At 60.1% G+C, this 56,703-nt stretch carries 55 protein-coding genes (1 of these 55 only partly in view); 25 read left to right on the forward strand and 30 right to left on the reverse strand.

The window, feature by feature from the left end; genetic code table 11:
* Positions 1–48 precede the first annotated feature (48 nt).
* The 3 genes from KGB27_RS08150 to betC all read right to left on the reverse strand — a co-directional run bounded on the left by KGB27_RS08150 (position 49) and on the right by betC (position 4,246).
* Entirely contained in the window at positions 49–1,617 is a 1,569-nt protein-coding gene (locus tag KGB27_RS08150) for a SulP family inorganic anion transporter (protein WP_008044030.1), read from the reverse strand.
* 177 nt (positions 1,618–1,794) lie between these two features.
* Complete coding sequence (gene choX / locus KGB27_RS08155; protein WP_207285006.1) at positions 1,795–2,715, reverse strand: choline ABC transporter substrate-binding protein; 921 nt, start codon at positions 2,713–2,715, stop codon at positions 1,795–1,797.
* Positions 2,716–2,731: 16 nt separating this feature from the next.
* Positions 2,732–4,246 (reverse strand): choline-sulfatase, encoded by a 1,515-nt coding sequence (gene betC, locus KGB27_RS08160; RefSeq protein WP_192228133.1) that lies wholly within the window; start codon positions 4,244–4,246, stop codon positions 2,732–2,734.
* A 114-nt stretch (positions 4,247–4,360) separates the two neighbouring features.
* On the opposite strand from betC, the gene KGB27_RS08165 reads away from it, so the two are divergent.
* The gene (locus KGB27_RS08165) at positions 4,361–5,311 is read left to right on the forward strand and encodes a choline sulfate utilization transcriptional regulator (RefSeq protein ID WP_008027604.1); all 951 of its coding nucleotides are present in this window, start codon (positions 4,361–4,363) and stop codon (positions 5,309–5,311) included.
* A gap of 37 nt (positions 5,312–5,348) precedes the next feature.
* On the opposite strand, the gene KGB27_RS08170 is transcribed toward KGB27_RS08165, so the two are convergent.
* A complete protein-coding gene (locus KGB27_RS08170) occupies positions 5,349–6,011 on the reverse strand; it encodes an NAD(P)-dependent oxidoreductase (RefSeq protein WP_008044034.1) in 663 nt (220 codons plus the stop codon).
* An 81-nt stretch (positions 6,012–6,092) separates the two neighbouring features.
* On the opposite strand from KGB27_RS08170, the gene KGB27_RS08175 reads away from it, so the two are divergent.
* Positions 6,093–6,419, forward strand: a complete 327-nt coding sequence (locus KGB27_RS08175) for a DOPA 4,5-dioxygenase family protein (RefSeq protein WP_008027608.1) — start codon at positions 6,093–6,095, stop codon at positions 6,417–6,419.
* On the opposite strand, the gene KGB27_RS08180 is transcribed toward KGB27_RS08175, so the two are convergent.
* Entirely contained in the window at positions 6,420–6,821 is a 402-nt protein-coding gene (locus KGB27_RS08180) for a GFA family protein (protein ID WP_223553889.1), read from the reverse strand.
* 434 nt (positions 6,822–7,255) lie between these two features.
* Here KGB27_RS08180 and KGB27_RS08185 point away from each other — a divergent pair, with 434 nt between their 5' ends.
* The 9 genes from KGB27_RS08185 (at position 7,256) to KGB27_RS08225 (ending at position 17,742) form a co-directional block, all read left to right on the forward strand.
* A complete protein-coding gene (locus KGB27_RS08185) occupies positions 7,256–8,563 on the forward strand; it encodes a CitMHS family transporter (protein WP_008027613.1) in 1,308 nt (435 codons plus the stop codon).
* Between the two features lie 85 nt (positions 8,564–8,648).
* Positions 8,649–9,416 carry a TerC family protein gene (locus tag KGB27_RS08190; protein WP_192228129.1) on the forward strand — a complete coding sequence of 256 codons (768 nt, stop codon included), beginning with the start codon at positions 8,649–8,651 and terminating at the stop codon, positions 9,414–9,416.
* Between the two features lie 312 nt (positions 9,417–9,728).
* Positions 9,729–11,387, forward strand: a complete 1,659-nt coding sequence (locus tag KGB27_RS08195; RefSeq protein WP_008044735.1) for a Na/Pi cotransporter family protein — start codon at positions 9,729–9,731, stop codon at positions 11,385–11,387.
* A 178-nt stretch (positions 11,388–11,565) separates the two neighbouring features.
* The gene (locus tag KGB27_RS08200; protein WP_223434185.1) at positions 11,566–12,954 is read left to right on the forward strand and encodes a M16 family metallopeptidase; all 1,389 of its coding nucleotides are present in this window, start codon (positions 11,566–11,568) and stop codon (positions 12,952–12,954) included.
* Positions 12,955–13,147: 193 nt separating this feature from the next.
* The gene (locus KGB27_RS08205; protein ID WP_192228126.1) at positions 13,148–14,176 is read left to right on the forward strand and encodes a DUF5924 family protein; all 1,029 of its coding nucleotides are present in this window, start codon (positions 13,148–13,150) and stop codon (positions 14,174–14,176) included.
* A gap of 54 nt (positions 14,177–14,230) precedes the next feature.
* Entirely contained in the window at positions 14,231–15,379 is a 1,149-nt protein-coding gene (locus KGB27_RS08210; RefSeq protein WP_032828683.1) for an ABC transporter permease, read from the forward strand.
* Entirely contained in the window at positions 15,376–16,179 is an 804-nt protein-coding gene (locus KGB27_RS08215; protein WP_192417834.1) for an ABC transporter ATP-binding protein, read from the forward strand. The genes KGB27_RS08210 and KGB27_RS08215 overlap by 4 nt, the downstream gene beginning before the upstream one ends.
* A 1-nt stretch (position 16,180) precedes the next feature.
* Entirely contained in the window at positions 16,181–17,119 is a 939-nt protein-coding gene (locus KGB27_RS08220) for an MlaD family protein (RefSeq protein ID WP_223553891.1), read from the forward strand.
* Complete coding sequence (locus KGB27_RS08225) at positions 17,116–17,742, forward strand: ABC-type transport auxiliary lipoprotein family protein (RefSeq protein WP_223553893.1); 627 nt, start codon at positions 17,116–17,118, stop codon at positions 17,740–17,742. The genes KGB27_RS08220 and KGB27_RS08225 overlap by 4 nt, the downstream gene beginning before the upstream one ends.
* A 115-nt stretch (positions 17,743–17,857) precedes the next feature.
* Here the strand turns inward: KGB27_RS08225 and KGB27_RS08230 are convergent, their stop codons facing one another.
* From KGB27_RS08230 to KGB27_RS08245, 4 genes are all read right to left on the reverse strand, one after another.
* Positions 17,858–19,087, reverse strand: a complete 1,230-nt coding sequence (locus tag KGB27_RS08230; RefSeq protein ID WP_008027633.1) for a nucleoside recognition domain-containing protein — start codon at positions 19,085–19,087, stop codon at positions 17,858–17,860.
* Between the two features lie 223 nt (positions 19,088–19,310).
* Positions 19,311–20,642, reverse strand: coding sequence for a glutamate/aspartate:proton symporter GltP (gene gltP, locus KGB27_RS08235; protein ID WP_223553895.1), 1,332 nt, complete (start codon positions 20,640–20,642; stop codon positions 19,311–19,313).
* An 833-nt stretch (positions 20,643–21,475) separates the two neighbouring features.
* Positions 21,476–21,640: a DUF1328 domain-containing protein gene (locus KGB27_RS08240; protein WP_003177151.1), complete on the reverse strand. Its 165-nt coding sequence runs from the start codon at positions 21,638–21,640 to the stop codon at positions 21,476–21,478.
* 81 nt (positions 21,641–21,721) lie between these two features.
* Positions 21,722–22,009: a hypothetical protein gene (locus KGB27_RS08245; RefSeq protein WP_008044713.1), complete on the reverse strand. Its 288-nt coding sequence runs from the start codon at positions 22,007–22,009 to the stop codon at positions 21,722–21,724.
* Positions 22,010–22,446: 437 nt separating this feature from the next.
* Between KGB27_RS08245 and algB the strand changes: the two genes are divergently transcribed.
* Both algB and KGB27_RS08255 read left to right on the forward strand, forming a co-directional pair.
* Positions 22,447–23,793, forward strand: a complete 1,347-nt coding sequence (gene algB / locus KGB27_RS08250) for a sigma-54-dependent response regulator transcription factor AlgB (RefSeq protein WP_008044712.1) — start codon at positions 22,447–22,449, stop codon at positions 23,791–23,793.
* A 10-nt stretch (positions 23,794–23,803) separates the two neighbouring features.
* On the forward strand, positions 23,804–25,594 hold the full coding sequence (locus KGB27_RS08255; RefSeq protein ID WP_223480230.1) for an ATP-binding protein: 1,791 nt from the start codon (positions 23,804–23,806) through the stop codon (positions 25,592–25,594).
* Positions 25,595–25,601: 7 nt separating this feature from the next.
* Here KGB27_RS08255 and KGB27_RS08260 read toward each other — a convergent pair whose 3' ends face one another.
* The 7 genes from KGB27_RS08260 to KGB27_RS08290 form a co-directional block, all read right to left on the reverse strand.
* Positions 25,602–27,215, reverse strand: a complete 1,614-nt coding sequence (locus KGB27_RS08260; RefSeq protein ID WP_008044710.1) for an EAL domain-containing protein — start codon at positions 27,213–27,215, stop codon at positions 25,602–25,604.
* 76 nt (positions 27,216–27,291) lie between these two features.
* Complete coding sequence (locus tag KGB27_RS08265) at positions 27,292–28,074, reverse strand: N-acetylmuramoyl-L-alanine amidase (RefSeq protein WP_223434187.1); 783 nt, start codon at positions 28,072–28,074, stop codon at positions 27,292–27,294.
* A gap of 102 nt (positions 28,075–28,176) precedes the next feature.
* Positions 28,177–30,240 (reverse strand): GGDEF domain-containing protein, encoded by a 2,064-nt coding sequence (locus tag KGB27_RS08270; protein WP_223553898.1) that lies wholly within the window; start codon positions 30,238–30,240, stop codon positions 28,177–28,179.
* Complete coding sequence (locus KGB27_RS08275) at positions 30,237–31,115, reverse strand: endonuclease/exonuclease/phosphatase family protein (protein WP_223553900.1); 879 nt, start codon at positions 31,113–31,115, stop codon at positions 30,237–30,239. Before KGB27_RS08275 ends, KGB27_RS08270 begins: the two co-directional genes overlap by 4 nt.
* Before the next feature lie 14 nt (positions 31,116–31,129).
* A complete protein-coding gene (dsbA, locus tag KGB27_RS08280; RefSeq protein WP_008044707.1) occupies positions 31,130–31,771 on the reverse strand; it encodes a thiol:disulfide interchange protein DsbA in 642 nt (213 codons plus the stop codon).
* 199 nt (positions 31,772–31,970) lie between these two features.
* Positions 31,971–32,600 (reverse strand): c-type cytochrome, encoded by a 630-nt coding sequence (locus tag KGB27_RS08285; RefSeq protein ID WP_008044706.1) that lies wholly within the window; start codon positions 32,598–32,600, stop codon positions 31,971–31,973.
* Between the two features lie 46 nt (positions 32,601–32,646).
* On the reverse strand, positions 32,647–32,937 hold the full coding sequence (locus KGB27_RS08290; protein WP_008027657.1) for a c-type cytochrome: 291 nt from the start codon (positions 32,935–32,937) through the stop codon (positions 32,647–32,649).
* Positions 32,938–33,128: 191 nt separating this feature from the next.
* Here KGB27_RS08290 and yihA point away from each other — a divergent pair, with 191 nt between their 5' ends.
* A complete protein-coding gene (gene yihA / locus KGB27_RS08295; protein WP_008044703.1) occupies positions 33,129–33,773 on the forward strand; it encodes a ribosome biogenesis GTP-binding protein YihA/YsxC in 645 nt (214 codons plus the stop codon).
* A 378-nt stretch (positions 33,774–34,151) separates the two neighbouring features.
* Here yihA and polA read toward each other — a convergent pair whose 3' ends face one another.
* Positions 34,152–36,923, reverse strand: a complete 2,772-nt coding sequence (gene polA, locus KGB27_RS08300; RefSeq protein WP_223553902.1) for a DNA polymerase I — start codon at positions 36,921–36,923, stop codon at positions 34,152–34,154.
* A gap of 74 nt (positions 36,924–36,997) precedes the next feature.
* Here polA and KGB27_RS08305 point away from each other — a divergent pair, with 74 nt between their 5' ends.
* Together KGB27_RS08305 and KGB27_RS08310 are read left to right on the forward strand one after the other, a co-directional pair.
* Entirely contained in the window at positions 36,998–37,285 is a 288-nt protein-coding gene (locus tag KGB27_RS08305; protein WP_008027663.1) for a DUF2782 domain-containing protein, read from the forward strand.
* Positions 37,286–37,343: 58 nt separating this feature from the next.
* Complete coding sequence (locus KGB27_RS08310; protein ID WP_192417852.1) at positions 37,344–38,294, forward strand: homoserine kinase; 951 nt, start codon at positions 37,344–37,346, stop codon at positions 38,292–38,294.
* 116 nt (positions 38,295–38,410) lie between these two features.
* Here KGB27_RS08310 and KGB27_RS08315 read toward each other — a convergent pair whose 3' ends face one another.
* A complete protein-coding gene (locus KGB27_RS08315; protein ID WP_008044699.1) occupies positions 38,411–39,331 on the reverse strand; it encodes a zinc ABC transporter substrate-binding protein ZnuA in 921 nt (306 codons plus the stop codon).
* 66 nt (positions 39,332–39,397) lie between these two features.
* Between KGB27_RS08315 and zur the strand changes: the two genes are divergently transcribed.
* The 7 genes from zur (at position 39,398) to KGB27_RS08350 (ending at position 44,937) form a co-directional block, all read left to right on the forward strand.
* Positions 39,398–39,880: a zinc uptake transcriptional repressor Zur gene (zur, locus tag KGB27_RS08320; RefSeq protein WP_008027669.1), complete on the forward strand. Its 483-nt coding sequence runs from the start codon at positions 39,398–39,400 to the stop codon at positions 39,878–39,880.
* Positions 39,880–40,665: a zinc ABC transporter ATP-binding protein ZnuC gene (gene znuC, locus KGB27_RS08325; protein ID WP_008027671.1), complete on the forward strand. Its 786-nt coding sequence runs from the start codon at positions 39,880–39,882 to the stop codon at positions 40,663–40,665. Before zur ends, znuC begins: the two co-directional genes overlap by 1 nt.
* On the forward strand, positions 40,658–41,446 hold the full coding sequence (znuB, locus tag KGB27_RS08330; protein ID WP_008027673.1) for a zinc ABC transporter permease subunit ZnuB: 789 nt from the start codon (positions 40,658–40,660) through the stop codon (positions 41,444–41,446). Before znuC ends, znuB begins: the two co-directional genes overlap by 8 nt.
* Positions 41,447–41,483: 37 nt before the next feature.
* Positions 41,484–42,200, forward strand: a complete 717-nt coding sequence (locus tag KGB27_RS08335) for a PA5502 family lipoprotein (protein ID WP_223553904.1) — start codon at positions 41,484–41,486, stop codon at positions 42,198–42,200.
* 210 nt (positions 42,201–42,410) lie between these two features.
* Positions 42,411–43,418, forward strand: coding sequence for a methionine ABC transporter ATP-binding protein (locus KGB27_RS08340; protein WP_008027677.1), 1,008 nt, complete (start codon positions 42,411–42,413; stop codon positions 43,416–43,418).
* Positions 43,418–44,092, forward strand: coding sequence for a methionine ABC transporter permease (locus tag KGB27_RS08345; RefSeq protein ID WP_008027679.1), 675 nt, complete (start codon positions 43,418–43,420; stop codon positions 44,090–44,092). The genes KGB27_RS08340 and KGB27_RS08345 overlap by 1 nt, the downstream gene beginning before the upstream one ends.
* 74 nt (positions 44,093–44,166) lie before the next feature.
* On the forward strand, positions 44,167–44,937 hold the full coding sequence (locus tag KGB27_RS08350; protein ID WP_008027681.1) for a MetQ/NlpA family ABC transporter substrate-binding protein: 771 nt from the start codon (positions 44,167–44,169) through the stop codon (positions 44,935–44,937).
* Between the two features lie 150 nt (positions 44,938–45,087).
* Here KGB27_RS08350 and KGB27_RS08355 read toward each other — a convergent pair whose 3' ends face one another.
* The 5 genes from KGB27_RS08355 to KGB27_RS08375 are packed head-to-tail and all read right to left on the reverse strand — an operon-like array spanning position 45,088 to position 48,990.
* Positions 45,088–45,723 carry an SCO family protein gene (locus tag KGB27_RS08355; protein ID WP_008027684.1) on the reverse strand — a complete coding sequence of 212 codons (636 nt, stop codon included), beginning with the start codon at positions 45,721–45,723 and terminating at the stop codon, positions 45,088–45,090.
* Positions 45,720–46,619, reverse strand: a complete 900-nt coding sequence (cyoE, locus tag KGB27_RS08360) for a heme o synthase (RefSeq protein ID WP_008027686.1) — start codon at positions 46,617–46,619, stop codon at positions 45,720–45,722. Before cyoE ends, KGB27_RS08355 begins: the two co-directional genes overlap by 4 nt.
* On the reverse strand, positions 46,607–47,680 hold the full coding sequence (locus KGB27_RS08365; protein ID WP_223553906.1) for a COX15/CtaA family protein: 1,074 nt from the start codon (positions 47,678–47,680) through the stop codon (positions 46,607–46,609). Before KGB27_RS08365 ends, cyoE begins: the two co-directional genes overlap by 13 nt.
* Positions 47,681–47,690: 10 nt before the next feature.
* Positions 47,691–48,284 (reverse strand): hypothetical protein, encoded by a 594-nt coding sequence (locus KGB27_RS08370; protein WP_223553908.1) that lies wholly within the window; start codon positions 48,282–48,284, stop codon positions 47,691–47,693.
* A complete protein-coding gene (locus tag KGB27_RS08375; protein ID WP_207285017.1) occupies positions 48,250–48,990 on the reverse strand; it encodes an SURF1 family protein in 741 nt (246 codons plus the stop codon). Before KGB27_RS08375 ends, KGB27_RS08370 begins: the two co-directional genes overlap by 35 nt.
* A 70-nt stretch (positions 48,991–49,060) precedes the next feature.
* On the opposite strand from KGB27_RS08375, the gene KGB27_RS08380 reads away from it, so the two are divergent.
* Positions 49,061–49,264, forward strand: a complete 204-nt coding sequence (locus KGB27_RS08380; RefSeq protein ID WP_008027692.1) for a twin transmembrane helix small protein — start codon at positions 49,061–49,063, stop codon at positions 49,262–49,264.
* A 25-nt stretch (positions 49,265–49,289) separates the two neighbouring features.
* On the opposite strand, the gene KGB27_RS08385 is transcribed toward KGB27_RS08380, so the two are convergent.
* From KGB27_RS08385 to coxB, 5 genes are all read right to left on the reverse strand, one after another.
* Positions 49,290–50,177 (reverse strand): cytochrome c oxidase subunit 3, encoded by an 888-nt coding sequence (locus tag KGB27_RS08385; RefSeq protein ID WP_008027694.1) that lies wholly within the window; start codon positions 50,175–50,177, stop codon positions 49,290–49,292.
* A 25-nt stretch (positions 50,178–50,202) separates the two neighbouring features.
* Complete coding sequence (locus tag KGB27_RS08390; RefSeq protein ID WP_008027696.1) at positions 50,203–50,754, reverse strand: cytochrome c oxidase assembly protein; 552 nt, start codon at positions 50,752–50,754, stop codon at positions 50,203–50,205.
* Positions 50,747–50,884: a hypothetical protein gene (locus KGB27_RS08395; RefSeq protein ID WP_008044691.1), complete on the reverse strand. Its 138-nt coding sequence runs from the start codon at positions 50,882–50,884 to the stop codon at positions 50,747–50,749. Before KGB27_RS08395 ends, KGB27_RS08390 begins: the two co-directional genes overlap by 8 nt.
* A complete protein-coding gene (gene ctaD / locus KGB27_RS08400; RefSeq protein ID WP_008044690.1) occupies positions 50,881–52,473 on the reverse strand; it encodes a cytochrome c oxidase subunit I in 1,593 nt (530 codons plus the stop codon). The genes KGB27_RS08395 and ctaD overlap by 4 nt, the downstream gene beginning before the upstream one ends.
* A gap of 82 nt (positions 52,474–52,555) precedes the next feature.
* The gene (coxB, locus tag KGB27_RS08405) at positions 52,556–53,683 is read right to left on the reverse strand and encodes a cytochrome c oxidase subunit II (protein WP_008027701.1); all 1,128 of its coding nucleotides are present in this window, start codon (positions 53,681–53,683) and stop codon (positions 52,556–52,558) included.
* 371 nt (positions 53,684–54,054) lie between these two features.
* On the opposite strand from coxB, the gene KGB27_RS08410 reads away from it, so the two are divergent.
* The gene (locus KGB27_RS08410; RefSeq protein WP_223553910.1) at positions 54,055–54,705 is read left to right on the forward strand and encodes a hypothetical protein; all 651 of its coding nucleotides are present in this window, start codon (positions 54,055–54,057) and stop codon (positions 54,703–54,705) included.
* 93 nt (positions 54,706–54,798) lie between these two features.
* Here KGB27_RS08410 and KGB27_RS08415 read toward each other — a convergent pair whose 3' ends face one another.
* Together KGB27_RS08415 and KGB27_RS08420 are read right to left on the reverse strand one after the other, a co-directional pair.
* Positions 54,799–56,325 (reverse strand): SulP family inorganic anion transporter, encoded by a 1,527-nt coding sequence (locus KGB27_RS08415; protein ID WP_008027704.1) that lies wholly within the window; start codon positions 56,323–56,325, stop codon positions 54,799–54,801.
* Positions 56,326–56,415: 90 nt separating this feature from the next.
* A protein-coding gene (locus KGB27_RS08420; protein ID WP_008044681.1) for a carbonic anhydrase crosses the window boundary here: on the reverse strand, positions 56,416–56,703 show its 3' portion. 444 nt of this gene lie beyond the right edge of the window; 288 of the gene's 732 nt are visible here — the last part of the coding sequence; the start codon falls outside the window, past its right edge; it ends in the stop codon at positions 56,416–56,418.

Raw genomic sequence — 56,703 nt, forward strand, 5'->3', positions numbered from 1 at the left:
CTTAAGGACGCCTTCGCGGGCAAGCCTCGCTCCTACAGGGTTTGATGTTCAATCTTCGAAATGAATCGGGCATTTCTCCGCGCCTTCGAGCTTTCGCAACTCCTCCACCACCGGCGGTCTCGCCCCGCGCAAGGTCAGGCTACGGTCCTGCTTGCGTAGTCGCCGCGCTTCCTGGTGCAGCATTTCCACCCCCGAATAGTCGATAAAGTTGATCTGCTGCGCCTCGATCACCACCCGCGCCCCGTGCATGCGTTGCAGGCGCACTTGCAGGTAATGGCTGGCGCCGAAAAAGATCGAACCGCCGACCCGCAGAATGTCTTCATCGCCGTCGCGCCAATGCTGTACCCGTGGTTGCGAGGTGCGCTTGAGGTAGAAAAACAACGACGCGAGCACGCCGGCATAGATCGCTGTCTGCAATTCCAGCAACAGCGTGGCGACACAGGTCAGCGCCATCACCATGAACTCGGCGCGGCTGACCCGCAGCAACGCACGAATGCCGCGATGATCGACCAACCCCCAGGCGATCAGCAGGATGCTGCCAGCCATGGCCGGGATCGGAATATGCGCAATCAGGTTGGCGCCGAAGATCGCAAACAGCGCCACCCACAACGCGGAAAACACCCCCGCCATTGGCGAACAGGCACCCGCTTCGTAGCTGAGGCCGGAACGGGTGAAGGAACCGGCTGACAGCGAACCGGAAAAAAACGCACCGACCATGTTCGATAAACCCTGCGCGCGGACTTCCTGATTGGCATCGAGCAATTGCTGCGAGCGCGCCGACAAGGAACGGGCAATCGACAGGCTCGTCACCAGCCCGAGCATCCCCACCGCCACTGCGCTGGGCAGCAATCGCAAAATCATGTCCAGATCCAGTGGCAACGGGCTGAAGGGCGGCAGCCGCCCGACAAACGCGCTCACCAGGTTCACGTGGCCGAACATCGATGGCCACAGCCAAACCAGCAGCCCGGCGAGGATCAGGGTGATCAGCAGCGTCGGCCAGCGAGGCAGCAACCCTTTCAGGATTATGCCGACGACGACTGTTGCCAGTCCCAGCACGAGCGAGGGTTTATCCACCGCATCGAGGTGCTGCAGCAGCATCAGAAAGCTGTCCAGTGCGGTGGCCTGGCTGGGCAAGTCCAGCCCCAGCAGGTTGGGCATTTGACCGATGGCAATTACCACGGCGGCGCCGAGGGTGAAGCCCAATACCACCGAGTGCGAGACAAAATTCACCAGCGCGCCGAACCGCAGCAAACCCAGTAGCCACTGGAAAATGCCGGCGAGCAGCGTCAGAAGCAGGATCAACGTGATGTAGTCCTTGGACGCAGGGACGGCCAGAGGACTGACACTGGCGAACAGGACGATGGAGATCGCTGCCGTAGGCCCACAGATCAAATGCCACGATGAACCCCAGAGACAGGCGATCAGCACCGGGATGATCGCGGCGTACAAGCCGTATTCCGGTGGGAGACCGGCGATCAGCGCGTAGGCAATGGATTGCGGCAACGCGAGAATGGCGCCGCTGAGGCCGACGATCAGGTCACGGCCGACGCTGGCGCGGGTCTGCCGGGGCAACCACGTGAGGAAGGGGAAGAGTGAATGGCGGCTGGGGAAGGCCATGGGTCCTCTCGGTTGAAAATTTTGCGCAAGGGTATCAGGAGACGACGATCCTTCCCTTTGTAGGAGCGAGCGATGCGGCGATCCGACTTGCCCGCGAAGAACGTAACGCGGTTCTTTAGAAAAACCGCGTTATCGTTCTTCGCGGGCAAGCCTCGCTCCTACAGAGGATAGGATCACTTACAACTTGGCTTTTACCGCCGGCAACGCATCCTTGCCGTCCGCGGTCTTCACGCCTTCCAGCCATTTGTCCAGCACCGCCGGATTGGCCTTGATCCACGCCTTGGCCGCATCCGCATTGCTGACCTTCTTGTTCACCACATCCGCCATGATGCTGTTTTCCATCTCCTGGGTGAAACTCAGGTTGGTCAGCAACTTGCCCACATTCGGGCAGGCCTCGGCGTAACCCTTGCGGGTCAGGGTATGGACGCTGCCGGTGTCGCCGAAGTATTTCTCGCCGCCCTTCAGATAATGCATTTTCAGCTGCACGTTCATCGGGTGCGGCGTCCAGCCGAGGAAGGTCACGAATTTCTGTTTCTTCACCGCACGAGACACTTCGGCCAGCATCGCCTGTTCGCTGGACTCGACCAGTTTCCACTGGCCCATGTCGAAGTCGTTCTTCTTGATGATTTCTTGCAGCGAGATGTTCGCCGGGGCGCCGGAGCCGATGCCGTAGATCTTCTTGTCGAACTTGTCGGCGAATTTATTCAGGTCGGCAAAGTTATGCACACCCGCGTCCCACACGTAATCCGGCACCGCCAGGGTGAATTCGGTGCCATCGAGGTTCTTCGCCAGTTGCGTGACGTCGCCGGTGGCGACGAACTTGTCATAGAAACCCTGCTGCGCCGGCATCCAGTTGCCGAGAAACACGTCGACCTGGCCATCCTTCAACCCGCCAAAGGTAATCGGCACCGCGAGGGTGTCGACTTTGGGCTTGTAGCCCATGCCGTCCAGCAGAAACCCGGTGATGGCGTTGGTTGCGGCGATGTCGCTCCAGCCAGGGTCGGCCATTTTCACCGTCTCGCAGCTCTGATCGGCATACGCCGACGCACTGCCCAGAGCCAGCAGTCCGACCGTCAGTACTGTGGATAACTTTTGCATGGACTTCCCCTTAACATTATTGGTTTTGGCAGGGTTGTGGATAACGTGCTTTACGCTCCAGATCGTCGAGGTCGATGTGGTTGCGCATGTACTGCTGACTGGCGTCCACCAGTGGCTGGTGATCCCAGCTCTTCAGCTTGCCGATGGTCAGTGCCTCGGCGACGAAACGCCGACGACGCTGGCTCGCGAGCACCTGTTGGTGTATCGCCGGGATGTTCCATTTGGCCCGTGCTTCGGCGAGAAATTCCTCGAACAGGAGCCGATGTTGCGGCGACTGGCTGAGTTCTTCCTGTTCACGCGGGTCGTTGTGTACGTCGAAGAGCAGGCACGGATCGTCTTCGCTGTAGATGAATTTATAGGCACCGCGGCGAATCATCATCAGCGGACTGATGGTGCCTTCGGCCATGTATTCGCCGAAGACTTCGTCATGACCGCCCTGCCCTTGCAGGTGCGGAACCAGCGAACGGCCATCCAGCGGCAAGCCCGGTTCCAGAGCGCCGCCGGCCAACTCGACAAACGTCGGCAGCAGGTCGGCGGTGGAAACCGCTGCGCTGACCCGTCCGGCGCCAAACTGGCCGGGTGAACTGATCAACATCGGCACGCGCGCGGCCATTTCATACCAATGCATTTTGTACCAGAGGCCGCGCTCGCCGAGCATGTCGCCGTGGTCGCCGGAGAACACGATGATCGTGTCGTTGATCAGCCCGGTATCTTCGAGCGTTTGCAGAAGTTTGCCGACGTTGCTGTCGATATAGCTGCAAGCACCGAAATAAGCCCGGCGTGCATCGCGGATCTTATCCACAGGCAGCGGCTTGTCCCACAGGTCGTAGACCTTGAGCAAACGCTGGGCGTGCGGATCGAGTTCGGTTTGTGCCGGGGTTTCGGGCAATGGGATGTCGGCGTCGTCGTACAGATCCCAGAAAGCCTTGGGAATGGTGTACGGGTCGTGTGGGTGAGTCATCGACACGGTCAGGCAGAACGGCTGGTCGCCGTCCTCACGAATGTGGTCGAACAGATATTGCTGGGCCTTGAACACCACCTCTTCATCGAAATCCAGCTGATTGGTACGCACGCAAGGCCCGGCCTGCAGTACCGACGACATGTTGTGATACCAGGTCGGACGCACGTCCGGTTCGTCCCAGTTCACTGCCCAACCGTAGTCGGCCGGGTAAATGTCGCTGGTCAGGCGTTCTTCGTAACCGTGCAGTTGGTCCGGGCCGCAGAAGTGCATTTTCCCGGACAACGCGGTGCGATAACCGAGGCGCCGCAGGTAGTGGGCGTAGGTGGGCACGTCGGCAGGGAAATCGGCCGCGTTATCGTAGGCGCCGATCTTGCTCGGTAACTGACCGCTGACCAGGGTAAAACGCGACGGCGCGCAGAGTGGGCTGTTGCAATAAGCGGCGTCGAACACCACGCCTTCGGCGGCGAGGCGGCTGAGATTGGGTAATTTGATCGGCGAAGGGCCGTAGAACGGCAACATTGGCGCGGCCATCTGATCGGCCATGATGAAAAGAATATTCTTGCGCTTCATGTGATCGCGGCATTCCATAGTGAATATTTATGCGAGAGTGCTGCAATCGAGCATGGAGTCCATGTGATTTGTGGTAAAGCCCATGCCAGGCAATGACTAGGATAAGCACAGCTTATGTATGACGCCCTCGGTGATTTGTCTCTGGATTTGCTTCGCGCCTTCGAAGCGGCCGCCCGGCATCACAGTTTCACCGCCGCTGCGGTAGAGCTCGGCACCACGCAACCGGCCATCAGTCAGCAGATCAAGCGGCTGGAAGATCAACTCGCCACACGGCTGTTCGATCGCATTTATCGCGGGATCGAATTGACCGAGGCCGGGGCTATTCTTTTCGAGCAGGTTCAGCTCGGTTTGCAGAATATCGACGCAGGATTAAGTGCGATCAGTGCACAGCAACAGCATGAAGTGTTGCAGGTCGCCACCGATTTTGCCTTTGCCGCTTACTGGCTGATGCCCCGATTGCACCGCTTTCACGCGGCCAATCCTCACGTGGACGTTAGCCTGGTCACCAGCGAACGCAGCCTCAACATGCTGCGCACCGATATCGATGTTGCCGTGCTGTTTGGTGACGGGCGTTTTAAACAGGGCGAAAGCCATTGGCTGTTCAGCGAAGAAGTGTTCCCGGTGTGCAGTCCGCTGCTATTGAAGGACCGTCCCCTGCCCTTGCCGCCCCAAGGGCTGCTGGAATTTCCGCTGCTGCACCTGCGCGGCGAAAACAGCAGCAACTGGTTCGACTGGAGCGGCGTGTTTCGCGAATTGGGGATTACTTCGGCGCCAGCGCCCGGACAATTGCGATTCGACAATTACACGCTGTTGATTCAAGCGGCGATTGGCGGCCAGGGCGTGGCGATTGGCTGGCGGCACCTTGTGGATAACTTGCTGGCGCAAGGTTTGTTGTGTCGGCCAATTGCTGAAACGGTGATGTCCCGGCAGGGCTATTACGTGGTCCTGCCCCAACGCAAACGGCGTGGGGTGTTGATTCAACAGTTTGTGGATTGGTTGATGGCCGAGCAGGCCAGCAGTGCGCAATCGCTGAATGGCCTGCCTTTGCCTTCGATTGCGGTGTGAAAGCAAGAAGGTCGTCCGGGCGCGGCCCGAGCGTTCACTACTCTGAAGTCGCCACGAAATTCACGTGTTCGCCCACGTGAAGATTGAAGTGCAATTCATCGGCGATCCCTATCGCGACACGTTTCAAGCGATCCAGCGGTTCGGCCAGCCCCGGTTCCAGGCTGCTGCTGGCGTGGCTGAAATGCTCGATCGTCAGCCCCGGGATGCCACGCGGTGCATTCACCAGCGTCCAGTGCAACTTACTGCTTTGCAGGGATTCGCGGATTTCTTCGGCGGCGTGGCGTTGCAGTTGATCCTCAATCTCCGGATCGTCCAACACCTCGAAATCCCCCACCAGAAACAGTCGGGCAATGCCGGCAGCCTGCATGCCGGCTATCAGCGCATCGACGGCGAGCACCTGTTCGACCGGGCCCGGAACAATGGTTTTTTCAACGTGTTCGCTGTTGAACGGCAAGCCTGGTGCGTCTAATAGACAGATGACGGCCGAACAGCCCGCGACGCTTTGTTTGACGCGCTCGGCCTCAAACAGGTCGCCCGTCTTGGTGCGCAAACCCGGACGTGGCGCGAGTGCCGTCAAGTCATCAAGGATGGCGATCACTTCGTGTTGCCGCCGCAGCATCTCAGCCATCAGCGCACTGCCCAGGCTACTCATGGCACCATAAAGCACCACTTTTACCACCGGGGTTTCGGCATTTTTCATGACTGGGCTCCGTTTCCTGGGTGTATAGCATTTGACCTGTGGGAGACGGTGAGGGTTCGACAGGGATTCAGAGGGTTTCAGATGCAACAGATCAAGGGTTACCACGCCCACGTGTATTTCGACGCCAGCACCATCGACCAGGCGCGAGCCTTGTGTGAGCAGGCGGCGCAGCTGTTTCCGCTGAAAATGGGTCGGGTGCACGAACGTCCGGTCGGCCCGCATCCGGACTGGAGTTGCCAACTGGCATTCGGGCCGGAACTCATCGGCGACGTGTTGCCGTGGCTGGCGCTCAACCGCAAGGGCTTGGTGGTGTTCCTGCACCCGGACACCGGCGACGATCTGCTCGACCACACCGAACATGCCATCTGGATGGGGGCGATCCGGCCACTGGACCTGTCTATTTTTTGATCAAAGTGTTTCTTCGGCTTCGCCCGGCAGGTGTTCGTCCAGGTGCAGCCAGGGCAGACGGCTGTCGGTCCAGATGTGCCGCTCGGCCGGAGCCTGCTCGGGATGATCGAGGGTGGCGATGGTCAGGTCGATGCTCGCGGGACTGAGGTGTGTCACCAGCGCGAGTTGCGCCCCACAGTTCGGGCAGAAATATCGTACGCAACTGGATGACGAGGCGTACTGCGCCGGTGTGCCTTTCAGCCATTCAAAGGTCGATGCGGGCACGGTGATCCAGGTGGTCACGATCCCGCCGCTGACTCGTCGGCAGATTGAGCAGTGGCAGTGGGCGATGTCTCTCAAAGGTCCGCTGAATTGATAGCGCAGTTGTCCGCAGTGGCAGCCGCCTGTGTGAATGTTTGCCATGCTGTTTCCTCCTGATGCGTATGCACCGACGCTATCGCGAGCAGGCTCGCTCCCACATTAGATCTTCAGTGAATACAGAATGGGGGGCGACGAGATCAATGTGGGAGTGAGCCTGCTCGCGATGGCCTCAACTCGGTCTCACGCCCTGCCACCCGTCCGACGACCGGTCGCACATCCGGTCAATGCTTTCATCGGCGAAAGCTGGGTGAAAGCTTCCCCGATTAGGATCGCCCCCACTACCGGCAACAGACCGGTCGGCCAATGCCAGTGTTTTATCGCTCGCACAGCCCATTTAACAACAACAATGGTGACCCTGATGTCCTTTGATACTCGCCGCTTCGCCGCAACTCCGCCCGTACGCCTCGTGCTTCCCGTTCTGCGCTGACCCACCCGGTTCGCCCATTCCCTAGCCGCGCTACGCCTGGAGTATTCCCATGCTGACTTTCCTTGGCTTCGCCATGGTCATCACGTTCATGTTCCTGATCATGACCAAGCGCCTGTCTGCGCTGATCGCCCTGATCATCATTCCAATCGTCTTCGCCCTGTTCGGCGGTTTTGCGCCGAAGATCGGCCCGATGATGCTCGAAGGCATCACCAAGCTTGCGCCGACCGGCGTGATGCTGATGTTCGCCATCCTCTACTTCGCCCTGATGATCGACTCCGGCCTGTTCGACCCGGCCGTGCGCAAGATCCTCAAACTGGTCAAGGGCGACCCGTTGAAAGTTTCGGTCGGCACCGCCGTACTGGCGCTCGTCGTCTCCCTCGATGGTGACGGCGCGACCACTTACATGATCTGCGTGGCCGCCATGCTGCCGCTCTACAGCCGCATCGGCATGAGCCCGCGGATTATGGCTGGCCTGATCATCCTCGCCGGTGGCGTGATGAACATGACCCCATGGGGCGGTCCGACTGCCCGTGCGGCCAGTGCGTTGCATGTGGACCCGTCGGCGATCTTCGTACCGATGATTCCGGCGATGGGTGCCGGTGTCCTGGCCATCCTGGCCATCGCTTACTTCTACGGCAAACGTGAACGTGCGCGTCTGGGTGAGCTGCACCTGGTGGGCGACGAAATCGACCACAGCGAAATCAGCGTTTCGCAGTTCCCGGACGCCCGTCGTCCAAAGCTGATCTGGTTCAACGGTGCCCTGACATTCGCACTGATGTGCACCCTGATCGCAGGCCTGCTGCCGTTGCCGGTGCTGTTCATGGTGGCGTTCAGTATTGCCATGATCGTCAACTACCCTTGCCTGCAACAGCAGAAGGATCGCGTTGCGGCCCACGCCGGCAGCGTGCTGGCAGTGGTCGGTTTGATCTTCGCGGCAGGCATCTTCACCGGTATCCTGTCGGGCACCGGCATGGTCGATGCGATGTCGAAGAGCCTGTTGGCGGTCATCCCGGATTTCCTCGGCCCGTACCTGGCCGTGATCACCGCGCTGGTGAGCATGCCGTTCACGTTCTTCATGTCGAACGACGCATTTTATTACGGCGTGTTACCAGTACTTGCCGAAGCGGCCAGTCATTACGGTATAACCGCGGTTGAAATGGCGCGTGCCTCGATCGTCGGTCAGCCCGTCCACTTGCTGAGCCCGCTGGTACCATCGACCTATTTGTTGGTGGCCCTGGCCGGTATCGACTTCGGTGACCATCAGCGCTTTACCCTGAAATGGGCAGTGCTGGTGTGCATGTGCATACTGGTTGCAGCATTGCTGATGGGGATTTTTCCGCTGTTCAGCACTCTATAAGCCCAAGACTCACCACTGGGGGTCCAGGCTTCGTTGTTTGAAGCCCGGGCCCTTTGTGGTTTAACACTCGCTCAAAGGAATACACATGGAATGGCTGACCAACCCTGAAATCTGGGTTGCCTTCTTTACCCTGACCGCCCTGGAAATCGTCCTGGGTATCGATAACATCATCATGATTTCGATCCTGGTCAGCCGCATGCCCAAGCACATGCAGGCGCGCACCCGAATCTTCGGCCTGGCGCTGGCCATGGTCACGCGGATTCTGTTGCTGCTGTCGATCACCTGGGTCATGCGCCTCACCGCTGACTTGTTCGAAGTGTTCGGCCAGGGCATTTCCGGGCGAGACCTGATCCTGTTCTTCGGTGGTCTGTTCCTGCTGTGGAAGAGCTCGCAAGAGATGTACCACGCGCTGGAAGGTGAAGACGAAACCAATGAAGAGCCGGGCGGCAAGGGCGGCAACTTCCTCTACACCATCATCCAGATCGCGATCATCGACATCGTGTTCTCGCTGGACTCGGTGATCACCGCCGTCGGCATGGTCTCCCACGTACCGGTCATGGTCGCTGCAATCGTTGTGGCTGTGCTGGTGATGATGCTGGCTTCCGGCACCATCAGCTCGTTCATCGACAAGCACCCGTCGCTGAAGATGCTGGCGTTGGCGTTCCTGCTGATCGTCGGTACCGTGCTGATTGCCGAATCCTTCGATGTGCACGTGCCAAAAGGCTACGTCTACTTCGCCATGGCGTTCTCGCTGGCGGTGGAAGCGATCAACATCAAGATGCGCACCGCGATTGCGAAGAAGAAGAAACAGCAGGATCCGGTGAAACTGCGCAAGGATATTCCTGGGCAATAAGCCACACGTAAAACCTGTGGGAGCGAGCCTGCTCGCGATGGACTCAGGGGCGCCGCGTTTATCCTGTAAGCGAGCGTCTTCGTTAACGACCATCGCGAGCAGGCTCGCTCCTACATGAATCGGGGGCCTTCGGGCCCCTTTTTCACGTCTGCATCAAGCTGTTTTCATGACAGTTTTGTTTCAATCACCTCTTTAGCTATGCGATGCTGGCGCGCAGACCGTTAGCCAACTACAGCTTAAGTACACAACGTAGAAAGTCGCGCGGCACCGTCAACTTGCTCCTTTGGGGCGCTACCACCACAGGGGGCCCTTATGCTCACCCTGCTCAATTTGTTATCTGCCGTGGCCTTGCTGATCTGGGGCACGCACATCGTCCGAACCGGCATCCTGCGGGTCTACGGTTCCAACCTGCGCCATGTGATCGGCCAGAACATGTCCAAGCGCTGGCTGGCGTTCATCGCCGGCATAGTCGTGACCGCCATGGTCCAGAGCAGCAACGCCACCGCCATGCTCGTCACCTCCTTCGTCGGCCAGGGCCTGATGGCGCTGATGCCTGCGCTGGCGACCATGCTCGGCGCCGATGTCGGTACCGCGCTGATGGCACGGGTGCTGACGTTCGATTTGTCATGGCTGTCGCCGCTGCTGATTTTTCTCGGGGTGATTTTCTTCCTGTCGCGCAAACAGACGCGGCTCGGCCAGATGGGCCGGGTGGCCATCGGTCTGGGCCTGATCATTCTGGCCCTGCAACTGATCGTCGAAGCGGCGGCGCCGATCACCCAGGCGCAAGGGGTCAAGGTCATCTTCGCCTCGCTGACCGGCGACATCCTGCTCGACGCCTTGGTCGGCGCCCTGTTCGCGATGGTTTCCTACTCCAGCCTGGCCGCCGTCCTGCTGACCGCGACCCTGGCAGGCGCCAGCGTGATCAGCTTGCCGGTGGCCATCGGCCTGGTGATCGGCGCCAACATCGGCAGCGGCATTCTGGCGTTCATGAGCACCAGCATGCAGAACGCCGCGGGCCGTCAGGTGGCGCTCGGGAGCCTGCTGTACAAGCTGATTGGCCTGTTGCTGATCATTCCTGTGCTCGACCCGTTGGTGCACTGGATCGACAGCCTCGACTTCAGCCCCCAGGAAATGGTCATCGGCTTCCACCTGCTCTACAACACGGCTCGCTGCCTGATCTTGCTGCCGACGGTCGGGATAATGGCCAGGCTGTGTGCCTGGCTTTTGCCGGAGCGTCCGGAAATCAACGGCACGGCCAAACCACGGCACCTTGATCCGACGGCGCTGGTCACCCCCAGCCTGGCGCTGGCCAACGCCGTCCGGGAAACCCTGCGCATCGGCGATCTGATCGACAGCATGCTCGAAGCCATGCTCGACGTGCTGCGCGGCAAGCAAACTGCCGTCACCCAGGAAATGCGTCGCCTGACCGATGATGTGGATGCGCTCTACAACTCGATCAAGCTCTATCTGGCGCAAATGCCCCGTGAAGACCTCAGCGAGCAGGACAGTCGGCGTTGGGCGGAAATCATTGAGCTGGCGATCAACCTCAAACTCGCCAGCGATCTGATCGAGCGCATGTTGCGCAAGGTGCAGCAACAGAAAACCTCGCAGCGCCGGTCTTTTTCCGAGGTCGGCCTGGACGAATTGGCGGGGCTGCACAGCCAGCTGATTTCCAATTTGCGCCTGGGGTTGTCGGTGTTCCTCAGCGCCGACAAGGAAAGTGCCCGCCAGTTACTGCGGGAGAAGCGTCGCTTTCGTGCACAGGAACGCCGCCTGGCCCATGCTCACGTCAGCCGGTTGCAACGTAAGATTGTGCAGAGTATCGAGACCAGCTCGCTGCACCTGGAGCTGATCGCCGACATGAAGCGTCTGAATTCTCTGTTTTGCAGCAGTGCTTACGTGGTGCTGGAAACGTCTGACACCGGTGCGCTCGCTGTAGATGATTTGGCTGACATCACACATTCGCCTTGAACGTCTGGCAGTGTGGTCAGTCAGTAACATGTATTCAGCCTTCACGCCGCCATCGCGAGCAGGCTCGCTCCCACAGTTGATTTAAGTGAGACCGACGATCCACTGTGGGAGCGAGCCTGCTCGCGATGGCGGCCTGAAGGACAACACGGATCTCCAATTGGCCGTATGGAAACTCGCTATGCGTTGTTTGTTGTTCGCCTGCCTGTTGCTCGGATCATTCCCCTCCTTTGCCCTGGACCGCTTCCAGGTCGAGGGCTATACGCTGCCCAACGGCCTGCAATTGCTGCTCAAGCCCGGCACCGAGCGCGGGCATGTGGCGATTCGTCTGGTGGTCGGCGTCGGCATCGATGATTTCAACTGCGCCGACAAGGAGCTTCCGCACCTGCTCGAACACTTGCTGTTCAGTGGCATCGACGCCACCGGCGAAGGTGGTCTGGAAGAGCGCATGCAGGCGCTGGGCGGCGAGTGGAACGCCTACACCAGCAACGCCGACACCACGTTCGTCATCGAGGCCCCGGCGAAAAACCAGCGCAAGGTCCTCGACCTGCTGTTGGCGCTGTTGACCCAGACCCGAATCGACGACAACGCGATCAACGCTGCCAAGAAAGTGGTCGAGCGCGAAGACGGCGGCCATTACTCGCACCTGCAACGGTGGCTGGATCGTCAGGACTTGGGCCACACCGCGAGCAATCAACTGGCCGTGGAACTGGGCCTTAAATGCCCGGAGCGGGCCGAGGTCGATTACCTGACCCGCGAACAACTGGAGAAGGTACGCAAGGCGTGGTACGCGCCCAATAACATGACCCTGATCGTGGTCGGCGACCTCGACCGCTTGCTGCCGGGTTATCTGGAGCGGGCCTGGGGCGAGCTTGATGCGGTTGACCCTACCGATCACCCGCCGCTGCCGGAAATCAACGCCAGCGCAGCCCATGAACGCACGCTGAGTCACGGTATCGTCGGCGCGGGTGCCAAGTTGCACTGGCTGGTGCCGGAGCCCGTGCTGGCGGATCAGCACGACGAAACCTTCGACCTGCTCAAGGATTATCTGGACTGGGCGCTCTATCGTCAGATGCGCCTCGCCCATGGTCTGTCCTACGGCCCTTCCGCTGAGCGCGAAGTGTTTGGCGGCGTGGGTTTCATGAGCCTCAACGCCGACCTTGAGCGCGACGATGTGACAGCGGCGGAACAGGTGCTGGATGAGTTGAAGGCCGGGTTGCTCAAGGACGGTCTGGACGCCGGCACCTTCAACCGTCTCAAGCAGGCCGCCATCGCGCGCCAGGCCTGGGCCGTGCAAGGCAACAGCGCGTTGGCCGATTACTACTGGAGCGCGTTGAGCGACTACGAAGACGGCCGCTTCGCCGACCCGGCCAAGGAGCTCCAGGGGGTTACGCTGGAAAAAGCCAACAAGGCCATGCGTGAATTGCTCTTGCAGCCGGGTTATCTGCGGATCGAGAAGCCGTTGATGAGTTATGACCAGGTGCTGTGGGCAATTGCCGGGGCGTTCGCTTTGATGGTGCTCGGGCTGTTGGCGTGGCGCCTCCACCGCAAACACCGAGGCCCCCTGTAGGAGCCGGCTTGCCGGCGATGATCGTTAACGATAACGCGTGTTTACTGGATAAACCCGGCGCCCTTACGTCCATCGCCGGCAAGCCGGCTCCTACAGTTCGGCGTGTATCCGTGAATACGGTTGACCCTCGCCACACCGCCCCCCGGGCGGTACCCTGTCGGGGTTTTTTCCTACGACTATTGTGAACCGCCGAATGCCTACCCTGACCTTGTTCGTACAGCGCATACTCGAACTGATGAAGCGCTATCCCGGGGTCATTGCGCTCGGTGGTTTCATTTCCGGGGTCGGCAGCTTCATGCTGGTGGATCGTCAGCAAGGCCTGGCGACGTGGATCACCATCATCATGGTGTTGAGCTGGATCTGGCTGATGCTGGAAAACAGCCTCACCAAGCTCTTCACCCGAATCTTCAAACGGGAAATTCCCCAGCCGTTGCTGCGTTATGCGACGCAGATGATTCACCAGGAAAGCCTGTTTTTCGTCCTGCCGTTCTTTTTCATCACCACCACCTGGAACAGCGGCCAGTTGTTCTTCACCGGGCTGCTGGGCATCGCCGCGCTGATTTCCATCACTGATCCGCTTTACTACAAGTGGCTGGCGCCCCGGCGCTGGGCGTTCCTGGCATTGCATACGCTGACGCTGTTTGCCGCGCTGCTGACCGCCCTGCCCGTCATCCTGCACCTGACCACCTCCCAGAGTTTCAAACTGGCGCTGGGCACCGCCGTCGTGCTGTCGTTCCCGAGCCTGGCGTCGATCTTCCCTATTCGCACCGTGCGAAATGCGCTGGCAATCCTGAGCATCACCGTCGGCATCGGCGGCGTGGGTTGGGTGTTGCGCTCGTGGGTGCCGCCAGCCACGCTGTGGATGACCGATGTGGCAATCAGCACCCAGATGCAGGACCGCACGCCGGGCAAGAGTCTGGAAGAAGTCAGTGCCGAGCAGATCCGTGGCGATGGCCTGTACGCCTACACCGCGATCAATGCCCCGCGCGGTCTCGACGAGCGCATTTACCATGTGTGGCAGTTCAACGGCAAAGAGGTCGACCGCATCGCCCTGGACATCCACGGCGGGCGCAAGGAAGGCTATCGCGCCTGGACCCACAAGCAGAACTTCCCCGGTAACCCGGCGGGCAAGTGGCAGGTTCGGGTGCTGACCGAAGACGGCCAATTGATCGGGGTGTTGCGCTTCACGATCACGGACAGCACACCGACCAAAGAAAAGTAATGCGGTTCGTGCTATTACGTAGCTCTGCGTAACAGCCGAACAAGCACGGAGCTTATGACCAGCAGCACAATGGCCGGCAATGCCCAACTGGACGCCGCTCACTCCCCCGCTCAGTTGCGGGTGACGGGTGACTGGACGCTTGCCCATTACGCCGAACTCAAGGACCTGAGCGAAAAGCTTCGCGGCCAATACGACGACAAAACCCACATCGACCTCAATGGCCTCGGCGCGCTCGACACTGCCGGGGCATCGCTGCTGGTGGAATTGCTCGGTTCGGACCGTCTCGGAAAATCCGCGGAACATCCGGATTGCACCTTGTCTGTCGCCGATCGTGCGTTGTTGCAGACCGTTTATTGCTCGATGACCGACTTCTGCGTACCGATCAAGGAAGCGGAAATCAGCGTCGGCATTCAGTTGCTGACCCGTATCGGTCGCGCAGTGGATGCCGTCTGGCAAGACACCCTGCAACTGCTGGGCTTCGTCGGTCTGATACTGGAAACCATCGCCCGTGGGCTGTTCCGTCCGAAGCGCTGGCGCATCACGCCTATGGTCGCGCACATCGAACAGACCGGCCTCGACGCCGCGCCCATCGTCGCCCTGCTGACCTTTCTGGTGGGCGCCGTGGTGGCGTTTCTCGGCGCAACGGTGTTGGCGAGTTTCGGTGCGAGCATCTTCACCGTGGACCTGGTGGCGTTCTCCTTCCTCCGTGAATTCGGCGTGTTGCTCACCGCGATCCTGATGGCCGGGCGCACCGCCAGTGCGTTTACCGCGCAGATCGGCTCGATGAAGGCCAACGAAGAAATCGACGCCATCCGCACCTTGGGTCTCGACCCGATGGAGTTGCTGGTGGTGCCACGCGTGCTGGCGCTGCTGGTGGCGCTGCCGATGCTGACCTTTGTGGCGATGCTCTCGGGGATTGTCGGCGGTGGCGTGGTCTGCGCCGTGGCGCTGGATATCTCGCCGGCGATGTTCTTGTCGCTGCTGCAAACCGACATCGGCGTTCAACACTTTCTGGTCGGCATCGTCAAAGCGCCGATCTTTGCCTTCCTGATCGCCGCCATTGGTTGCCTTGAAGGCTTCAAGGTCAGCGGCAGCGCCGAGTCGGTCGGGGCGCACACCACGTCGAGCGTGGTGCAGTCGATTTTCGTGGTGATCGTGCTCGACGCCGTGGCCGCGCTGTTTTTCATGGAGATGGGCTGGTGAGTCGTCTACCCCGAGCGCCCTCCGAGGCGGTGATTGAGGTCCGTGGGCTGTGCAATCGCTTCGGTCGCCAGAGCGTGCACGAGAACCTCGACCTGGATTTGTACAAGGGCGAAATCCTCGCGGTGGTCGGCGGTTCCGGCAGTGGCAAGTCGGTGCTGTTGCGCAGCATTGTCGGCCTGCGCCAGCCCAGCGAAGGTGTGGTGAAAGTGTTTGGTAAAAACCTGCCGACCCTGTCCGAGCACGAGCGCTCGATGGTCGAACGGCGCTTCGGTGTGCTGTTTCAGAAAGGCGCGCTGTTCTCTTCGCTGACCGTGACCGAGAACGTCGCCCTGCCCCTGATCGAACACGCCGGGCTGAGCCGCAACGATGCCGAACACCTGGCGGCGGTGAAACTGGCGTTGGCCGGGTTGCCGCTGTCGGCGGCGGACAAGTACCCCGCTTCGCTGTCCGGCGGCATGATCAAGCGCGCGGCGCTGGCCCGGGCCCTGGCGCTGGACCCGGACATCCTGTTCCTCGACGAGCCCACCGCCGGCCTCGATCCGATTGGCGCGGCAGCCTTCGATCAATTGATCCTGACCCTGCGCGACGCGTTGGGGTTGAGCGTGTTTCTGGTGACCCACGACCTCGACACGCTCTACACCATCACCGACCGCGTGGCGGTACTGGCGCAGAAGAAAGTGCTGGTGGCGGACGCCATCGACAAGGTGTCGGAAACCGACGACGCGTGGATTCACGAATACTTCCATGGCCCTCGCGGCCGCGCGGCGCTGACAGCCGCTCAACAGCTTAACGAGGTCTGACATGGAAACCCGAGCCCATCACATATTGATCGGCCTGTTCACTGTGATTGTGGTGGCAAGCGCCCTGCTCTTCGGCCTTTGGCTGGCCAAGTCCAGCGTCGACACCGAGTTCAAGGATTACGAGATCGTCTTCAACGAGGCGGTCAGCGGCTTGTCCAAGGGCAGCGCCGTGCAGTACAGCGGGATCAAGGTCGGCGATGTGGTGACCTTGCGCCTGGACCCGAAAGACCCGCGTCGCGTGCTGGCGCGGATTCGCCTCGGCGGCGATACGCCGATCAAGGAAGACACCCAGGCCAAACTGGCGCTGACCGGGATCACCGGCACCTCGATCATCCAGCTCAGTGGCGGCACGCCGCAGAGCCCGACGCTCAAGGGTCACGACGGCAACTTGCCGACGATTGTGGCCTCGCCCTCGCCCATCGCCCGTTTGCTCAACGACAGCAACGACTTGATGGCTGGCGTGAACGTGTTGATGCACAACGCCAATCAGATGTTTTCGTCGGAGAACGTCGAGCGCATCAGCAAGACCCTCGAACACCTGGAACAAACCACCGGCACCATCGCCGATCAGCGCGGTGACATCCGTCAGGCGATGCAGCAACTGGCATCGGTCGGCAAGCAGGCTGGTGCGATGCTGGAACAGACGTCGACGCTGATGCGCAACGCCAACGGTTTGCTCAACGATCAGGGCAAGCAGATGTTCGGCAGCGCCGAGCAAGCCATGAAGTCGCTGGAACAAAGCAGCGCGACCATCAACAAGTTGCTCACCAACAACCAGGATTCGCTCAACAGCGGCATGCAAGGCCTCAATGGCCTGGCCCCGGCTGTACGTGAGTTGCGCGACACCCTGACCTCGTTGCGCGCTATTTCCCAGCGCCTGGAAGCCAACCCGAGCGGTTACTTGCTGGGCAATGACAAGAACAAGGAGTTCACGCCATGAAGCTGACTCACATCGCCCTCCTCGGCGTTTTTACGCTGACCGGCGCCTGCTCGATCCTGCCCAAGTCCGAACCGTCCGACGTCTACCGGTTGCCCTCGGTCCAGGGCAGCGTTTCGGGCAGTTATGGCACGGCGCAACGCTGGTCACTGCGCCTCACCAAACCGCAGGCCAGCGAGGCGTTGAACAGTCCGCAAATCGCCGTGATACCGCAAGGCGACCTGATCAGCAGCTACAAGGCTTCACGCTGGAGCGATCCGGCGCCGGTGCTGCTGCGCAATCGTCTGCTCGATGGTTTCCAGCGCGATGGCCGGGTGCCGTTGTTGAGCACCGATGACAGCAATTTCCAGGCGGATCTGGAGTTGGGCGGGAGTTTGCAAGCGTTCCAGACTGAATACCAAGGCACCGCGGCGAGTGTTGTTGTGCGTCTGGATGCGTTGCTGGTACGTGGTTACGACCAGCGCATTCTCGCCAGCCGCCGCTTCGAAGTGCGTCAGCCGCTGAGCGATGTGAAGGTGCCGGCGGTGGTGGCCGGGTTTGGCCAGGCGAGCGATCAGCTGACGGCGCAGGTGGTGGATTGGGCGGTTGAGCAAGGACAGAAAGTCGCGCCGCCAGTTAGGCCCTGAAGGTCCTGCGGACCTTATCGCCGGCAAGCCAGCTCCTACAGGTTCGGTGTTGTACGCATGGTGTGTGAACGCCACAATCCTGTAGGAGCTGGCTTGCCAGCGAAAAATCCCAAACTCACCCGAAGAACCAGTAGCAGACGCCAATGGCGCCGAGCACCCCGGCCAGCTCCGCCAGCAACGCACACCCCACCGCATGCCGTGCCCGCTGAATCCCCACCGCGCCGAAGTACACGGCCAGCACATAGAACGTCGTTTCCGTACTGCCCTGAATCGTCGCCGCTACCAAGGCAGGGAAGCTGTCTACCCCGGACGTCTTCATGGTTTCGATCAGCATCGCCCGGGCGGCGCTACCGGAGAACGGTTTGACCATCGCTGTCGGCAGCGCATCGACGAAGCGCGTGTCCCAACCGGCCCATTCCACCAGGTGCCGAATCCCGTCGAGGCCGAAATCCAGCGCGCCGGACGCCCGTAGTACACCGACGGCACAGAGCATCGCCACCAGATACGGCAGCAGATTCTTCGCCACGTCGAAGCCTTCTTTCGCACCTTCGACGAAGGCCTCGTAGACCTTCACTTTGCGCAGCGCGCCGATCACCAGGAACAGCATGATTATCCCGAAGAGCGTCAGATTGCCGAGGATCGACGACAAACTGGCTAGCGCGGTGGCCGAGAGCGTTGCCAGCAACGCCATGAAACTACCAAGGATCAGGGCACCGGGAATCATATAGGCCAGCACCACCGGGTCCCAGACGCGCAGGCGTTGCATGAAGGCGACAGCCAGGAAACCGACGATGGTCGAGCAACTGGTGGCCAGCAGGATCGGCAGGAACACCAGCGTCGGATCCGGCGCGCCTTGCTGCGCGCGATACATGAAGATCGTCACCGGCAACAGGGTCAGGGAGGAGGCGTTGAGCACCAGGAACAGGATCTGCGCGTTGCTGGCAATGGTGTCGCTGGGGTTGAGCTCTTGCAGCGCCTTCATGGCTTTAAGGCCGATCGGCGTAGCGGCGTTGTCCAGACCCAGGCCGTTGGCGGCGAAGTTCAGGGTGATCAGGCCGATGGCGGGGTGACCGGCCGGCACTTCTGGCATCAGACGCAGGAACAACGGGCCCAGCGCTCTGGCCAGCCACTCGACGATCCCGGCCTTTTCGGCGATCCGCAGAAAACCCAGCCAGAGGGTGAGGGTGCCGAACAGCAGGACCATGACCTCGACCGACAACTTGGCCATGGCGAAAATGCTTTCCACCATCGCCGCGAAGATCCCGGCATTCCCGCCGATCAGCCACTGCGCCAGCGCCGACACGGCCGCCACAATGAAGAAGCCAAGCCAAAGGCCATTGAGCATCAGTAAATCCCCCGAAGAATGCGGCGAATGATAGCGGGGTAGCCAGAAACGACAAACCCCGGATTTCTCCGGGGTTCGTTTGTGCAATTGCGTCGTACACATAATGTACGTGCAACCGCGTCCTGTAGGAGCATGGCTTGCCAGCGAAGAACGATAACGCGGTTTAACTGAAATACCGCGGCGTCCCATTCGCGGGCAAGCCTCGCTCCTACAGGGATCTGCGTCAGTTGTTGGACACTTCGCCGACCGGCAGCTTTTCCTTGCTGCGCCAGTGCGGCAGGGAGTTCCAGTAGCGCTGGCCCTTGGCGTCGTCGTACATGCCTTCCCAACGGGCGATGACCAACACGGCCAGGGCATTGCCGATCACGTTCAGAGCAGTACGCGCCATGTCCATGATGCGGTCGACACCGGCTATGAACGCCAGGCCTTCCAGCGGGATGCCCACGCTGCCCAAGGTTGCCAGCAGCACCACGAAGGACACGCCCGGAACACCGGCGATGCCTTTGGAGGTGACCATCAGGGTCAGTACCAGCAGCAATTGCTGGCTGATCGACAGGTCGATGCCATAGAGCTGGGCAATGAAGATTGCCGCGATGCTCTGATACAAGGTCGAACCGTCAAGGTTGAACGAGTAACCAGTCGGTACCACGAAACTGCAAATGGCTTTCGGTGCGCCGTAGGCTTCCATCTTCTCGATCACGCGTGGCAGCACGGTTTCGGAGGAGGCGGTGGAGTAGGCCAGTACCAGCTCATCCTTGAAGATGCGCATCAGCTTGATCACCGAGAAACCGAACAGGCGAGCGATCAGGCCCAGCACCACGAAGGCGAAGAAGGCGATGGCGACGTAAACCAGGATCACCAGTTTGGCCAGCGGCAGCAGGGACGCGAAGCCGAAGTTGGCTACGGTCACCGCGATCAGTGCGAATACGCCGATCGGGGCGTAGTTCATGATCATGTGGGTGACCTTGAACATGCTTTCCGACACGCCCTGGAACATCGTTACCAGTGGGTCGCGCAACTCGGGCTTCAGGCTCGACAAACCGAGACCGAACAGCACCGAGAAGAAGATGATCGGCAGCATTTCGCCGCGGGCCATGGCCGCGAAGATGTTGGATGGGATCAGGTTGAGGATGGTTTCGATGAACGCGTGTTCATGCTGTACCTCGGCGGCGGTCGCTTGGTACTTGGAAATATCCACGGTACCCAGGGTGCTCATGTCGATGCCGGCACCCGGGTGGAACAGGTTGGCGAGCAGCAGGCCAACGACGATGGCGATGGTGGTGACGACTTCGAAGTAGATGATCGTCTTGAGGCCGATGCTGCCGAGCTTCTTCGCGTCACCGACGCCCGCAATACCGACGACCAACGACGAGATCACGATCGGGATCACGATCATCTTGATCAGACGGATAAAGATATCGCCTGCTGGTTGCAGAACGTTGCTGATCCACCAAGCCTTTTCGGCACTGAAATGGTTGAGCAGCGCACCGATTGCAATCCCCAATACCAGACCGATGAGGATCTGCCAGGCGAGGCTAAGCTTTGCCTTCTTCATATCTTTACCCTTACTTGCGTTTGACTCAGGCAGATGCGGGAACTGGAACGCTTTTGGCGAAAAAGTCTTGTGCATCTGCCCCCGTATAAGGTGCCCCGGAGCGAGTATTTATGGCTCTCTGGCAGGCGAAAAAAGGCGCAACTATTCCGATGCAAGGATGCGACGTCTAATGCCGTAAACGCCTACCCTATGCCGAATCGGCATGAGGTTTTTTCACTGAAAGCGACGTCGCAAACGGTTCGAATATGACATTTCGGCAGGCATATGTGCCGTGAACCGGCCATCTCCGGGCAGGTTGGGTGTTTTTTGATCAGTGGTGCGAGAGGGGTATTTCAGAAAAATCCGACAATCAGAGGTGAGAAATCGCTGCAAAATAAGGCAGTTTTTTCTCGATGTACGGTTACGCAAGAAACACCGGGAAAAGTATTTTCCGGTGAATAGTCGTGCGAATGAGAGGTTGGAACAGCGAAACCGGATGGATCGCTCTATTTCAAAGCTTTGCGCGCAAGCTCTTCGCAAGCCCGTCGAGCCACGGAGGGACGACGAACTTGCGTCGCAGCTTTTTCCTGACCCGGCCCTTTCGCAGGTACTCCCTGTACCCGTAGGTCACTCCGCCCCTGAAACAGGCAGAACGTCCCGACCCCTTGGTCATGCGTCTACCTTCCTCAGGTAGCGCATTGGAGAGAAGCAATATTGCTTCTTTCGTGTGACAAATTCGGTACCAGCCCGGATCTTTCTTCAGTTGTTTTCTTCGCCGTGCCTGGCCGCCATCGCGATGGCACTGCCGCCCGGGAGCAGGGCGGCTGCCAACGTTTTGGGTGAAACGCTCATCTTCAACCTCGACCGCGACGGCCGAAGAAGAACGAAGCAATGAACATCACCAGGAACACGACAAAGAGAATCTTGGCGATACCCGTGGCGGTGCCCGCGATACCACCGAAGCCCAGTACTGCAGCGATGATGGCAATGATCAAGAATGTGATTGCCCAGCTCAACATGGTGATTCTCCTTACGCTTCTATTTAGAGAGGCTACTTGTGGTGCGTTTCCCGGCGCAGCGAGCGCGCCAAGTTCGTGTGTCTAGAACACCCAACGCTCCTGACGTGTCAGCTCGTCCGCAGGCTGAGCCTGGTCGACATCCATCATTCGCGTCGGGGCGCTGTCAGCGAAGCTGCTGCTGACGGCACTGAAGTGGGTTTGGGTCGGATGCTGAATCGACACGCGTGGCGCTTCTTGCTGCTGGCTCTGCTCCCAACGCTGAAACTGCTGGCCGCCGATCAAGGTGATCAAAAGCGCCAGAACAGCAAACAGGCCTTGCTGGATATGCAGTGGCGAGATACGCAATTGGGCGGCACGTTGGCGATTCATCCTGAAGCTCCTCCCACTCTGTAGTGATCTTGTTATGGGCCTCGTTTCTGAATGCCCTGGTTAATCAGGTTGTTGCAGCCTGCATGCCAGCTTTTAACGACGATAAATATCAATAAAATCAGCTAGTTATGATTTCTATGAAATTCATGCCGGACGCATCCTGCACGATGGCTCTTCCACAGTCGTGCGTAATGCACGATGGATTTGTAGGAACTTTCATTTTTTTTGAATTGCGGGGAGGGCGCGGATGTCACAAGGAAAGATGGGGAATCAACTGAAAACCGGCTATCTGATAAAAAAACAACAAAATCAGGTGATTAGCCGTAGGGTGAGGGGCGAGCTACCCTGCTGTAGCCGGAATCGACCAGAATCAACCATGCAACTTGCCCGATTATTCCGGGACTAAACCAAGATCATTCTTTAAGGAGCGTAGGAAAATGGAATCAGCCACTGAGCATCAAGGCCGCATTCTGCTGGTGGATGACGAATCCGCCATCCTGCGAACGTTCCGATACTGCCTCGAAGATGAAGGCTACAGCGTCGCTACCGCCACCAGCGCGGCGCAGGCCGATGCGCTGCTGCAACGCCAGGTGTTCGACCTGTGCTTCCTCGATTTGCGCCTCGGCGAGGACAATGGCCTCGACGTGTTGGCGCAGATGCGCATTCAGGCGCCGTGGATGCGCGTGGTGATTGTCACCGCACATTCGGCTGTGGACACCGCGGTGGATGCCATTCAGGCCGGCGCCGCTGATTATCTGGTCAAGCCGTGCAGCCCCGATCAATTGCGCCTTGCCACCGCCAAGCAACTGGAAGTGCGGCAACTGTCGGCCCGTCTGGAGGCGCTGGAAGGTGAAGTGCGCAAACCCAAGGACGGTCTGGATTCCCACAGCCCGGCGATGAAAGTGGTGCTTGAAACCGCCCGCCAGGTGGCCAGCACGGATGCCAACATCCTGATCCTCGGCGAGTCCGGTACCGGCAAGGGTGAACTGTCCCAGGCCATTCACGGCTGGAGCAAGCGTGCGAAAAAATCCTGCGTCACCATCAACTGCCCATCGCTGACCGCCGAACTGATGGAAAGCGAGCTGTTCGGTCACAGCCGTGGCGCGTTCACCGGCGCCAGTGAAAGCACGCTCGGGCGAGTGAACCAGGCTGACGGCGGAACGCTGTTTCTCGACGAGATCGGCGATTTTCCCCTGACGTTGCAGCCTAAATTACTGCGTTTCATCCAGGACAAAGAATATGAACGCGTCGGCGATCCGGTCACCCGCCGCGCCGATGTGCGCATCCTCGCGGCGACCAACCTCAATCTTGAAGACATGGTCCGCGACGGCCGCTTCCGTGAAGATTTGCTCTATCGCCTGAACGTCATCACCTTGCATCTGCCACCGCTGCGCGAACGGCGGGAAGATATTCTGAACCTGGCTGAGCGTTTTCTGGCCCGGTTCGTCAAGGAATACGCGCGTCCGGCGCGGGTTTTCAGTGAAGAAGCCCGTGAAGCGCTGCTCAGCTATCGCTGGCCCGGGAACATCCGCGAGCTGCGCAACGTGGTCGAGCGAGCGAGCATTATTTGTCCACAGGAACGGGTTGAAATCAGCCACTTGGGCATGGCCGAAACCCCGGTCAACAATGCGCCACGTATCGGCGCTGCGCTGAGCCTGGATGAACTGGAGAAGGCCCACATCGGCGCGGTCCTCGCCACCGCCGACACCCTGGATCAGGCCGCCAAGACGCTCGGCATCGACGCTTCGACGCTCTACCGCAAACGCAAGCAGTACAACCTGTGAGCCCTGCGCGATGAAACTGGCGATGAAGTTGCGTACTCGGCTCTTTCTGAGTATTTCCGCCTTGATCACCGTGGCGCTGCTGGGGCTTTTGCTCGGTCTGGTCAGCGTGATGCAGATGGCGGGAACCCAGGAAGCGCTGATTCGCAACAATTTCGTCACCCTGGATCTGGGTCTGAAGATGCGTCAGACCCTGGGCGATCAACTGATCCTCATGCTGGGCGAAAAATCGGATCCCGCGGCGTTTGAAACGTCCAGGCTGCATTATCTTCAGTTGGTGGATGAAGGCATCGCCCATGAGCAGAATCAAGAGGGCGGCCAACACGGTTTCAGGCAGGCCAAGGACGATTACCTGCGGTTTCTTCAGGCGCTGGACCAGGCACACGATCCGTCCCATGTACTGAGTGGCAACGAAGACCTCGCCGAAAAACTCAACGTGTTGCGCAACGGGCTGATTACCGAGCAAAAGCGAGCGCTGGATACCATCAATGAAACGCAACGTCAGGCGCGGGAACGAGCGCTGCTGATTGCCGGCCTGCTCGGTCTGGTCGGGTTGGCGGTGCTGATCATCGGTTTCGTCACCGCTCATGCGATCGCACGTCGTTTCGGCGAACCGATCGAGGCGTTGGCGCAGGCCGCCGATAACATCGGCCAAGGCAATTTCGAGGTAACCCTGCCGATTTCCTCGGCAGTGGAAATGAATCTGCTGACCAAGCGTTTCGGGATCATGGCCGAGGCTCTGCGTCAGCATCAGGCCACTAATATCGACGAATTGCTCGCCGGCCAGCAGCGTTTGCAGGCGGTGCTCGACAGCATTGATGACGGGCTGCTGATGATCGACCGCGACGGCCATCTGGAACACCTCAACCCGGTGGCGCAGCGCCAGTTGGGTTGGGACACCGATCGTCTTGGTCAGGGGCTGGGTGCCGCGCTCGAACGCCCCGAGCTGGATCAACAGCTGCAACTGGTGCTGCGTGGCGGCACGTTGGAGCGGGCGCCGGAGGACCTGAGTATCGAGGTCGATGGCGAGTCGCGGTTGCTCACGTACAGCCTGACGCCGGTCAGTCATACCCAGGCCCAGATTCTGGGCGCGGTAATGGTGTTGCATGACGTCACCGAGCAGCGTGCTTTCGAGCGAGTGCGCAGCGAGTTCGTGTTGCGTGCGTCTCATGAGCTGCGAACGCCGGTCACCGGGATGCACATGGCATTCGGCCTGTTTCGGGAGCGCACGCACTTTGCGCAGGACTCGCGAGAAGCGGACCTTCTGGACACCGTCAATGAAGAGATGCAGCGTTTGATGCAACTGATCAACGACTTGCTGAACTTCTCCCGCTACCAGAACGGTCTGCAGAAACTCTCGCTGGCGCCGTGTTCCATCGAGGAGCTGCTCGAGCGGGCCCGGTCGCGGTTCGCTGATACAGCGCAAGAGAAGGGCATCAACCTGCTGGTGGAGGTGCAAGGTCCGTTACCGTGGTTGCAGGCCGATCAACCGCAACTGGACCGTGTGCTCGACAACCTGATCGACAACGCCTTGCGCCATACCGGCCCTGACGGCCAGATACGCTTGCAGGCGCGGCGTCATGGGGAGCGGGTGATCATCAGCGTCGAGGACAATGGCGAGGGCATCGCCTACGGCCAGCAGGGGCGGATCTTCGAGCCTTTTGTGCAGGTCGGGCGCAAGAAGGGTGGCGCGGGGCTCGGCCTGGCGTTGTGCAAGGAAATCGTACAGTTGCATGGTGGGCGGATGGGGGTTTATTCGCGGCCGGGGCAGGGCACGCAGTTCTACATGGCGTTGGCGGTTTAACGCGCGTTTACGCTTCGTCGTCCAGGCGTCGACCGGCCAGTCGCCGGCCCCGGGTAATCAGCTCGATGAACTGTACGGCGCTCAATGCATGGGCGAACAACCAGCCCTGACCGAACTTCACCCCTTCACTGCTCAAAAATGCGGCTTGGGCTTCATGTTCGATGCCTTCGGCAATCACCTTCAGGTGCAGCGACTGGGCCATGTGAATGATATGCGGCGCCACGCCACTGCTGGCGGCGTCATGCCCCAGCGCATCGATGAACGCCTTGTCGATTTTCAGGCAGTCCACCGGCAGGGTTTGCAGATAGGCGAGGCTGCAATAGCCGGTGCCAAAGTCATCGATCAACACCTGATGCCCGACATCGCGCAAGGCCTGCAGGTTTTCCCGGGCCACCACCACGTCAATCAATCCCCGCTCGGTCACCTCAAAGGCAATCTGCTTGGCCGCGACCCGGTGCAAGGTCAGCAGGCGCGCCATCACCTGACCGATTCGCGGCACCATGACATCGCACGCTGCGAGGTTGACCGAGATGTACAGTTGCGGATTGGCCCGCAACAACTGCCCCAATTGCTCCAGCAGGCGTTGCAGGACGAAGTCGGTCATCTGACGGATCTGCCCGGTGTTCTCCGCCATCGGAATGAACAGGTCGGGGCTGGTCAGGGTGCCATCCGGCCGGCGCCAGCGCAGCAAGGCTTCGGCTCCGACGCAGTTGCGGCTGTCGAGGTCGAAGATCGGTTGATACAACACCTGCAACTCGCCACGTCGTATCGCACCGGTCAATTCGGCGTCCAGCGACTGCCGCTGACGCACCAGCAGAAACACCATGAAGCCCACCAGTATTCCCAATGCCAGGCTGGCCGGCACCAGCCACCACCAGGCGGTGGGCACATTCACGGCGGTGCGCGGGGTGATCAGCACCAATTGGTATTCGGGGCTTTTGGTCGGCATGAGGTAAATCAAGCGAGTCGGGGTGACTTGCAAGGCTTCGCTGCTCTTCGGTGGCCAAGGCACGGTCGGTGGCCAGGCTTGCGGGGAGCCCAGCACCGGAATCGCGCGGGTGCCGTTGTCGAGTATCACCAAAAGACTGCTGCCCGGCGACAGGTCGACCATGTCGGTCAAATGTCCGCGAGAGGTCGCGACTCGGAAGTTGCCCCGTCCGAGCATGAGTGCGGCGCGGTTTTCATCAGGTTCGGTGGTGGTGTTCAGCCAATAACTGTAAGTGGGGTCTTGAATGTCCGGTGCTCGTGTCAGCGACAGTCCTTCCTGGCTCGGTCGGTTGGAGCAGATCTTCGAGGCATCCATATACGCGGCCTCGTAAACGAAGCGGTAATTGAAGGTGACCTGCTGCAAAGTAGCGATCATGTCTTTGTCGCAGGTTCGCAGCGGTTGGGCCTCCAGATCATCAAGGCCTTCGCGCAGTTGCCCGAACAACTGCTCAAGGCGCGAAAGAAATCGCTCGCCTTGCGCGTTCATTTCCAGGCTTTCGTTTTGCTCAATCTGATGAATGGCCACGAACAGGCTGAGCGCCAATAGCAACACGCTGCTCAGGGCGGCCGCCAGCATCGCCAAAAACCATGGGCGATAGAACCAGCTACGAAGCGTCTCTCGAGCAGCAGGCATATGGGAATATCCGAAGAATTACCAATGAGTTATAGCTGCTGATTGGGAAAAAGCCCGCACCGTCGGGCGGGCGTCATTATTTTGTCTGATTCAACACCTGGAGAAGCGCAGCTGTCTGCGCATCTGGCATGCCGTCGAAGCGCGACGGCCGGAAATGCATTTGAAAGGCGCCGATCACGTGACGCGTCGCCACATCCAGCTCGCCGGTTTGCGGCGTGGCGTAACCGAGGCGGGCCAGCTGCGCCTGAAACCAGCTGACGCTCGGCAGTTTCGAGTCGAACTGCACTTGTTGCCGCGCCACGGCCTGCTCGTCTGGCCAAACACCAAGGCCTTCGGCGGCCAGGCGCTTCCAGGGGAAAAGCGGCCCCGGGTCCAGCTTGCGGAATGGCGCGATGTCGCTATGGCCGATAATGCTGTGAGGGTTGATGGCGTGACGTTTGCTGATGTCTTTTAGCAAGACGATCAAGGACTGGACCTGAGCTTCGCTGTAGGGATACCAGTAACGCCCTCCGGTCGGGAGTTCCTTGAATCCTGGGTTGACGATTTCAATGCCGATGGAGCTGGAATTCAACCAGGTCCGACCCTGCCACTCACTCTCTCCGGCGTGCCATGCCCGTTGGTTCTCGTCCATCAACTTATAGATAGTGGCGTTTGTGTCGTCGCCGATCAGGTAATGGCTGCTGACTTCGCCGTGGGTCAGCAGTTGCAACGAGCGCTCCAGCGATGCCGAGGTGTAATGCACCACCACGAATTGAACGCGGCTGTCGTGATTGGCCGAAGGATGGCTGGTGTCGAACCGAGGTCCGCTGGCGCAGCCGGCCAACAGGATCAGCGACACGAAGAGGGTGAGAAATTTCATGGTAGAGACAGTACGCGCAAGACAGTAATGCAACAGTGTAACGTACTGCCTTGCGCGAGAATGGTCGGCGCGAGCTTTTAAACAAAATGGAACAATTGGCTGTCAGCCCAGTTCCACTCGGTTACGCCCGGCATGTTTTGCGCGATACAGCGCCTGATCGGCTCTTTTAAGCACCAGATCGCTGTGTTCGCCGGGTTTGAACGCTGTCAGTCCCATGGAAATGGTGATGGTCACCGGCTCGCTTTTGAAATGGAACGGGCAGGCTTCGACCGCCGCTCGCAAGCTTTCCAACAGTTTTGCGCCGACGGCCGGCACCGTACCGGGCATTAACAGGACAAATTCTTCTCCGCCAAAGCGTGCAATGAAATCTGTCCCGCGCAGGCGCTTGCGCAGCACCGTGGCGATGATTTTCAGCACTTTGTCGCCCGCCAGATGACCATAGTTATCGTTGATGCGTTTGAAATGGTCGAGGTCGAGCATGGCCAGCAGAAGGGTGTTGCCGTGCTGCTGCCACTGATGGATTTCGTGGTCGAGCCGCTCGCTCCAGGCCGCCCGGTTCGGCAGCCCGGTCAGCGGGTCGATCAAGGCTTTCTGGCGCTGCTCTTCAAGATGTTCGCGATAACCCTGGGCTTCCTGCTCCATGTGCGCCACCCGTTCGGCCAGGCCTTTCAGGCGGGCGGCCACTTCCTGTTCGCGTTCGTCGCGCTGCTTCTGGTGTTGGTCCATGGTGCCCAACAGGCCTTCGAGGTGGTTCTCCAGCACATGCTTGAGGTCGTCCAGGTCGGCGGCTTCCTGCATGCTGCTCTGCAAGCCATCGACTTGTTCGCGGATCTGCGTGTCCATTTGCCGTGCGGCAGATTGGTTGTCGGCATGGCCATCGCTGGCGGCTTGCAAGTTGCTCTGGAACGACTCGAGGCGTTCGTTGAGTTGCTGTAAATAAACTTCGAACTCGTGCTGTCCGCTGTTGTTGATCGCCAGCATCAAAGTTGCCAGATCGTCGAGGATCGGTAGCAGTTCGTACCAGTTCAAGCCGTTTTGCAGGCGATCACGCATCGCTTCGGCTTGTGGGCGGTGACGCTCGGGGAGCGACAGGTCGTCGAGCAGGCCCAGTAGCGTGTCTTCGATGTGCTTGGCCACCGAGCTGTAGGACGGCTCGGGCGAGTCCGGAAGGGCGTAGAGAATATCGTGTTCAGGTTGTTCCGGATCGATGGCGGCCAGCGCCTGGGCCACGGCCGAGGGCAGGGGCAAGCTGTCGAGAGGCACCACCGGGGTGAGTTCGTCGGGATTGCCAAGCGGTTGAGCCTCGACAACCGGTGTCATCGCGGCGGGTGCGGGTTGTTCCGGTTGTTGAGCCTGCGGCTGGGCCGGTGTTTCCACCTCGGGCGTCGGCTGAGGCTCAACAACTGGCGGGACAAACGTCACGACGGCAGGCGGCGGGGCGTCTGTAGGCGTTTCGATCACTGGCGGCTCGGGTGCGGCCGCGTGCGTGTCAGGCGCGGTTACTGGTGGCTCAGCGGCGACTGGCGCGGATTCGACGGCGACTCGCGGCGTCTCGGCAGGCAAAGCAGCAATGGCTTCTACAGGCGCTGGAGCGGATGCCTGGGCCTGCGGAGCCGCAGCTTCCGGAGTGGCTTCATCCGCTTCACGACTGCCGAACAGTCGTTGCAGCAAACCCGGACGACCGGGTTCTGTCGGGGTCTCCAGCTGATTCAAGGCTTTGCCTTGAAGGCCGCTCAGTTCGCTGAGCAGCAACGGGATCTCGCGCGCCTGGCTGACGCGTCCGTCCAGTGTTTTGGCAAAGTTCTTGAGTGGCCGGCTCACTTCCCGGGGCAGCGGCAACGTTTGCAGTTGCGTTACCAGCGAGGTCAGCGCGGCACTGGTCTGATTGACTCGGGTTTCGCGACGCTGTTCGGAGTCGAGTACGGCTTTTTCCAGTCGCGGAAGCAGCGCCGCCAGGCCCGCATCCATGTCATTGGTGCGGATGACCTCGCGCATTTCCTTCATGCACTGGTCAACAGCGCGGTCAGTGCCCTCGGCCGCCAGCGTACTGCGCACCAACCCCCGACGCAGCAAGTCGAGCCGGGCGTCCCAGCGACGCTCGAGTTTTTCCTGTTGTTCGATGCTTTTGAGGTATTTCTCTTTCCAGCGCTGTGCTTCGTCGCTCATTCAGGGGTTCCGCGAGGGGCAGTACTCAACGCGGGGAATGCATCGGCCGTGAGCGAACCCGGCAGACGAATTTCTACCGCGACCGGCAGGTGATCGGAAATGGGTTGAGCCAGCACTTCGACCTTTTCCAGCGTCAGGGTCGGGCTCAGCAGAATGTGGTCCAGGCAGCGCTGCGGGCGCCAACTGGGGAAGGTCGCTTCCAGTTGCGGTGCCAGCAGGCCGAGGTCGCGCAACGGGGAGTTTTGCAGCAGATCACTGGCATGAGTGTTCATGTCACCCATCAGCACCTGGTGTTTATAGCCGCCAATCAACTCGCGGATGTAAGCCAGTTGCATGCTGCGGGTGCGTGCGCCCAGCGCCAGATGCATCATGACCACCACCAGCGATTCCGGACCTTCGCCGAAGCGCACCAGGATAGCCCCGCGACCCTTGGGCCCCGGCAGCGGGTGATCTTCAATCGCCCACGGGCGCAGGCGGCTGAGCACGCCATTGCTGTGCTGGCCGAGACGACCAAGGTTGCGATTGAGTTGTTGATACCAGTAGGGGAAGGCGCCGAGTTGCGCCAGGTGTTCCACTTGATTGACGTAGCCGGATCGCAGGCTGCCGCCATCGGCTTCCTGCAGTGCAACCAGATCGAAGTCGCCCAGCAGATTGCCGATTTTTTGCAGATTGTCGGCACGCCCGGTGTGCGGCAACAGATGTTGCCAGCCCCGGGTCAGGTAGTGCCGATACCGCTCGGTACTGATACCCACCTGGATATTGAAGCTGAGCAAGCGCAGACGGCTGTCTGCGGGCAGGCCCGTCGATTCCAGGTGATGCTCGTTGACCTGCGGATCATGCAGGCCAACGACGCGTTCAGTACCCCAGCGGCGCATGGCAGGCCTCGCGCTTAGTGGGCAACAGCCTTGATAGTCGCTCGCTCTTGGTCAACCAGCTTGTCGGCCAGTTGCAGCGCTTGCTCGGCGCCGCCGGCAGAGCCCACGTCAAAGCGATACTTGCCGTTGACGATCATGGTTGGAACGCCGGAGATTTCATATTTCTTGGCCAGTTCTTTGGCTTTGTTGATTTGGCCTTTAATGGCGAAGGAATCGAAGGTCGCCAGGAACTTGTCCTTGTCTACGCCTTGAGTCGCCAGGAAGTCGGCCATTTCGTTTTTATCGGTCAGCTTTTTGTGTTCTTTCTGAATCGCGTTGAAGACCGCAGCGTGAACCTTGCTCTCGACGCCCATGGCTTCCAGGGTCAGGAACATCTGGCCGTGTGCGTCCCACGGGCCGCCGAACATTGCAGGAATACGCACGAAATTCACGTCGGACGGCAGCTTCTCGACCCAGGGATTGATCACTGGCTCGAACGCGTAGCAATGCGGGCAGCCGTACCAGAACAGCTCCACCACTTCGATCTTGCCAGGCACCGCAACCGGAACCGGATTGCTCAGTTCGACATAAGGGGCGGCGGGGGCTTCGGCGGCTTGGGCAGTCATGCCGAACAGGCTGGCAGCGACGAGTGCGGCGCTGATGATCAGATTACGCATGCTTTACTCCTGGACAATTTGGGTCGCCTCGCGCGACATGTTTTCAGACAGGTCATGGCGGGCTTGAGTTCTGTAGTGTAACGGCAGCAGGCACAAAAAAGGGTGGCCTGAGCCACCCTTTTTATACTTGCTGCGACGGATTAATAGAGCGTTAACGTTGCAGGAGATGTACATCCCGCGCGGCGCCCGCTTCGCCGTCTTAGTGCAGGCCTTGAATGTAGCTGGACACCGCTGCGATGTCTTCGTCGCTCAGCTTTTTGGCAATGGTCTGCATGGTTTTGGTGTCGCCGTCGTTGTTGCGACCGCCTTCTTCCTTGCGGAAATCGGTCAGTTGCTTGGCGACGTATTGAGCGTGCTGGCCACCCAGGTGCGGGAAACCGGCGGCGGCATTGCCCGCGCCATTTGGCGAGTGGCAACCGGTGCAGGATGGAAGGCCCTTGGCCAGGTCGCCACCACGGAACAGTGCTTCACCGCGAGCCACGACTTTCGGGTCGGCGGCGCCAACGCTGCCTTTCTGACTGGCGAAGTAGGCGGAGATATCAGCCAGGTCCTGATCGCTCAGGTTGGTCAGCAGGCCGGTCATTTCCAGAACGGTGCGCTTGCCCGACTTGATGTCGTGCAATTGCTTGGTCAGGTAGCGTTCACCTTGTCCCGCCAGTTTTGGAAAGTTTGGCGCCATGCTGTTGCCATCCGGGCCGTGGCAGGCGCCACATACGGCGGCTTTGGCCTGACCGGCTTTTGCATCACCCGGTTGTACTGCCTCACCTGCAGCATGGGCCATGCCGGAGATGCCCACGGTCAACAGCAGACTCACGATCAATTTGTTCATCAGCTAATCCAACTACGGCTAAGGGTTAAAGAGTTATGGACCGGGATCACTCGCTCATCCACTGGATGATGACTTGGTAATCCTCGGCACTGCAGTCCATGCACAAACCACGCGGCGGCATCGCCTTGAAACCCTGGGTCACGTGTTGCACCAGCGTCTCCATACCTTTCGCCAACCTCGGCGTCCAAGCTTCCTGATCGCCCTTTTTGGGCGCCATGGGTAGTTGGCCGGAATGACAGGCACCACAAACACGGTTGTACACAGCTTCCGGATCCTGTGTAGCCTGAGCGCTGTAAAGCGGTATCAAGACACCGGCAGCTAGCAGCCATTTCGTCATAAAACGACCTTTTCAGGGTTGAGAGCGTTCTGCGTTCTAATGCGCAATCAAGGTCAATCGCTCTCGTGAACTTCATCCTACGCTGGGACAAAGCGCACACAAAATCTGCGGCATTATATACTGGCGTCACTGAAACGGAAACGACACCGCTTGCCGCGTCCATTCCCGGCGCCGCCCACATCGGAAATCCCATGCAACTCAAGAACCCCATCCTCGGCCTGTGCCAACAGTCCACCTTCATGCTCAGCGCTGCCAAAGTCGACCAATGTCCCGACGACGAAGGCTTCGAAGTGGCCTTCGCCGGGCGTTCCAACGCCGGTAAATCCAGCGCTTTGAACACCCTGACGCATGCCAGCCTGGCGCGGACCTCGAAAACCCCGGGTCGCACGCAACTCTTGAACTTCTTCAAGCTAGACGATGATCGGCGTCTGGTCGACCTGCCGGGGTACGGTTACGCGAAAGTACCTATCCCGTTGAAGCTGCACTGGCAGCGTCACCTGGAAGCTTATCTGGGTGGTCGCGAGAGTTTGAAAGGTCTGATTCTGATGATGGACATCCGTCATCCAATGACCGACTTCGACCTGCTGATGCTCGATTGGGCCGTGGCCAGCGGCATGCCGATGCACATTCTGCTGACCAAAGCGGACAAATTGACCTACGGCGCAGCGAAGAACGTCCTGCTCAAGGTGCAGTCGGATATCCGCAAAGGCTGGGGCGATGCGATCACCATTCAGCTGTTCTCGGCGCCAAAACGCCTCGGTCTGGAAGAGGCCTACACAGTACTGGCAGGCTGGATGGAGCTGGCGGACAAGGGCGCTGAACCCGTCGAGCAATAAATCGCAGGCAAAAAAAACCCCGGACTTCTTATGGGGAGGGGGAAGTTCCGGGGTTCAAGTTCCGGACCGCTAGGGCGGGGTCCAGATTATCTGCCAACACTTAACACAACATAGGAGCATCGAAGGGCTTCACCAGCCATTCAGTAACTCTGAGTGGCGCTTCACAGGTTTAGTTCCGGTGTTTCCAAAACCATTTGAAATAAGCCGGCTCGCTATCAGAAATAAGCGCTCTTCGTCCCTTCTGCCGCGGCACTATGCCGCAGCGAAATACCCTGTAGGAGCGAGCCTGCTCGCGATGGTCGTTAACGATAACGCGTTCATCCTGAATGAACGCGTTGCTTGTCAGCTCATCGCGAGCAGGCTCGCTCCTACAGTAGATCAGTGAGCCTCATCCCAGTTATTTCCCACGCCCACCTCGACCAGAAGCGGTACATCCAGCTTCGCAGCGTCGCTCATGTGCACGCGAATTTCCTCACGAACCTGGTCGACCAGGTCTTCACGCACCTCAAGCACCAATTCATCGTGCACCTGCAGGATGACTTTGGCGTCGAGGCCTGACGACGTCAGCCAGTTATCCACAGCCACCATGGCTTTCTTGATGATGTCTGCCGCAGTGCCTTGCATCGGTGCGTTGATCGCGGTGCGTTCGGCGCCTTTGCGCAGGGCCGGGTTTTTCGCGTTGATTTCCGGCAGGTACAGACGACGACCGAAGATGGTCTCGACAAAACCTTGCTCGGCCGCCTGGGCGCGGGTGCGCTCCATGTATTCCAGGACGCCTGGGTAGCGGGCGAAATAGCGGTCGATGTACGCCTGGGACTGTTTGCGGTCCACGCCGATCTGCTTGGCCAGGCCAAACGCGCTCATGCCGTAGATCAAACCGAAGTTGATGGCTTTGGCGCTACGACGCTGATCGGTAGTGACCTCTGCCAACTCGACGCCGAACACTTCGGCGGCCGTGGCTTTGTGCACGTCCAGGTCATTGCGGAAGGCGTGCAGCAAACCTTCGTCCTTGGCCAGGTGAGCCATGATGCGCAGTTCGATTTGCGAGTAGTCGGCGGCCAGCAGCTTGTAGCCTTTGGGCGCCACGAACGCCTGACGGATCCGCCGACCTTCGGCGGTGCGGATTGGAATGTTCTGCAGGTTTGGATCGCTGGACGACAAGCGGCCAGTCGCCGCGACAGCCTGATGATAAGACGTGTGAATCCGCCCGGTGCGCGGGTTGATTTGCTCCGGCAGGCGGTCGGTGTAGGTGCTTTTCAGTTTGCTCATCGAGCGGTACTGCATCAGCACTTTGGGCAGCGGGTAATCCTGTTCGGCCAGTTCCGCCAGCACCGCTTCGGCAGTGGAAGCCTGACCCTTGGCGGTTTTGCTGAGGATCGGCAAGCCGAGTTTTTCGTACAGGATCACGCCCAATTGCTTCGGCGAACCGAGGTTGAATTCCTCACCGGCAATGGCAAACGCCTCACGCTCCAGCGCGACCATCTTCTCGCCCAGCTCCACGCTCTGGATGCCCAGCAGGTTGGCGTCGACCAGCGCGCCCTGACGCTCGATCCGTGCGAGCACCGGCACCAGCGGCATTTCGATGTCGCTCAGGACTTTGCTCAGGCTCGGAATCGCGTTGAGCTTTTCCTGCAGGGTTTGATGCAGGCGCAGCGTTACGTCGGCGTCTTCGGCGGCGTACGGTCCGGCCAGTTCCAGGGAGATCTGGTCAAAGGTCAGCTGCTTGGCGCCTTTGCCGGCGATGTCCTGGAAGCTGGTGGTGGTGTGATTCAGGTACTTGAGCGCCAGGCTGTCCATGTCGTGGCGGGTCGCGGTCGAGTCCAGGACGTAGGATTCGAGCATGGTGTCGAAGGCGATGCCTTGCACGGTGATGCCGCAGCTCTGATCGCCACCGATGGCGCAGTTGGCCAGGATGTTCATGTCGAACTTGGCGTGCTGGCCGACCTTGAGTTTTTTCGGGTCTTCCAGGATCGGTTTCAGTGCGCGCAGCACGGTGTCGCGATCCAGTTGATCCGGTACGCCCATGTAGGAATGGGTCAGTGGAATGTAGGCCGCTTCGTTGGCCTGTACGGCGAACGACAGGCCGACCAGTTGCGCCTGCTGCGCATCGATGCCGGTGGTTTCGGTATCGAAGGCGATCAGCTTGGCGTCGTTGAGCTTCTTCAGCCACAGGTCAAAATCGGCCTGGGTGAGGATCGTGGTGTATTTGAGCTCGCTCTCGACGGCGGCTTCCTCAGCCACCGGTGCGGTGACTTCCTGGCCGGAGCGCTTGGCGTCGCGCTGGTTTTCTTCAAACCAGCTTTTGAACTCGAGCAGGGTGTAGAGCTCGGCGAGCTTGTCGTGATCCGGCTTGCCCATTTGCAGGTCATCAAGGCCGATGTCCAGCGGCACGTCGATCTTGATCGTCGCCAACTGATAGGAGAGGAAGGCCATCTCCTTGTGCTCTTCGAGCTTGGCCGGCAGGGTTTTCGCACCGCGAATCGGCAGGGTCGGGACGATGTCGAGCTGTGCATACAGCTCGGTCAGGCCGCCGTTTACGCCTACGAGCAGGCCGGAAGCCGTCTTCGGACCAATGCCTGGAACGCCCGGAATGTTGTCGGAAGAATCGCCCATCAGTGCCAGATAATCGATGATCTGCTCGGGAGCGACGCCGAATTTCTCCTTCACGCCCTCCACGTCCATGCTGCTACCGGTCATGGTGTTGACCAAGGTAATGTGGCCGTCGACCAGTTGCGCCATGTCCTTGTCGCCGGTGGAGATGATCACCGGGCGGTCGGCCGCTGCGCTGCTGCGGGCCAGGGTGCCGATCACGTCATCGGCCTCGACGCCTTCGACGCACAGCAGCGGGAAGCCCAGCGCGATCACGCTTTGGTGCAGCGGCTCGATCTGTACGCGCATGTCGTCGGGCATGCTCGGGCGATTGGCCTTGTATTCGGCGTACATGTCATCGCGAAACGTCCCACCCTTGGCGTCGAACACCACGGCGAACGGACTGTCCGGGTACTGCTTGCGCAGACTCTTGAGCATGTTCAGCACGCCTTTGACCGCTCCGGTCGGCAGACCTTTGGAAGTGGTCAGCGGCGGCAGGGCGTGAAAGGCGCGGTACAGGTAAGAAGAACCGTCCACCAGGACGAGGGGGGCTTGGCTCATGAGCAGGATCAACCTTTTCGGCGGGTCCGGCGCTAGAATAGCGGGACCGTTGACGACAAAGGGACAAGGTTATCATGCGCACACTAAATCGCCTGTTGCTGGCTGGCTTGTTTGCAATTGCACCATTGGCCGTGATGGCGGCGGATGACGCACCTTCGCCAGACCCGGATGTCACGATCCGCACGGAAGGGGATAAAACCATTCAGGAATATCGGCAAAATGGTTTTCTGTATGCCATCAAGGTCACGCCGAAAGGTGGCAAACCTTATTTCCTGGTGCGCGCGGATGGCTCGGAAGGTAACTTCATTCGCTCGGACTACCCGGATATGCTGATCCCGGCGTGGGAAATATTTAAGTGGTAAGTCGTCCTTAATTTTAATCGGTGCCGCCATTTGCGGCGCCCGTACTGGCAGTTAAAACATGTCTGTGTTCACCCCGCTGGCTCGGCCTGAGCTGGAAACCTTTCTCGCCCCTTACGGGCTCGGCCGCCTGCTTGATTTTCAGGGGATTGCTGCCGGTAGCGAAAACACCAACTTCTTTATCAGCCTGGAGCAGGGCGAATTTGTCCTGACCCTGGTCGAGCGCGGTCCGGTTCAGGAGATGCCGTTCTTCATCGAGCTGCTGGACGTGCTGCATGAAGCCGACCTGCCGGTGCCTTACGCCTTGCGCACCACCGATGGTGTCGCCCTGCGCGAGCTGGCCGGCAAGCCTGCGCTGCTGCAACCGCGTCTGGCGGGCAAGCACATCAAGGAAGCCAACGCGCAACATTGCGCTCAGGTGGGCGAGTTGCTCGGCCATCTGCACCTGGCGACCCAGGCCAACATGATCAAGCGCAAAACCGATCGCGGCCTGGACTGGATGCTGGAAGAGGGCACGCAACTGCTGTCGCACCTGAATGCCGAGCAGAGTGATCTGCTGCAACGGGCGCTGGATGAAATCACACAGCAAAAAGAGAAAATTCTGGCGTTGCCACGGGCCAACATCCACGCAGACCTGTTCCGCGATAACGCGATGTTCGAAGGCACGCACCTGACCGGGTTGATCGACTTCTACAACGCGTGCTCGGGGCCGATGCTCTACGACGTAGCGATTGCCTTGAATGACTGGTGTTCGGATGACGACGGTCTGATTGACGGACCGCGGGCGCGGGCGTTGCTGGGGGCGTATGCGGCATTGCGACCGTTCACTGCTGCCGAGGCGGAGTTGTGGCCTACCATGCTGCGCGTGGCGTGTGTGCGATTCTGGCTGTCGCGGTTGATTGCCGCGGAGTCTTTCGCCGGGCAGGACGTGTTGATTCACGATCCGATGGAGTTTCAGCAGCGGTTGGCGCAGCGGCAGAAGGTCAACACGCCGTTGCCTTTCGCCCTCTAAAAGCTTCGCGGGCAAGCCTCGCTCCTACAGGATTTGTGTCGTTCACAATATCTGCGAACGGCACAAACTCCGTAGGAGCGAGGCTTGCCCGCGAATGGGGCGCCGCAATTCTGGAATTACAACGACTCCAGACACCCCGCCAAATCATTCCCCAACTTCTCCAGCACCTGCTCATACCCCTGAGCAGTCGCCGGCGTGTACCCACCCAAAGCATCCAGCTCCGCCAGCTTCACCGGCAAACCCGCCACCAGTGTTTCCGCCAGTCGCGGCCGCAATGGCGGCTCGCTGAACACACAGGTCTTGCCCACTTCCTGCAACCGCGTGCGCATTGCCGACACGTGCTGGGCACCCGGCTGGACTTCGGCGGCGACGCTGAATACGCCCGCGTGCTTCAGGCCGTAAGCCTCTTCGAAGTAGTCGAACGCTTCATGGAACACAAAGTACGGTTTGCCCGCGATGCCCGCCAGTCGTGCCTTCAAGCGCAGGTCCAGCGCGTCGAGACGTTCATCGAACGCCTTCAGATTGCTCTGATAGCGCGCTGCGTTGGCCGGATCGGCAGCGCTCAAATCAGCGGCCATTTTCGTCGCGATCACGCGAGCGTTGATCGGCGATAACCACAGATGCGCATCCAGGCTGCCCGGGCGGTGATCGTGATCATGTTCGTCGGCTTCTTCTGCGTGGGAGTGACTGTCTTCGGCGAAACGACGCAATTTCAGCCCCGGCAGATCCTGCACGGCAACGCTCGGCAGCGTACGACCGTTCAGCACGCGAGGCAGGAAACCTTCCATGTCTGGTCCGATCCAGTAAACCAGGTCCACCGATTGCACCTTCCGTACGTCGGACGGGCGCAACGCATAGTTATGCGGCGAGGCTCCCGGCGGCAGCAGCACTTCCGGAATCGCCACACCGTCCTGCACCGCAGCGGCAATCAGCTGCAGCGGCTTGATGCTGGTGAGGACTTTGACTTCGGCCTGGGCAGAACTGATCAACAGAAAACTGGCGACAAATGCGACAAAGATAGAAAAAAGTCGGGACACGATGACCACTCAAAGAGGCGAGAACGGGTAACATAATAACGTCTCTCACAAAACTCGTCGCCGCTCATGCCTAAAACACCGATTGCCAGCCGTCCCCACGACCACTCTCATTGCGTGCATAGCGCACTGTCTGAGGCCGATGCCCTGTGCGCTCGGCAAGGCCTGCGCCTGACTGCCTTGCGTCGGCGGGTGCTGGAACTGGTGTGGCAAAGCCATAAACCGCTGGGTGCCTACGACATTCTTGCGGTACTCAGCGAGCAGGACGGCCGCCGCGCTGCGCCGCCGACCGTGTACCGCGCGCTGGATTTCCTGCTGGAAAACGGCCTGGTGCACCGCATCTCCTCGCTGAACGCCTTCGTCGGCTGCAATCACCCGGAACACGCGCACCAGGGCCAGTTCCTGATCTGCCGCGAATGCCATGCCGCCATCGAGCTTGAGCAAAAATCCATCAGCGACGCGATTATCACCAGCGCCAAGGATGTCGGGTTCGTTGTCGAAGGTCAGACGGTCGAAGTGGTCGGCCTCTGCTCGGGTTGCCAGGGGGCTTGATGAGCAACGCGTTGATCCGCCTTGAGCAGGTTGCCGTCACATTTGCCGGGCAAAGCGTGCTGGATAACATTGAGCTGAGCGTCGAGCCGGGGCAGATCGTCACCCTGATCGGCCCCAATGGCGCCGGCAAGACCACCCTTGTGCGGGCGGTGCTCGGTCTGTTGAAGCCGGACAGCGGCAGCGTGTGGCGCAAGCCGAAACTGCGCGTTGGCTACATGCCGCAAAAACTTCACGTCGATCCGACGCTGCCGCTGTCGGTGCTGCGCTTTCTGCGTCTGGTGCCCGGCGTGGACCGTGCTCGTGCCTTGGCGGCCCTCAAGGAGGTCGGCGCCGAACAGGTGATCGACAGCCCGGTGCAAAGTGTTTCCGGCGGTGAAATGCAGCGCGTGCTGCTGGCTCGGGCGCTATTGCGCGAGCCGGAATTGCTGGTGCTCGACGAGCCGGTACAGGGCGTCGACGTGGCGGGGCAGGCCGAGCTGTACAGCCTGATCACCCGACTGCGTGATCGTCACGGCTGCGGCGTGTTGATGGTTTCCCACGATTTGCATCTGGTCATGAGCACCACCGATCAAGTGGTCTGCCTCAACCGTCACGTCTGCTGTTCCGGCCATCCCGAGCAAGTCAGCGGCGATCCCGCTTTCGTCGAGCTGTTCGGAAAGAACGCACAAAGCCTGGCGATTTATCACCATCATCACGACCACGCCCATGATCTGCATGGTTCGGTCGTCAGCGCGGCCCCGTCGGCCCAACCTCACGTTCACGGAGATAGCTGCAAGCATGGCTGATTTTCTGCTCTACGCCCTGCTTGCAGGTCTGGCTCTGGCGCTGGTGGCGGGCCCGTTGGGTTCGTTCGTGGTCTGGCGGCGCATGGCCTATTTCGGCGACACCCTGTCCCACGCCGCCTTGCTCGGCGTGGCGTTGGGCTTCCTGCTGGATGTCAGTCCGACGGTGGCGGTCACCGTCGGCTGTTTGCTGTTGGCCGTGTTGCTGGTGACGTTGCAACAGCGTCAGCCGCTGGCGTCCGACACGCTTTTGGGAATTCTCGCACCGAGCACGCTCTCTTTGGGCCTTGTCGTACTAAGCTTCATGCACGAAGTGCGGATCGACCTGATGGCCTATCTGTTCGGCGACTTGCTGGCGATCAGCCCGACCGATCTGGCCTGGATTCTCGGTGGCAGCGCCGCTGTCATGGCCTTGCTGGTGACATTGTGGCGGCCATTGCTGGCGATCACGGTGCATGAAGAGCTGGCGAGGGTGGAAGGTCTGCCCGTGCCGGCGCTGCGCCTGACCCTGATGTTGCTGATCGCCGTGGTGATCGCGGTGGCGATGAAAATCGTCGGTGTGTTGCTGATTACGTCGCTGTTGATCATCCCTGCGGCTGCGGCACAACGTCACGCCAAGTCGCCGGAACAGATGGCGCTGGGCGCGAGCCTGCTGGGCATGCTCGCCGTGTGTGGCGGGTTGGCGTTGTCCTGGTTCAAGGACACCCCGGCGGGCCCATCGATTGTTGTGACGGCCGCCGCACTGTTTCTGCTGAGTTTTGTCCTGCCCCGTCGAGGGGTGTAGACTTGCTCGTTTTTTGCGCAAATAGAGAGTCGCAGGAATGAAGCCGTTCGCCTCCCGTTATCTGCTCCTTGTCGCATTTTCGCTGCTACTGGGTGCATGCCAAAGCACGCCACCGGCGACCACCGAGGCCACTGATGCGCGGGCCACGGCCATCGCACAGCTCGAGCAAAGCCTCGCCAGCAGCGAACTGGCCACTGCCGAAGATCAATTGGCTGCCTTGCAGGCTGAGTCGCCAAACGACCCGTCCCTTGTGCAATACCAACGGCAACTCGCCGAGGCCTATCTGCAACGCAGCCAGATCGTGCTGCAAAAAGGCGATGTGAATGCTGCGGCAACCGCACTGAGCCGTGCGCGGGCGTTGATGCCCAAGGCGCCGGCGCTGACCGGTGGGGTCAACAACGCCATCGTCAACGCACGCAAGGCAGAGCTCGACAAAGCTGAAGCGGCGCTGTTGGCTGCCGAGGCTAAACCTCAGGCAAAAGTGATTGATCCGACCGCTGAAAGCACCACCGTCGCGTTGAACCTCACCGATATGAGCAAACTTCGCCGGCAACTGGATGCGATCGCGGCTGATGTGGTGAATTACCAATGTGACGTGAGCATTCAGGCGCCACGCACGCAGGACTACCCGTGGCTGGCGACGTTATTGACCAAGCGGGTAAAGAAGCTGGATTCGGGGTTTGACCTGAATCTGGAGAAGCAGATCCTGCGCAATGTTCCGGCGCAGATGGTCTTGAGTCCGCGTAAACCTTAAAAAGCATCGCGAGCAGGCTCGCTCCCACAGAGTTGCTGTCCCTGTGGGAGCGAGACCGGCTTGCCGGCGAAGGCGTCCGTCACGCGTTCGTTATTGCCAAATGAAAGGTTGAATGCGGAATAAATGCTAATAACCTCTATACGGACAGGCTAAAATGCGCGCCCGGCTAACCGCTGATCCTTATTCAACGCGCCCCACAAGGTTCGCTACGTGATCGAGTTTCAAAACGTCCACAAAACCTACCGCGTCGCCGGTAAGGATATTCCCGCCCTGCACCCGACCAGTCTGTCGATTGAGAACGGCCAGGTTTTCGGCCTGATCGGTCATTCCGGTGCGGGAAAAAGTACCCTGCTGCGTCTGATCAATCGCCTGGAGAACTCCAGTGGCGGCAAGATCATCGTCGACGGCGAAGAAGTCACCGCGCTCGACGCCAGCGGCTTGCGGCGCTTCCGTCAGCAGGTCGGGATGATTTTCCAGCACTTCAACTTGCTGGCTTCCAAGACCGTGGCCGACAACGTCGCACTGCCGCTGACCCTCGCCGGTGAACTGTCGCGTGGCGAGATCGACCAGCGTGTCGCCGAGTTGCTGGCGCGGGTAGGTTTGTCCGACCACGCCAAAAAGTACCCGGCGCAGTTGTCGGGCGGCCAGAAGCAGCGTGTCGGCATTGCCCGCGCACTGGCGACCAAGCCGAAAATCCTGCTGTGCGATGAAGCCACCAGTGCACTGGACCCGCAGACCACGGCGTCGGTCCTGCAATTGCTGGCCGAGATCAACCGCGAACTGAAACTGACCATTGTCCTGATCACCCACGAGATGGATGTGATCCGTCGCGTGTGCGACCAGGTGGCCGTGATGGACGCTGGCGTGATCGTCGAGCAAGGTTCGGTCGCTGAAGTGTTCCTGCACCCGAAACACCCGACCACCAAACGCTTCGTGCAAGAAGACGAGCAGATTGACGAAAGCGAACAGCGCGACGACTTTGCTCACGTGCCGGGCCGTATCGTGCGTCTGACCTTCCAGGGCGAAGCGACCTACGCGCCGTTGCTGGGAACCGTCGCTCGGGAAACGGGCGTGGACTACAGCATTCTGGCCGGCCGTATCGATCGCATCAAAGACATCCCCTATGGGCAACTGACCTTGGCGGTCACCGGCGGCGACATGGAGGCGGCGTTTGCCCGCTTCACCGCGGCTGACGTTCATATGGAGGTGCTTCGTTAATGGAAGCTCTGACAACGTTTTTCGCCAACATCGATTGGTTCGAAATCTGGCTGGCCACCGGCGACACCCTGCTGATGCTCGGCGGTTCGCTGCTGTTCACCGTTTTGCTGGGCCTGCCGCTGGGCGTGCTGTTGTTTCTCTGCAGCCCGCGTCAGTTGCTGGAAGCCAAAGGCGTATACGCGATGTTGTCGCTGGTGGTGAACATCCTGCGTTCATTGCCCTTCATCATTTTGCTGATTGTGATGATCCCGTTCACCGTGTTGATCACCGGCACTTCGCTGGGTGTCGCCGGTGCGATTCCGCCGCTGGTGGTCGGTGCCACACCGTTCTTCGCGCGTCTGGTGGAAACCGCCTTGCGTGAAGTGGATCGCGGCATCATCGAAGCGACCCAGGCCATGGGCGCGACGACACGTCAGATCATCACCAACGCCTTGCTGCCGGAAGCCCGCCCGGGCATCTTCGCGGCGATTACGGTGACAGCTATTACACTGGTGTCCTACACGGCGATGGCCGGTGTGGTTGGCGCCGGTGGTCTGGGTGACCTGGCGATCCGTTTCGGATACCAGCGTTTCCAGACTGACGTGATGGTCGTCACGGTGGTGTTGCTGCTGGTGTTGGTTCAAGTGCTGCAAACGGTTGGCGACAAGTTGGTCGTACACTTCTCGCGCAAATAATTTATGAGCAGGCCCTTCGCTGGCGGGAGCCGCAAACAGGCGCCGCAAGCGGATATTCACAAGGAGTTAGCTGAATGAAAAAACTACTCGTCGCGTTCGCTGCCGTTGCAGCCTTTTCTGCCCACGCCGACACCCTGACCGTTGCGGCCACCCCGGTCCCGCACGCAGAAATCCTCGAATTCGTGAAACCGGCCCTGGCCAAAGAAGGCGTGGACCTGAAGGTCAAAGTCTTCACCGATTACATTCAGCCGAACGTGCAAGTGGCCGAGAAACGTCTGGACGCCAACTTCTTCCAGCACCAGCCGTACCTCGATGAGTTCAACAAGGCCAAGGGTACCAACCTGGTTTCCGTAGCCGGTGTGCACCTGGAACCGCTGGGCGCTTATTCCAGCAAGTACAAGGCACTGACCGAACTGCCGGGCGGCGCCACCGTGGTGATCCCGAACGACGCCACCAACGGCGGCCGCGCTTTGCTGCTGCTGGCCAAGGCTGGCCTGATCAAGTTGAAGGATTCGAACAACATCCTGTCGACCGTCAAGGACATCACCGAGAACGCCAAGGACCTGAAATTCCGCGAACTGGAAGCCGCGACCATCCCGCGCGTGCTGACCCAGGTCGACCTGGCGCTGATCAACACCAACTATGCGCTGGAAGCCAAGCTCGATCCGGCCAAGGATGCGCTGGTCATCGAAGGCAGCGACTCGCCGTACGTGAACATCCTCGTTGCCCGCCCGGACGACAAGGACAGCGAAGACATGAAGAAACTGGTTGCCGCGCTGCACAGCCCGGAAGTGAAAGCCTTCATCCTCGAGAAGTACAAAGGCGCTGTGGTGCCGGCGTTCTGATCTGACGCTGTAACGAAAAATGGGGCGCATTCAATGCGCCCCATTTTTTTTGCCCGAAACACACGCCCCCTGTAGGAGCCAGGCTTGCCGGCGAAGGCGTCCGAGAGATCGCCTTCGCCGGCAAGCCTGGCTCCTACAGGGGCGTGGTGTTTATTTACGGTTGAGCATCACCGGCAACTGCGCCACCAGCTTCGCGTTGTTCAACGGCGCCCGGATAAACCCGCGCTGTGTCCCGTCCGGCCCGATCACCGCCAGGTTGCCGCTGTGATCAACCGTGTAGTTCGGTTTGCTGGTGTCCGCCGGAATGAACGGAATGCTCACCGCGTTGGCCAGTTTCTGAATGTCTTCCACCGACGTCGCCGTCAGGCCCTGGAACTGCGGATCGAAGTAGCCCAGGTATTGCTTGAGTTGCTTGGGCGTGTCGCGGTTCGGGTCGACGCTGACCAGCACGATCTGCAACTTATCCACAGCCTCAGGCGGCAGTTCGCTCTTGATCTGGCGCAGTTGGGCGAGGGTGGTGGGGCAGATGTCCGGGCAGAAGGTGTAGCCGAAGAACAGCAGGCTCCACTTGTCTTTCAGCGCGTTGACCGCCACCGGTTTGCCGTCCTGATCGGTCATCGTCACGTCCGGCAGATTACGGCTTTGCGGCAACAGGATGATCCCGGCGTCGATCAACGCGGTCGGGTCGCCCTGGCCTTTGCCGGACAGCACTTTATTGATGGTCAGGCCCAGAACCAGTGCGATCAGGGCAACAAGGATGAAGACGGTTTTCTGGGTTCGAGTCATAGGTTCAACAGTAGGTAGTGGTCTACGAGCAGCGCGATAAACAACAGGAACAAGTAGTAAATAGAGTACTTGAACGTGTTGATCGCCGCGTGCGGTCGAGTGCCACGGTACAGCACCACGGCCCATTGCAGAAACCTTGCGCCCAGTCCCAACGCACAAATCAGGTAAAGCATGCCGCTCATGTGGATCACATACGGCATCAGGCTCACGGCCAGCAGCGCGAAGGTATAGAGCAGGATGTGAATCTTGGTGTAGTGCTCGCCGTGGGTTACCGGCAGCATCGGAATGTCGGCCTTGGCGTATTCCTCTTTGCGGTGAATCGCCAGCGCCCAGAAGTGCGGCGGGGTCCAGGCGAAGATGATCAGCACCAGCAACAACGGTTCGGCGCTGATGTGGCCGGTGGCGGCGGTCCAGCCGAGCAGCGGCGGGGCGGCACCGGCGAGGCCGCCGATGACAATGTTCTGCGGCGTCGCGCGTTTGAGGAAACCGGTGTAGACCACCGCGTAACCGAGCAAGGAGGCGAGGGTCAGCCAAGCGGTCAGCGGGTTGGTGAAGGCCAGCAGCAACGCCTGGCCCAGCACCGCCAGCACCAATGCGAACGTCAGCGCCGCCGTCGGTGAGACCCGGCCTTCGGCCAAGGGGCGTTTGTGGGTTCGGGCCATCACCGCGTCGATGCGTCGGTCCACCACATGATTCACCGCCGCCGCACCGCCGGCACACAAGGCGATCCCCAGATTGCCGAACACCAGCACGGTCCATGGCACCCCGGCGCGGGTCGCCAGGAACATGCCGACCAGCGAGGTGATGAGCATCAGCACCACCACTTTCGGCTTGGTCAGCTCCAGGTAGTCACGCCAGATTGCCTGGTTGTGACGTGCGCCGATCAGAGTCGCCATGGCATCTCTCCTTTTATTGTTATGGGCCCGGCTGAATGTTTACGCGGGCTGAACCGCCAGCGTGTCGGTTGCTTGACCCGAACCAGACTGGTTCGCGCGTGATAATTGACCAGCACCATCGTCAGCAGCAGCGCTGCACCGCCGGCGTTATGCGCGACGGCCACCGGCAGCGGCAGGTGGAACAGCACGTTGCTGATGCCGAGGGTGATTTGTGCGGCGAGGGCAAACAGCACCAGCCCGGCCAGGCGCGTCATGCCGACGACTTTCAGTTGCCATGCGAGGCCGAGCAGCACCACTGTCACCAACAGCGCGCCGATACGGTGAGTCAGGTGAATCGCCGTGCGAGCATCGCTGTCGAGCTGCCCGCCCAGGTAATTGGGGCCGATGTGCTGGGTCAGGTGAAAGCCGTTGGCGAAGTCCGCCGGTGGCAGCCATTGCCCGTGGCAGGTCGGGAAGTCGATGCAGGCCACCGCCGCGTAGTTGGAGCTGACCCACCCGCCGAGGGCGATTTGCAGGATGACCAGCAACAACCCGGCCGTCGCCCAGTACTGCAAGCGCCGGGGTACGGTCAGCGCAGGTAGCACGCCGGACAGGCGCAGGGTCAGGAGAAACAACAGGCTCAACGTCGCGAACCCACCGAGCAAATGCCCCGTCACCACTTGCGGCCAAAGCTTGAGCGTCACCGTCCACATGCCGAACGCTGCTTGGGCAATCACCACCGCCAACAGAAACAACGGCAGCTTCACCGGTTGCCCCGGATGACGACGATGCACCCACGCGCGACCGGCCAGCACCGAGATCAACAGCCCCAGCGTGCCGGCGAAGTAACGGTGGACCATCTCGTTCCAGCCCTTGTGCGCTTCGACGGGCGCATCGGGAAAGTGCAGTTCGGCATGCGCCAGCTGGGCTTCGCTTTTCGGCACGCTGATAAAGCCGTAGCAGCCCGGCCAGTCCGGGCAGCCGAGACCGGCGTGGGTCAGGCGGGTGTAGGCGCCGAGCAGCACCACAATCAGTGCCAGCAAGGTGGCAAACAGCGCGAGGCGAAATCCAGGTTTGGCCATGACGATGCCCTTATCCGATGTTCGACAGTTTCAGCAGATGGCGCAGGTCGTTGAGCAAGTCCTTGCCCTTCACCGTCGGGTCGTAGCGCAGCACCAGATTGCCGTGGGGGTCGATGATCCACAGGTGCGGCGTGTCATTGCTCTGAGCGCCTTTGGTGTAGGTCGGCAGGTCCAGTGGATAACGCTGCAACTGCGGGTACTCGCGTTGAAGTTTAGTCTCGTAATCACCGTTCAGCGGCTGCGCGGTGGCGATGGCATGACTGGCGCGGGACGCATCGCGACCAAGGCCGATCTGGATTTGCCGTGCCAGATACACCAGTTGCTGGCAGTCCACCGCACACGCCTTCGGTGCCGTGACCAGTAGTTGCCAGCGCTCTTCCTGCGCCTGCACGCCAAGGTCGGCGCGGGTCTGGCCGTTGCCGATCAGTTCACCGTGATAGCTGCGGCCTTCCGGCACCCAGAAATTCAGTTTGTACATGCCGGTGGCGAGGATCATCGGGCCGATCACCACGAGCAGGATCAGTAACAGCTGCAAGCGACCCTTGCGCCGGTTCGCCGGCGTTTTCGCTTCAGACATGCTGGGTGGATTCATGGCCGCTCCCATGGTGTTTCTCCTTTGCGTTGTGCCAGCCGAGGTAGATAAAAAGGCCGAGCAGGGCGATCGACATGGCGAACCACTGCACGGCATAAGCGATGTGTTTTTCCGGCCCTGTGGCAACGATCGGCCAGTCGGCCCGGTAGGTTGCGAGGCTGTTTTCTGCGCGTAATTCGTAGGCAAGACCTTCACGGCCCAGAGCTGACCAGAGCCTGGTCGGTTCCACCGCTGTGATCAGCTGCGGCCAGGTTGTGCTGTCCGGGTCAGCGTGTAATTGAAACGTCGCGCCGGGGGAAACGTAGACCCAGGCATCGAGACTCAATGCCTGGGCGGGTGTATTGAATTGCGGCGGTGTGCGCCGGTCCGGCCACGGCAGCCAGCCGCGATTGACCAGCAGCCAGAGCCCGGTCGCCTGATCCTGAAACGGTTGCAGCAGCTCGACGCCAACCTTGCCGTCGCGCTGACGGTTATCCAGCAGCAGGCTGTGCGCGGCGTCGAACTGGCCGTGCAGGCGAACCCGGCGAAAGGCCGGATCCTCGGTGTGTGGCAGTTCGGTGCTGGCCATCGGTTCGGCGGCACGGCGTTCGGCGTAGGTGTGCAGCAGCGCGCTTTTCTCTGCGCCACGGCCCAGTTGCCAGAAGCCGAGCGACACCAGCAGCGGCAGCAGGAGGGCGACCACCAGCGTCGGCACGATGCCCGGCCGAAAGCGCTTCATGGCGTCGCCAGAAAGTCATTGGTCGCGATAGCTATACTCAAGTGCATCGCCTGTCCCCCGGAGTCCCACCATGCTCAAAGCAGCCATCGTCCTGATGCTGATTGCCACGGTTGTCAGCCTGTTCAGCGGCCTGTTTTTTCTGGTCAAGGACGACAGCAGCTCGAACCGCCTCGTCATTGCCTTGAGTGTCCGTGTTGCCCTGGCCGCTGTTACCGTCGGCTTGATCGCCTGGGGTTTTTTCAGCGGCCAGTTAGTCTCTACTGCGCCTTGGTAACTTGTAGGAGCCAGCTTGCTGGCTCCTACAACACGTAGACGAAAATGAACAACCCGATCCACACGACATCCACGAAGTGCCAATACCAGCTCGCTGCCTCGAAGCCGAATTGGTGCTCGTTATCGAAGTGTCCGCGCAGGATTCGCATCAGCATCACAAACAAAATGATGGTGCCAATGGTTACGTGGGCGCCGTGGAATCCGGTGAGCATGAAGAACGTCGCGCCATAGATGCCCGAACCCAGGGTCAGGCCCAGTTCGTGATAGGCGTGGATGTACTCTTCGGCCTGGAAGCCGAGGAACGCGCAGCCCAGCAACACGGTGATCGCCAGCCAGATTTTCAACGCACCGCGATGGCCCTTTCTCAAGGCGTGGTGGGCGATGGTTATCGTGACGCTGGAACTCACCAGCAACACGGTATTGAGCAACGGCAGGCCCCAGGGGCTGATGACTTCCTTCGGGGGCACAAAGAGTTTGGAGTCCGGGTTGTTCAGCAGCGGCCAGGTCCACTGGAAGGCAGGCCACAGCATGTGGGCGAGGCCTTTGGTGCCTTCGCCACCCAAGGCGGGACCGGACACATGGCGCACATAAAACAGCGCGCCGAAAAAGGCGATGAAGAACATCACCTCCGAGAAAATGAACCAGCTCATGCCCCAGCGGAACGAGCGATCCATCTGCGCGCTGTACAAACCGCTGCGACTTTCCTTGATCACCGTGCCGAACCAGCCGAACAGCATGTACGCCAGCAGCAGGCCACCGACGAAAAAGATCAGCGGGCCGTGGGATTCCGGCCGCGCCGCTTTCAGATCGTTGAACCAGGTGGCCAGGCCATACACGGTGATGAACATCCCGACCGTGGCGATGATCGGCCATTTGCTTTGGGCCGGTACGTAATAGTGCTCATGAGTTGCCATTTATTGTTCTCCTTATCGGGCACGCTCAGCCGCCAGTATTTACAGCCACCGGTGGATGTCGGGCGGTGATATCGAACAGCGTGTAGGACAGCGTCAGGTGCTTCACTTCCTTGGGCATGTCGCGGTCAACGATGAAACGTACCGGCATCTCGATCCGTTGACCGGGCTGCAGCACTTGCTGGGTAAAGCAGAAACATTCGGTTTTGTGGAAATACGCCGCCGCGTTGCTCGGCGCGATGCTCGGCACCGCTTGCGCGCTCATCGGCCGGTCGGTCGGGTTGTGGGCGATGAAGATCATCTCGTTGACTGCCCCTGGGTTGGCCGTCAACTCATCGCTCTTGGGGTAGAAATCCCAGGACATGTCAGCAGAGTTGGTCGACAGAAACTGCACGCGGACTTGCCGCGAGGTATCGACGGTTTGTTCGCCTTCGTATTGCCCGGCGGTCTTGCCGTTGATGCCGAACGCCTTGCACATCACGTCGTAGATCGGCACCAGGGCAAAGCCGAAGACAAACATCGCCACCACCACCAGCAACAGGCGGGTGACCAGTTTTTTCATCGAAACAGAATCAGCCATGATTCAAACCCTCAACACCGAACCCTGTAGGAGCCGGCTTGCTGGCGATGCAAACACCGCGGTGCGTCAGGCGCACCGCGTAATCGTTCATCGCCAGCAAGCCGGCTCCTACAGGAGCGAGGTGTTTCATTTCACTTCCGGCGGCGTGGTGAACGTGTGATACGGCGCCGGTGACGGGATGCTCCACTCCAGGCCTTCCGCGCCATCCCACGGTTTGGCCGGTGCTGGCGGGCCGCCACGGATGGTCTTGATCACGATGAACAGGAAGAAGATCTGCGTGGCGCCGAACATGAACGCACCGATCGACGACACCATGTTGAAGTCAGCGAATTGCAGGTTGTAGTCCGGAATCCGCCGCGGCATGCCTGCCAGCCCCACGAAGTGCATCGGGAAGAAGGCCATGTTCATGCCGATGAACGACAGCCAGAAGTGCAGCTTGCCGAGGGTTTCGTCGTACATGTGGCCGGTCCATTTCGGCATCCAGTAGTAGGCCGACGCGAAGATCCCGAAGATCGCCCCCGGCACCAGCACGTAGTGGAAATGCGCGACCACGAAGTAGGTGTCCTGGTACTGGAAGTCCGCCGGGGCGATGGCCAGCATCAACCCGGAGAAGCCGCCGATGGAGAACAGGATCACGAACGCCACGGCAAACAGCATCGGTGTCTCGAAGGTCAGCGAGCCTTGCCACATGGTGCTGGCCCAGTTGAACACCTTCACCCCCGTCGGCACGGCGATCAGCAGCGTGGCGTACATGAAGAACAGCTCGCCCACCAGCGGAATGCCCACCACGAACATGTGGTGTGCCCAGACGATAAAGGACAGGAACGCAATAGATGCCGTGGCATAGACCATCGAGGTGTAGCCGAACAGCGGCTTGCGCGAAAATGCCGGGATGATCGAGCTGACGGCACCGAAGGCCGGCAGGATCATGATGTACACCTCCGGGTGACCGAAGAACCAGAACACATGCTGGAACAACACCGGATCACCGCCACCGGCAGCACTGAAGAAGCTGGTGCCGAAGTGGATGTCCATCAGCATCATCGTCACGCAACCGGCCAGTACCGGCATCACCGCGATCAGCAGGAACGCGGTGATCAGCCAGGTCCAGACGAACAGCGGCATTTTCATCAACGTCATGCCGGGGGCGCGCAAGTTGAGGATGGTGGCGATCACGTTGATCGCGCCCATGATCGAACTGATCCCCATCAAGTGGATGGCGAAGATGAAGAACGTCACGCTTTCCGGCGCATAGGTCGTGGATAGCGGCGCGTAGAACGTCCAGCCGAAGTTCGGCCCGCCACCGGGGGTGAACAGGGTCGACACCAACAGCAGGAACGCCGCCGGCAGCAGCCAGAAGCTGAAGTTGTTCATCCGCGGCAGCGCCATGTCTGGCGCGCCGATCATCAGCGGGACCATCCAGTTGGCGAGGCCGACGAAGGCCGGCATCACCGCACCGAAGACCATCACCAGACCGTGCATGGTGGTCATCTGGTTGAAGAACTCCGGCTGGACGATCTGCAACCCCGGCTGGAACAGTTCGGCGCGAATCACCATCGCGAACGAACCGCCCAAGAGGAACATGGAGAACGCAAACCACAGGTACAGCGTGCCGATATCCTTGTGGTTGGTGGTCAGCACCCAGCGCATCAGGCCTTTGGCAGGGCCATGGGCGTGCTCGGTATGGGTATGGACAGGGTCATCGATGACAGCCGTCATTTCATGTCTCCTGCAAACAGAGAGGCTGGGCGGGCCGGGGCGCAGAGCCCCGACCGGTTGCTGGTGTACGCAATAGACCGGGTCATTTGCTTTCCGCCTGTTTCAGCTCCAGCACTTCTTTAGGCGTGACCATGTCGCCCTTGTTATTGCCCCAGGCGTTACGTTCGTAGGTCACGACCGCTGCGATATCGACTTCCGACAGCTGCTTGCCGAACGCCGCCATGGCGGTGCCAGGCTTGCCGTGGAAGACAATGCCCAAGTGATCCTTGATCGGTCCGGTGGCGATTTTCGAGCCCTTGAGCGCCGGGAACATCGGCGGCAGGCCCTGGCCTTCGGCCTGGTGACAGGCCACGCAAGTGGTGTGATAGACCTTGTCGCCGCGCTCCTTGAGCTCGTCGAGGGTCCATTCCTTGCTGGTCAGTTCTTTGAGTTGCGCAGCCTCGGCCTTGCGCTCGCCCAGCCATTTTTCGTAATCGGCCTTTTCCTTGACCTCGACCACGATCGGCATGAAGCCGTGGTCCTTGCCGCACAACTCGGCGCATTGGCCACGATAGAGGCCGGGCTTGTCGACGCGGGTCCAGGCTTCGTTGACGAACCCGGGGATCGCATCGCGCTTGACCGCGAAGGCCGGCACCCACCAGGAGTGGATGACGTCGGCAGAGGTCACCAGGAAGCGCACCTTGGCGCCGATCGGCAGCACCAGCGGCTTGTCGACCTCGAGCAAGTAGTGCTCGCCCTTGGCTTCCTTGTTGTGGATCTGGTCGGCGGGAGTGGCCAGGTTGCTGAAGAACTCGACGTCCTGGCCCAGGTATTTGTAGTGCCACTTCCACTGATAGCCGGTGACCTGGATATCGATATCCGGCTCACTGGCGTCGTACATCTTGATCAGGGTCGCTGTCGCCGGTACCGCCATGGCCACCAAAATGATGAAGGGCACGATGGTCCAGAGGATTTCGACGGTAGTGCTTTCATGAAACTTGGCGGCCACCTGCCCGGTCGAGCGGCGGTGGAGGATCATCGACCAGAACATGGCGCCGAAGACGATGATGCCGATCACTACACAGATCCAGAAAATGGTCATGTGCAGGTCAAATACTGCGTGACTGATTTCAGTCGCTCCCGGCGCCATATTCACAGTCCAGGCCGCTTGTGCCTGACTGAAAATCGACCACAACAGGAGGCCCATCCAGACGTGTGGATGTCGCATCATTGCGGGTTCCCCTTATCGTTCTTGTTATCCCGCCGGCTTTCACCTGCGGCAAGGGAGCGGCATTTTCAGACTACGAACTTGAATCGCCGGGTCTTGCTGCGTGTGCAGTCGGACGTCATCAGCTAACTCCATTCCAACCCGAGTATAGACAGCGACTGCTACCTCGCAATGTGAGGGCGTAAATCATCTGAAACAGCTGGGACTTGCGTTCTAGGTCACGAATGGAGAAGGATGCAGAGGAGTGGTGGCACATCGATATAACTTTGACGTCTCAAGGATGAAATATTTATGACAAATGCGTCTTAGCAGATTTTGGATGCCAGCTAAGTTATGTCTTCCCTATTTCATTGCCTTTGTTTCCTGGAGTTTTCATGAACACCGCCGCATTGCGCGAGCAGATCCAAAAAGCCCAACAACATGAAGCCGAGACCGGCCTTCTGACACGTCAGCTGGAAAGCAAACTGCCTCATCTACACCCATCGATCCAACTGCCGGAGGCGGATGCCAATGGCGTGCTGACGCGTTTTGTAGCCGCCTATATCGATGAAGTTCCTGATCTGCTGGATGCAGCCAATGAAGTCGCCAGGGAAGCGGGTATCGAGTCACAGATCAAACCGGTGCTGAAAATTGCCGAGCAATACTTCCTTCAGCCGCCAGAAATCATGGCAGGGCACGTCGGACTGGACAGCCTGCTGGACGAGGCCTATCTGGCGCATCGGTTTGTCGAAGAGGTCAACGACCTGTACATCAAGCATTTTGGCCAGCCACTGATCCCCTTGGACATGACTGTCGCCAACCTGATCGCTCACCAACTGATCGGTGAGGAATTTGCCAACCAACTGGATGAAGTGGTGCACCACGCGGTGGATAACATGCTCGACGATGAAAGCTTTGCGCTGGAATCGGTCGAAGCCTACCGCACGAAGCTCAGCAGCCCGGATACCGGCGCTGCGTGGAAACGCTGGCCATGCATGTCGCGTCGGCTGGGCGTAGGTCTTGAGCTGGACCAACCCGCCGCCTAATCCCAATGCTCCCTGTAGGAGCGAGGCTTGCCCGCGAAGCTTTTGGCGTATTCAAAGACGCCTTCGCGGGCAAGCCTCGCTCCTACAGGTGATCTATGCGGTGGAGCCTACTCCGGTGGTGGTTCGCAACCGCCCTTCCAATCTGCGCTTTAACCCCCGCGCCTCAATCAACAGCGTTGAACCCTTGGCCGCATTGGCCCGCCCCCACTCCTCAAGCAATTCCAGGCACGAATGATCGATGTAGCTCAGGTTATTGAGCGGCACATGCACCGTCGCGCCGGCGGGGATGGTCCCCAGCACCTGAGTCAGTGCCGGCACCTTGAGAAAGGTCGCCGCCCCGATCAGTCGTAATTCCATCTCACCGTCCTTGGGCAGATCGATCAGGCTGATTTTCAATCGTGAGGCCTTCCACGCCAGTTTCGCCAGCGTCAGACCGAAACCGATCAGCACGCCCGTCAACAGATCGGTAAAGATGATCGCCAGCGCTGTCGCCGCGTAAGTGAACATCGGCATCCGGCCGTATCGGCCCAGGCTGCGAAAGGCTTTCAGGTCCACCAATTTGAAACCTGTGTAAACCAACACACCCGCCAGGCTCGCCACGGGAATGCTTTGCAGCACGCTCGACAGCAGCAACACGAACGCCAGCAACCACAGGCCATGGAATATCGTCGACATTCGGGTGGTGGCGCCGGCCTGCACGTTGGCCGAACTGCGCACGATCACGCCGGTCATCGGCAGCGCACCAAGCAGGCCGCAGAGCATGTTGCCCACACCCTGAGCCGACAGTTCCCGGTCAAAGTCCGAGCGTTGGCCGCTGTGCATGCGGTCTACCGCTGCGGCCGACAGCAGGGTTTCGGCGCTGGCGATGAAGGCCACGGCGAAAGCGGCGATCAGCAGGGTCGGGTCGGCCAGGTTGAGCAAGTCTTCGGGTTTCAGCCAGTCGATGGCTTCCGCCAGATTGGCCGGGACTTCCACCCGTTTGACCTGCAAGGCGAGCATCAGGCTGGCAACAGTCGCCAGACCTACGCCCAGTAATGCTCCCGGAATGAAGCGCAGGGAATGTGGGCGGAGTTTTTCCCACAGCCACATCACCGCTATCGTTGCGAGCCCGAGCAAGCCGGCCTGCCATCCAAAAGAAGGCAAGGCTTGAGCCACGGCAGCGGGGAAGGCGGCCAGGTTATCCAGCCCGGAAGGTTTCGGCACCGAGTCGAGCATCACATGCACCTGTGATAACACGATCAACACGCCAATCCCGGCCAGCATGCCGTAGACCACCGCCGGCGCCGTCACTCGAAACCAGCAGCCCAGCTTCAAGCGCCCGGCCACCAGTTGCAGGAAACCCGCCAGTAGCAGGATCGGCCCAAGCATGGCGATGCCGTGCTGGCGCACCAGTTCGAATACCAGAACGGCCAACCCGGCCGCCGGGCCACTGACTTGCAGTGGCGAACCGGCAAGCCAGCCCACCACCAGGCCGCCAACGATCCCGGTGATCAGGCCTTTGGCGGGTGGCAGGCCCGAGGCGATGGCGATGCCCATGCACAAGGGCAGGGCGACCAGAAACACGACCACTGAAGCGAGCAGCTCCCGTGGCAGAACAGCTTTGAGTTGCGCTGCACGCATGGTGATTCTCCCGAAGTTTTCTTCAGGCATGGCAAGGCCGGACCGCTGAAACAGCGGCCGGGGTCAAACCACACAGATTTTTAGGAAGATTTAGAAGCGCGCTTTGGGCGTCGCCACTGGTATCGGATGGCTGCCATCGAGCGGCAGGAAACGACCCTGATCGGCGTCATAAGCTTTGATGGCGCTGGTCTCGATGTCGTAGACCCAGCCATGGATGAACAGATGACCGTTCGCCATGCGCGAGGCTACCGAGGGGTGGGTACGCAAGTGTTGCAATTGGGCGATGACATTCTCTTCGGTGAGGATGTGCATGGTCTCGTTTTCGTCGGTGCAGTTGCAGTTGTCGTGCACCATGGTTTTCGCGACTTCCGCATGCCG

The organism is Pseudomonas sp. BF-R-01, from assembly GCF_019946615.1.
Classification (GTDB): domain Bacteria; phylum Pseudomonadota; class Gammaproteobacteria; order Pseudomonadales; family Pseudomonadaceae; genus Aquipseudomonas; species Aquipseudomonas migulae.

Coding starts and splice junctions, on each gene's coding strand:
- KGB27_RS08210 (WP_032828683.1), top strand. CDS start 14,231: ATGACCAGCAGCACAATGGCCGGCAATGCCCAACTGGACGCCGCTCAC.
- KGB27_RS08410 (WP_223553910.1), top strand. CDS start 54,055: ATGAACACCGCCGCATTGCGCGAGCAGATCCAAAAAGCCCAACAACAT.
- choX (WP_207285006.1), bottom strand. CDS start 2,715: ATGCAAAAGTTATCCACAGTACTGACGGTCGGACTGCTGGCTCTGGGC.
- KGB27_RS08195 (WP_008044735.1), top strand. CDS start 9,729: ATGCTCACCCTGCTCAATTTGTTATCTGCCGTGGCCTTGCTGATCTGG.
- KGB27_RS08350 (WP_008027681.1), top strand. CDS start 44,167: ATGAAAAAACTACTCGTCGCGTTCGCTGCCGTTGCAGCCTTTTCTGCC.
- KGB27_RS08385 (WP_008027694.1), bottom strand. CDS start 50,177: ATGGCAACTCATGAGCACTATTACGTACCGGCCCAAAGCAAATGGCCG.
- KGB27_RS08305 (WP_008027663.1), top strand. CDS start 36,998: ATGCGCACACTAAATCGCCTGTTGCTGGCTGGCTTGTTTGCAATTGCA.
- KGB27_RS08200 (WP_223434185.1), top strand. CDS start 11,566: ATGCGTTGTTTGTTGTTCGCCTGCCTGTTGCTCGGATCATTCCCCTCC.
- KGB27_RS08230 (WP_008027633.1), bottom strand. CDS start 19,087: ATGCTCAATGGCCTTTGGCTTGGCTTCTTCATTGTGGCGGCCGTGTCG.
- KGB27_RS08170 (WP_008044034.1), bottom strand. CDS start 6,011: ATGAAAAATGCCGAAACCCCGGTGGTAAAAGTGGTGCTTTATGGTGCC.
- KGB27_RS08220 (WP_223553891.1), top strand. CDS start 16,181: ATGGAAACCCGAGCCCATCACATATTGATCGGCCTGTTCACTGTGATT.
- KGB27_RS08205 (WP_192228126.1), top strand. CDS start 13,148: ATGCCTACCCTGACCTTGTTCGTACAGCGCATACTCGAACTGATGAAG.
- yihA (WP_008044703.1), top strand. CDS start 33,129: ATGCAACTCAAGAACCCCATCCTCGGCCTGTGCCAACAGTCCACCTTC.
- KGB27_RS08245 (WP_008044713.1), bottom strand. CDS start 22,009: ATGAATCGCCAACGTGCCGCCCAATTGCGTATCTCGCCACTGCATATC.
- KGB27_RS08355 (WP_008027684.1), bottom strand. CDS start 45,723: ATGACTCGAACCCAGAAAACCGTCTTCATCCTTGTTGCCCTGATCGCA.
- KGB27_RS08285 (WP_008044706.1), bottom strand. CDS start 32,600: ATGAACAAATTGATCGTGAGTCTGCTGTTGACCGTGGGCATCTCCGGC.
- KGB27_RS08345 (WP_008027679.1), top strand. CDS start 43,418: ATGGAAGCTCTGACAACGTTTTTCGCCAACATCGATTGGTTCGAAATC.
- KGB27_RS08390 (WP_008027696.1), bottom strand. CDS start 50,754: ATGGCTGATTCTGTTTCGATGAAAAAACTGGTCACCCGCCTGTTGCTG.
- cyoE (WP_008027686.1), bottom strand. CDS start 46,619: ATGGCGACTCTGATCGGCGCACGTCACAACCAGGCAATCTGGCGTGAC.
- KGB27_RS08150 (WP_008044030.1), bottom strand. CDS start 1,617: ATGGCCTTCCCCAGCCGCCATTCACTCTTCCCCTTCCTCACGTGGTTG.
- betC (WP_192228133.1), bottom strand. CDS start 4,246: ATGAAGCGCAAGAATATTCTTTTCATCATGGCCGATCAGATGGCCGCG.
- KGB27_RS08265 (WP_223434187.1), bottom strand. CDS start 28,074: ATGAAATTTCTCACCCTCTTCGTGTCGCTGATCCTGTTGGCCGGCTGC.
- zur (WP_008027669.1), top strand. CDS start 39,398: ATGCCTAAAACACCGATTGCCAGCCGTCCCCACGACCACTCTCATTGC.
- KGB27_RS08240 (WP_003177151.1), bottom strand. CDS start 21,640: ATGTTGAGCTGGGCAATCACATTCTTGATCATTGCCATCATCGCTGCA.
- KGB27_RS08275 (WP_223553900.1), bottom strand. CDS start 31,115: ATGCGCCGCTGGGGTACTGAACGCGTCGTTGGCCTGCATGATCCGCAG.
- polA (WP_223553902.1), bottom strand. CDS start 36,923: ATGAGCCAAGCCCCCCTCGTCCTGGTGGACGGTTCTTCTTACCTGTAC.
- KGB27_RS08370 (WP_223553908.1), bottom strand. CDS start 48,284: ATGGGAGCGGCCATGAATCCACCCAGCATGTCTGAAGCGAAAACGCCG.
- KGB27_RS08175 (WP_008027608.1), top strand. CDS start 6,093: ATGCAACAGATCAAGGGTTACCACGCCCACGTGTATTTCGACGCCAGC.
- KGB27_RS08290 (WP_008027657.1), bottom strand. CDS start 32,937: ATGACGAAATGGCTGCTAGCTGCCGGTGTCTTGATACCGCTTTACAGC.
- KGB27_RS08395 (WP_008044691.1), bottom strand. CDS start 50,884: ATGAAACACCTCGCTCCTGTAGGAGCCGGCTTGCTGGCGATGAACGAT.
- KGB27_RS08270 (WP_223553898.1), bottom strand. CDS start 30,240: ATGAGCGACGAAGCACAGCGCTGGAAAGAGAAATACCTCAAAAGCATC.
- gltP (WP_223553895.1), bottom strand. CDS start 20,642: ATGAAGAAGGCAAAGCTTAGCCTCGCCTGGCAGATCCTCATCGGTCTG.
- KGB27_RS08255 (WP_223480230.1), top strand. CDS start 23,804: ATGAAACTGGCGATGAAGTTGCGTACTCGGCTCTTTCTGAGTATTTCC.
- coxB (WP_008027701.1), bottom strand. CDS start 53,683: ATGATGCGACATCCACACGTCTGGATGGGCCTCCTGTTGTGGTCGATT.
- KGB27_RS08310 (WP_192417852.1), top strand. CDS start 37,344: ATGTCTGTGTTCACCCCGCTGGCTCGGCCTGAGCTGGAAACCTTTCTC.
- KGB27_RS08365 (WP_223553906.1), bottom strand. CDS start 47,680: ATGGCCAAACCTGGATTTCGCCTCGCGCTGTTTGCCACCTTGCTGGCA.
- KGB27_RS08260 (WP_008044710.1), bottom strand. CDS start 27,215: ATGCCTGCTGCTCGAGAGACGCTTCGTAGCTGGTTCTATCGCCCATGG.
- KGB27_RS08415 (WP_008027704.1), bottom strand. CDS start 56,325: ATGCGTGCAGCGCAACTCAAAGCTGTTCTGCCACGGGAGCTGCTCGCT.
- KGB27_RS08180 (WP_223553889.1), bottom strand. CDS start 6,821: ATGGCAAACATTCACACAGGCGGCTGCCACTGCGGACAACTGCGCTAT.
- KGB27_RS08185 (WP_008027613.1), top strand. CDS start 7,256: ATGCTGACTTTCCTTGGCTTCGCCATGGTCATCACGTTCATGTTCCTG.
- znuB (WP_008027673.1), top strand. CDS start 40,658: ATGGCTGATTTTCTGCTCTACGCCCTGCTTGCAGGTCTGGCTCTGGCG.
- KGB27_RS08375 (WP_207285017.1), bottom strand. CDS start 48,990: ATGAAGCGCTTTCGGCCGGGCATCGTGCCGACGCTGGTGGTCGCCCTC.
- ctaD (WP_008044690.1), bottom strand. CDS start 52,473: ATGACGGCTGTCATCGATGACCCTGTCCATACCCATACCGAGCACGCC.
- znuC (WP_008027671.1), top strand. CDS start 39,880: ATGAGCAACGCGTTGATCCGCCTTGAGCAGGTTGCCGTCACATTTGCC.
- algB (WP_008044712.1), top strand. CDS start 22,447: ATGGAATCAGCCACTGAGCATCAAGGCCGCATTCTGCTGGTGGATGAC.
- KGB27_RS08335 (WP_223553904.1), top strand. CDS start 41,484: ATGAAGCCGTTCGCCTCCCGTTATCTGCTCCTTGTCGCATTTTCGCTG.
- KGB27_RS08165 (WP_008027604.1), top strand. CDS start 4,361: ATGTATGACGCCCTCGGTGATTTGTCTCTGGATTTGCTTCGCGCCTTC.
- KGB27_RS08380 (WP_008027692.1), top strand. CDS start 49,061: ATGCTCAAAGCAGCCATCGTCCTGATGCTGATTGCCACGGTTGTCAGC.
- KGB27_RS08225 (WP_223553893.1), top strand. CDS start 17,116: ATGAAGCTGACTCACATCGCCCTCCTCGGCGTTTTTACGCTGACCGGC.
- KGB27_RS08190 (WP_192228129.1), top strand. CDS start 8,649: ATGGAATGGCTGACCAACCCTGAAATCTGGGTTGCCTTCTTTACCCTG.
- dsbA (WP_008044707.1), bottom strand. CDS start 31,771: ATGCGTAATCTGATCATCAGCGCCGCACTCGTCGCTGCCAGCCTGTTC.